This is a genomic window from Cupriavidus sp. IK-TO18 (assembly GCF_015549295.1).
GTDB lineage: Bacteria > Pseudomonadota > Gammaproteobacteria > Burkholderiales > Burkholderiaceae > Cupriavidus > Cupriavidus oxalaticus_A.
In genome coordinates, this window is sequence record NZ_JADGMP010000056.1 from 1 (window position 1) to 52,223 (window position 52,223).

General features: G+C 57.4%; 36 protein-coding genes and 4 pseudogenes. 24 read left to right on the forward strand and 16 right to left on the reverse strand.

The features are described from left to right. Positions 1-202: 202 nt before the first annotated feature. From IPF36_RS33040 to IPF36_RS33050, 3 genes are all read right to left on the reverse strand, one after another. Positions 203-1,237 (reverse strand): porin, encoded by a 1,035-nt coding sequence (locus tag IPF36_RS33040; RefSeq protein ID WP_195432170.1) that lies wholly within the window; start codon positions 1,235-1,237, stop codon positions 203-205. A 271-nt stretch (positions 1,238-1,508) separates the two neighbouring features. Further along, positions 1,509-4,931, reverse strand: coding sequence for a molybdopterin-dependent oxidoreductase (locus tag IPF36_RS33045; protein WP_195432172.1), 3,423 nt, complete (start codon positions 4,929-4,931; stop codon positions 1,509-1,511). A gap of 43 nt (positions 4,932-4,974) precedes the next feature. Beyond that, the gene (locus tag IPF36_RS33050) at positions 4,975-6,207 is read right to left on the reverse strand and encodes an MFS transporter (protein ID WP_195432173.1); all 1,233 of its coding nucleotides are present in this window, start codon (positions 6,205-6,207) and stop codon (positions 4,975-4,977) included. A 316-nt stretch (positions 6,208-6,523) separates the two neighbouring features. Between IPF36_RS33050 and IPF36_RS33055 the strand changes: the two genes are divergently transcribed. From IPF36_RS33055 to IPF36_RS33070, 4 genes and pseudogenes are all read left to right on the forward strand, one after another. After that, positions 6,524-7,450, forward strand: coding sequence for a LysR family transcriptional regulator (locus IPF36_RS33055; protein ID WP_255519985.1), 927 nt, complete (start codon positions 6,524-6,526; stop codon positions 7,448-7,450). A gap of 208 nt (positions 7,451-7,658) precedes the next feature. Then, positions 7,659-7,886, forward strand: coding sequence for a plasmid pRiA4b ORF-3 family protein (locus IPF36_RS33060; protein ID WP_195432175.1), 228 nt, complete (start codon positions 7,659-7,661; stop codon positions 7,884-7,886). Between the two features lie 62 nt (positions 7,887-7,948). After that, entirely contained in the window at positions 7,949-8,200 is a 252-nt protein-coding gene (locus tag IPF36_RS35195) for a hypothetical protein (RefSeq protein ID WP_195432176.1), read from the forward strand. A 101-nt stretch (positions 8,201-8,301) separates the two neighbouring features. Continuing rightward, a pseudogene (locus tag IPF36_RS33070) lies at positions 8,302-9,698 on the forward strand (ISKra4 family transposase). 73 nt (positions 9,699-9,771) lie between these two features. Here IPF36_RS33070 and IPF36_RS33075 read toward each other — a convergent pair. From IPF36_RS33075 to IPF36_RS33110, 8 genes and pseudogenes are all read right to left on the reverse strand, one after another. Further along, on the reverse strand, positions 9,772-10,032 hold the full coding sequence (locus tag IPF36_RS33075; RefSeq protein ID WP_195432177.1) for a transposase: 261 nt from the start codon (positions 10,030-10,032) through the stop codon (positions 9,772-9,774). 103 nt (positions 10,033-10,135) lie between these two features. Continuing rightward, a pseudogene (locus IPF36_RS33080) lies at positions 10,136-10,253 on the reverse strand (TetR/AcrR family transcriptional regulator); the annotation flags it as partial. A 7-nt stretch (positions 10,254-10,260) separates the two neighbouring features. Beyond that, positions 10,261-11,589 (reverse strand): IS4 family transposase, encoded by a 1,329-nt coding sequence (locus IPF36_RS33085; protein WP_195432178.1) that lies wholly within the window; start codon positions 11,587-11,589, stop codon positions 10,261-10,263. A 295-nt stretch (positions 11,590-11,884) separates the two neighbouring features. Next, the gene (locus tag IPF36_RS33090) at positions 11,885-12,910 is read right to left on the reverse strand and encodes an IS110 family transposase (RefSeq protein ID WP_195432180.1); all 1,026 of its coding nucleotides are present in this window, start codon (positions 12,908-12,910) and stop codon (positions 11,885-11,887) included. A gap of 94 nt (positions 12,911-13,004) precedes the next feature. Then, the gene (locus tag IPF36_RS33095) at positions 13,005-13,628 is read right to left on the reverse strand and encodes a TetR/AcrR family transcriptional regulator (protein ID WP_195432182.1); all 624 of its coding nucleotides are present in this window, start codon (positions 13,626-13,628) and stop codon (positions 13,005-13,007) included. A 92-nt stretch (positions 13,629-13,720) separates the two neighbouring features. Continuing rightward, positions 13,721-15,070 (reverse strand): restriction endonuclease subunit S, encoded by a 1,350-nt coding sequence (locus tag IPF36_RS33100; protein ID WP_195432184.1) that lies wholly within the window; start codon positions 15,068-15,070, stop codon positions 13,721-13,723. Next, positions 15,067-16,908: an N-6 DNA methylase gene (locus IPF36_RS33105; protein WP_368671214.1), complete on the reverse strand. Its 1,842-nt coding sequence runs from the start codon at positions 16,906-16,908 to the stop codon at positions 15,067-15,069. Before IPF36_RS33105 ends, IPF36_RS33100 begins: the two co-directional genes overlap by 4 nt. 480 nt (positions 16,909-17,388) lie before the next feature. Continuing rightward, on the reverse strand, positions 17,389-18,096 hold the full coding sequence (locus tag IPF36_RS33110) for a helix-turn-helix domain-containing protein (protein ID WP_195432187.1): 708 nt from the start codon (positions 18,094-18,096) through the stop codon (positions 17,389-17,391). Positions 18,097-18,539: 443 nt separating this feature from the next. On the opposite strand from IPF36_RS33110, the gene dctP reads away from it, so the two are divergent. The 5 genes from dctP to IPF36_RS33135 all read left to right on the forward strand — a co-directional run bounded on the left by dctP (position 18,540) and on the right by IPF36_RS33135 (position 24,419). Further along, a complete protein-coding gene (gene dctP, locus IPF36_RS33115; protein WP_195432189.1) occupies positions 18,540-19,745 on the forward strand; it encodes a TRAP transporter substrate-binding protein DctP in 1,206 nt (401 codons plus the stop codon). Beyond that, positions 19,742-20,287, forward strand: a complete 546-nt coding sequence (locus IPF36_RS33120) for a TRAP transporter small permease (protein WP_195432191.1) — start codon at positions 19,742-19,744, stop codon at positions 20,285-20,287. The genes dctP and IPF36_RS33120 overlap by 4 nt, the downstream gene beginning before the upstream one ends. Then, positions 20,284-21,585 (forward strand): TRAP transporter large permease, encoded by a 1,302-nt coding sequence (locus tag IPF36_RS33125; protein ID WP_195432192.1) that lies wholly within the window; start codon positions 20,284-20,286, stop codon positions 21,583-21,585. The genes IPF36_RS33120 and IPF36_RS33125 overlap by 4 nt, the downstream gene beginning before the upstream one ends. Before the next feature lie 357 nt (positions 21,586-21,942). Next, positions 21,943-23,130 carry a S9 family peptidase gene (locus IPF36_RS33130; protein WP_195432193.1) on the forward strand — a complete coding sequence of 396 codons (1,188 nt, stop codon included), beginning with the start codon at positions 21,943-21,945 and terminating at the stop codon, positions 23,128-23,130. Positions 23,131-23,390: 260 nt separating this feature from the next. Continuing rightward, the gene (locus IPF36_RS33135) at positions 23,391-24,419 is read left to right on the forward strand and encodes a porin (protein ID WP_195432194.1); all 1,029 of its coding nucleotides are present in this window, start codon (positions 23,391-23,393) and stop codon (positions 24,417-24,419) included. Between the two features lie 451 nt (positions 24,420-24,870). On the opposite strand, the gene IPF36_RS33140 is transcribed toward IPF36_RS33135, so the two are convergent. The 5 genes and pseudogenes from IPF36_RS33140 to IPF36_RS33155 form a co-directional block, all read right to left on the reverse strand. Continuing rightward, positions 24,871-28,272, reverse strand: coding sequence for an adenylate/guanylate cyclase domain-containing protein (locus IPF36_RS33140; protein ID WP_195432195.1), 3,402 nt, complete (start codon positions 28,270-28,272; stop codon positions 24,871-24,873). 582 nt (positions 28,273-28,854) lie between these two features. Then, positions 28,855-29,127, reverse strand: a pseudogene (locus IPF36_RS34945) (hypothetical protein); the annotation flags it as partial. Positions 29,128-29,222: 95 nt separating this feature from the next. Beyond that, on the reverse strand, positions 29,223-29,654 hold the full coding sequence (locus IPF36_RS33145) for a hypothetical protein (RefSeq protein WP_195432196.1): 432 nt from the start codon (positions 29,652-29,654) through the stop codon (positions 29,223-29,225). Positions 29,655-29,745: 91 nt separating this feature from the next. Then, positions 29,746-31,194, reverse strand: a complete 1,449-nt coding sequence (locus IPF36_RS33150; protein WP_195432197.1) for an NAD-dependent succinate-semialdehyde dehydrogenase — start codon at positions 31,192-31,194, stop codon at positions 29,746-29,748. A 246-nt stretch (positions 31,195-31,440) separates the two neighbouring features. Then, positions 31,441-32,226, reverse strand: coding sequence for an SDR family NAD(P)-dependent oxidoreductase (locus IPF36_RS33155; protein WP_195432198.1), 786 nt, complete (start codon positions 32,224-32,226; stop codon positions 31,441-31,443). Between the two features lie 314 nt (positions 32,227-32,540). On the opposite strand from IPF36_RS33155, the gene IPF36_RS33160 reads away from it, so the two are divergent. The 15 genes and pseudogenes from IPF36_RS33160 (at position 32,541) to IPF36_RS33230 (ending at position 52,190) form a co-directional block, all read left to right on the forward strand. Then, positions 32,541-34,607: a hydantoinase/oxoprolinase family protein gene (locus tag IPF36_RS33160; RefSeq protein ID WP_195432199.1), complete on the forward strand. Its 2,067-nt coding sequence runs from the start codon at positions 32,541-32,543 to the stop codon at positions 34,605-34,607. 1 nt (position 34,608) lies between these two features. Then, positions 34,609-36,396: a hydantoinase B/oxoprolinase family protein gene (locus tag IPF36_RS33165; RefSeq protein ID WP_195432200.1), complete on the forward strand. Its 1,788-nt coding sequence runs from the start codon at positions 34,609-34,611 to the stop codon at positions 36,394-36,396. Between the two features lie 8 nt (positions 36,397-36,404). Further along, positions 36,405-37,475 carry a phosphotransferase gene (locus IPF36_RS33170; RefSeq protein WP_195432202.1) on the forward strand — a complete coding sequence of 357 codons (1,071 nt, stop codon included), beginning with the start codon at positions 36,405-36,407 and terminating at the stop codon, positions 37,473-37,475. Between the two features lie 7 nt (positions 37,476-37,482). Further along, entirely contained in the window at positions 37,483-38,769 is a 1,287-nt protein-coding gene (locus IPF36_RS33175) for an aspartate aminotransferase family protein (RefSeq protein WP_195432203.1), read from the forward strand. A 187-nt stretch (positions 38,770-38,956) separates the two neighbouring features. Beyond that, positions 38,957-39,778 (forward strand): GntR family transcriptional regulator, encoded by an 822-nt coding sequence (locus IPF36_RS33180; protein WP_195432205.1) that lies wholly within the window; start codon positions 38,957-38,959, stop codon positions 39,776-39,778. 713 nt (positions 39,779-40,491) lie between these two features. Then, positions 40,492-40,887 (forward strand): transposase, encoded by a 396-nt coding sequence (locus IPF36_RS33185; protein ID WP_195432208.1) that lies wholly within the window; start codon positions 40,492-40,494, stop codon positions 40,885-40,887. Continuing rightward, positions 40,884-41,219, forward strand: coding sequence for an IS66 family insertion sequence element accessory protein TnpB (tnpB, locus tag IPF36_RS33190; RefSeq protein ID WP_195432210.1), 336 nt, complete (start codon positions 40,884-40,886; stop codon positions 41,217-41,219). Before IPF36_RS33185 ends, tnpB begins: the two co-directional genes overlap by 4 nt. 65 nt (positions 41,220-41,284) lie before the next feature. Further along, positions 41,285-42,823, forward strand: a complete 1,539-nt coding sequence (locus IPF36_RS33195; protein WP_195432212.1) for an IS66 family transposase — start codon at positions 41,285-41,287, stop codon at positions 42,821-42,823. A gap of 241 nt (positions 42,824-43,064) precedes the next feature. Next, a pseudogene (locus tag IPF36_RS35200) lies at positions 43,065-43,300 on the forward strand (5'-nucleotidase). Between the two features lie 113 nt (positions 43,301-43,413). Beyond that, on the forward strand, positions 43,414-45,045 hold the full coding sequence (locus tag IPF36_RS33205; RefSeq protein WP_195432214.1) for an ATP-binding domain-containing protein: 1,632 nt from the start codon (positions 43,414-43,416) through the stop codon (positions 45,043-45,045). An 84-nt stretch (positions 45,046-45,129) separates the two neighbouring features. Next, positions 45,130-47,121 carry a DUF262 domain-containing protein gene (locus tag IPF36_RS33210; RefSeq protein ID WP_195432216.1) on the forward strand — a complete coding sequence of 664 codons (1,992 nt, stop codon included), beginning with the start codon at positions 45,130-45,132 and terminating at the stop codon, positions 47,119-47,121. Between the two features lie 175 nt (positions 47,122-47,296). Continuing rightward, positions 47,297-48,646 (forward strand): PD-(D/E)XK nuclease family protein, encoded by a 1,350-nt coding sequence (locus IPF36_RS33215; protein ID WP_195432218.1) that lies wholly within the window; start codon positions 47,297-47,299, stop codon positions 48,644-48,646. Between the two features lie 208 nt (positions 48,647-48,854). Continuing rightward, positions 48,855-49,973 (forward strand): NYN domain-containing protein, encoded by a 1,119-nt coding sequence (locus IPF36_RS33220; protein WP_195432220.1) that lies wholly within the window; start codon positions 48,855-48,857, stop codon positions 49,971-49,973. A 396-nt stretch (positions 49,974-50,369) separates the two neighbouring features. Continuing rightward, positions 50,370-50,615 (forward strand): hypothetical protein, encoded by a 246-nt coding sequence (locus tag IPF36_RS33225; protein WP_195432223.1) that lies wholly within the window; start codon positions 50,370-50,372, stop codon positions 50,613-50,615. A gap of 409 nt (positions 50,616-51,024) precedes the next feature. Beyond that, positions 51,025-52,190, forward strand: a protein-coding gene (locus IPF36_RS33230) for an IS3 family transposase (RefSeq protein WP_116345890.1) whose coding sequence is annotated in 2 segments (ribosomal slippage) — positions 51,025-51,289 and positions 51,289-52,190 — 1,167 coding nt in all. Because the reading frame shifts where the segments join, the coding sequence is not laid out codon by codon here. Positions 52,191-52,223 lie beyond the last annotated feature (33 nt).

Sequence of the window (52,223 nt, forward strand, 5' to 3'; positions counted from 1 at the left end):
CCCGCACCAAACTTGGGTTCGCAAACCGTCGTAAATTGCACCAAAATCAAAGCCACCCCCTCCGTCACCGCGGCCACCGCCCGCGCCGCCCGCCGGTGGTTTGCTACCGCAACTCCGCGGGACAGCGCTGGGACGGGACCGGCGAGATGCCGGACCAACCTGGAAAAACTCCACACTCTGCCGGCATGCCCCTTGGAGGACTCTAGAACTTATGTCGGATTCCGATCCCAGCGCTTGTGCCGCTCCCCTTATCACTTAGCTTGTCGTAAAGAACGTTGACGTATCCATCAGTGCGCTTGGAGAACGAGTAGAGATACCCCAAGCCGATATCCCGCCGCCATGTGCCCGCTTGCCCGTCGGCACGAATGTTGGTCTGAACGGCGGCCGCCATTACCCGGCCTGGACCAGCCGGGATTGTGGTCCCGATGTGAAAGGTATCGGTACGGAACCTCGCACCGCCGCTGGCTCGCGTTCCAACGTATTCGAGGAATGCCTTTGCCCACTGGAAGTCGTACGCTGCGGCCCCAACACACACGCTTTGGGCCCAACTCCCCGTCGGAAAACCTGGGCCTACTCGTGTCCGTTGATAGGCCGCTGTCGCAGTGAGTGGCTTCCTGTCCAAAAACAGCATGGCTACCGCATTGTTGCTGGAGTTCGTGCCAGCAGCCTCTCCCAGACCGTAGACAAAGCGGCCGGATAATCCACCAACCTCCGGCGTGTAGTACCCGATTGCATTATTCCAACCAGTATCGCCAGCGATATAACGGCCGTACTGGGGCGCCCAGAGTGGATTAAGAATAGGGGAGAATTTAGTTGATCCGCCGAATGCGTCAAACTGCGACGTGGCGAGAAACATTGGATTGGACAGTCGTCCTAGTCGAACTTCACCGAGCCTGCCCTCTAGACCAACATAAGCGTTGCGAGAATGCAGCGTGTCGGTTGCCAACCGGCCTGCGGTCCCCGTGTCGGTGAAGAAGTATCCTTCCAGGCGAAAATTAGCTTTTAGGCCGTTTCCCAGATCCTCTGCGCCGGTCATTCCCCAGAACGCAGTAGACATGCCTCCACTTTGGATGCCGACCACGTTACCGGCTTCGCCGCTGGCCTTGGTAGAGGCGAGATATGAGTCGACGATCCCGTAGAGTTCGACGGCATTAGCTGGGCTACTGAAGGAAGCTAGGCAGGTCACAAGGGCCGCAGCCTGGATGAGCGCCTGAGGGCGTCCTGGATGGTGAAGCATTGTCTCCTCCGTGTATAGTGGGCTTTTCTATGGGCGAAAGCCACTAGCGGCCGGAAGCGGGTCCCGGACGCTGCTAGGTTATGAAATCAGGTGAAATGGCTCGGTAAGGGATTACCTTGCCAGGGGCTTAACAGTGGAAAGCGCGAGCTAGACGCCTCTATTGGCCGCCGCCCTGCTTGCGCCAAACAGCCAGCGCAAGCAGGGCGGCGGCCACTCGAACCTCGTTACCTGTCAAGCGTTTTTGGCGCGCAAATTTCGAGTTATCTTCACTTCAGGCATCTACAACCAAATCGCTAGTAGGAATTGCCTGACAGGCAAAACACATTCCTGGTTCCTCTGGTCCATCACCTGATAAATGAGCTACCGAACCGGCAATTACTCTTACTGAACAACTTTCACACTGCCCGACGCGACAGCCGCTCGCCAGGGGGATGCTGCTCTTTTCTCCAAGGGATAGAAGCGGTCCCGCGTCAGCAGACCATTCAACGATTTTGTTGGATCTCTTAAAATGCACCTGAAATCGCCGTATATCTTGGAGATTCGGGAGAGACGGCGATTTGAATGCTTCACTGAAAATGTCGAAGGGTGGTACGCCTCTATCAACTAACTGTTTCGTTAACGCGGTCATCATCGGCCCGGGGCCGCAGAAGTAAAATCGCGCCCTCGCTTGGATCAAATCGTCACTAACAGCATTGGCAGTAATTCTTCCGATCACCGAGCCGGCAGGATCCTCAGCAGATTTCTCATCGTAGTAGTTCACAACACTCAATGACGGCAGCTGTCGCTCGACTGCCGCGATTCTCTCGCGGAAAGCATGCGTTCGTCGATTTCGATTGGAATAGAAAAGATAGATCTCCGGAGCCGTAGTCTCGCGCACTACGCTCTCTAAGAATGATAAGAATGGCGTAATTCCAATGCCGCCTGCGAAGAGAACAAGAGGCCGCTTGGCACGCTTAGGGATAACGAACACGCCATTTGGCGCCTTGACAGAAACTCGGTCTCCAACTCTTAATCGTTTGTGAATATGTGACGAAACTAGGCCTTCGTGTTCAACGCCCTCAGTACTGATGCCGCGCGCGTGGCGCACGGAAATTGAATACGAATTACCACCATGCAGATCTGCAGGGCCGGTAAGCGAATAGGATCTCGTAACGTCCCCAAGACTGGGAAACTGACAAGTGATGTGCTGGCCCGGCAAAAAATGGGGAAGCGCTCCGCCGTCGGAAGCTTGCAATCGTACTGTGCGAACACCCTCCGCCTCTTCGCGAGTTTCGACAACTGCGAACTCACGGTAACCGCTCCAACGGCGCGGTCCGCATGTCTGATCTAGGATCACGTCACAGGCGACGGAACGCAGTGAAGACGATCCGCTTACAGGATCGAGCATTGCCCCGGACACCAGGTTGCTGAAGTTCGAATTTGCGTCACCTGACAAAGGCAAAGCGTCGAGCCCTAAATCCTCGCACGCTTGCCACCATCCAAATTCGGCGACCAACACGTCGAATGCTAGTTCCGGAAGAACTTTTGCTTTGAATCGCGCGTTGCCTGCTTCCGTTTCCACGCGCACCCAATCACCGTCTTCGATTCCTTTGTGACGCGACAGCGCTGCACTGATCTCCACTATAGGAAACGGCGATCTCTTCCGAAGAGAAGCCAGGTTCCTATGCTGACTGTGGCAGTAATAGCCGTTCTTCGCGGAGCTGAGCAGGTAGGGATAGGCAGAGTTGGGGGCGCAACCAGAGCCTTGCGCTGCAGATCGATACACGGGGACGGCGTCATAGCCAGCCGTCAGCAGCGCTTCAGAATAAAGCTCGACTCGTCCCGAAGGCGTTGCAAATCCTTGAAAACCGCCGGTGCCATTTGTCGCGGCATACTTCCGCTCCGTTTGCCGGATCGGCAATCGCATCCCTCCCGCTCGGGCCCTCAATTCCGCAACGTCTATTCCCAGCGGTTCCAAGATATGATTCCACCCAGCTACGACGTCGCCGTTGAAAAACGCGCTGTCAAAGCCTAGCCGGACAGCAAGATCAAAGATAATCTGGTAATCTGGCTTTGATTCACCGCGCGGCGTGATAAGCCGCGGTCGCACCTGCACGTGTTCGACTGAATCCTCGTTTATTTCGAAACCTACCCGCAAAGCCTCTCGCTCCGCGAGACTACAGGATGGCAGTAATATGTCCGCGTTGTGCGATGCAGGCGTCTCGAACAAGTCACAATGGACATGAAACTCGAGAGACTTTAGTGCCTTTTCAAGCCTAGGCGGGTCCACATTCGAGGTGTGAGGAGAAAGCCCAAACGTCAGAAGCGCCCGGATCTTATAACCCTCCTCACCCAACAGAGAATTGCATAGACTAGGTATGCTTATCACACCCTTAGATGCCGGCCCGAGCGGCCGCGTACCTAATCCTAAAGCTTTTTTTTGCTGCTCTTTTGTGACGAATGAATGATAGTCTTCGACACGATTTACAGGGTGAGTTTTCAACACCCAATTCGCACCTTTTCGATCGAACGCACCAGTTAGCGCGTACAACGTAGCAATCGCGCGCGCTGTTTGAGTCGCGTTTCCATGCTGGCCAACACCGGACCAGGCATAATGAGAAATTCGTTGTCCGCGTCGTAAAAGCTGTGCAGCTTCCAGAATATAATGTGCCGGTATGCCGGTGAGTCCTTCCACAAACTCAGGAGTGTACGGGGCCACGGCACGTCGGAAATGTTCAAACGCTGGACTGCAGTTGACTTTTAACCTTTCTTTTCCAAAAGAGATGTTGACTGCGAAAACACCCTCAATCGCAGCCGACGTAGGCGTCAACCCAGGCGCAGACCCGGAAAATTCTACCCAACGATTCTCAAGATTCCAGATAGCGAAGCGATCCTCTAAGACGTCGGGGAAAAAGTCGCTTTCCCGTAAGAATTTACCGTTATCGCTACGGACAAGCAGCGGCGCATTTGACCACTGTCGGACAAAATCGACATCCATCGCTCCGCTGTCGATCATCGCCTTTGCTATGCCCATAGCAAGAGCCGCATCCGTTCCAGGACGCACCTGTAGCCACAAATCCGCTTGCCGAGCCAGTTGAGTCGGGCGAGGGTCGACAACAATCAATTTTGCGCCGGCACTTCTACCTTGACCGATAGCATCGGCTTGGGCGAGCCAAGTGTTGGTTGGATTATTTCCCCACAGGAGAATAACATCTGCGTTTCGATGATCTCCCGGAGGAGTAGGACATCCAAACGTTAATATATTCGCATCGTCTTTGTGCCAGTTGCAGATTTCAGTGGTTCCCAAAAAATTTGGTGTGCCGTAGATTTGAGAAAATCGTTTGACCCACTCAAAGCTGTCGCACATGGAGCCGCTTGGAGTAGTAGAACCAACAACCAATGCCTCGGCTCCGCTCTCAACGCGAATCTCATTCAATTTTTCGGAGATTAGCGTTAGAGCGCTGTCCCACGAAATTCTTTCCCACTCCGGAGACGGAGCACCTTTAGGAGTGGTTCTTCGCAATGGATAAAGCAACCGATCCGGATGGTGAGCAAGTTCGGGCGCTGCTCGTCCCTTCATACACACGGCTTTGCCGTTTGGATGGTTTGGATCGGCCCGCACTTTGACTAGCATGTCGTCCACAACGGTGTTGATTGTTCCGCATCTCGAGACGCAAATAGAGCAGAATCCGTGAATTTCCTTTGTTTCGCTCACTACAGATCCTCGATTAAAGTCCTTTCGGCGTCAGAAATTTACATCATTCGGGCTTTGACATGAGCTTCGGGCGTAGAAGCCCGCAAAGTAGCGCGCATACCGTCGCGAACAACGTAAGTTGAATAGTCCCTGCAGTTGACCAGTTGGTTCTATTCACGAGATATCCCATCAGATACCCGCCAAACGCAGACGTGGTGTAGAGGCAGGTGATAAATAAGCCCGTGGCACGCGCACCAAGTTCGGCCCGTACAGTTTTGATTTGAGAACTCCACAAGTTCACATAGACAACTCCAGTGTGTGCAAATCCCCAAATGAAGGAAAGTATTGCGTGGTCTGAAATACTTTGCGCTTGATTAAAAAGTAAAAATCCCGCGACCGCCAGGCCAATATAGCCGCCAGCAAGCATGGCGCGCTGGGGCATCCTGTCCCCCAGCCACCCGCCCACAGGTGCAAACAATCCGCCAAGGCCGAACATGCTCATGATGAAAGCAACATCTCCGCCCGAAAAATGCATCTGTTCACGCAGAAATGTCGAATAGAGGCCAAGATATCCGTAAAGGATCGGGCCAGTGATCAACGTGATGATCGATAAAACGACTGTGTTTCGGTTAAGCAGTTTGCTTGCGCCGCCGACCAATCGAACAGCAGTAGCGGCTTCCGCACGAGTTTCCGTGAATGACCGGCGGACGAAAACGGCAATCACGAACATCATTGCGAATCCAGCAATGCCAAACGCGAAGAAAGCGCCTTGCCAACCGCCATACGCTGAAACCGCCGAAGCTGCCAAGAGCGGGCCTGCAAAGTTTCCTAGGCCGAACGCAACTTGCGTAGTGGCGATAGCAAGAGCTCGATGTTGGACAAAGTATGCGGTAGCAATTGTGGTAATCGCCATCTGTTGCATTGTTTCACCTACGCCGGTTGCGGTTCGGTAGACCAGCATGTCCAGATAGCCGAATGCCAAAGCAATCAGTAAAGTGCCAGTCGAAAATATTAGCGCCCCAACCTGGAGGACGGTTTTGCGCGAGTAACGTGATAGGAGGTAGCCCGTCGGCCACCCCGCTACGGCCATACCAAGAGTAAAAATAGTCGCGATGAACCCAGAGTCGGCTACGCTGAAGCCGTAGACTTTACGGATATCAGAGGCCAGCAACGGAAATACCATTCGATCCATCGCATTCACTGCATAGGAAAGAAGAATTACTCCGAACATGAACAAAATGGGTAGCGAGGTGGCAGATTTTGCTGCCGGCATATTTGTTTTAGCGAGTGTAGTCATGTATATTTTTGTATTGAGGCAATCGTCCGTTGTTGGAAGCGGTCCAAGGTAAGCTTATTGCGGGTCATCGCTGAGTGCGGAAATGTCTGCGGCGCCAGTCCTTTGGATCGATAGGGAACTCCCAAATTAGAGCCGCTTGAACGGGTGGAACCGGAGGCTCGTAGAGTGTAGAAGCTTGGCAGACTGCGGCACAGCGCAAAATTTCGCTCGAGGTGAGTCCAAAAGCGCAGCGGCGGTGGGAGCGGTCCGGCGGGCATGTGCAACTTCCTACTCAAAACACGTGGAAACTATCTTTCAAGCGAGGACAATCCGGTTGATGCACATTCACTCAAGGTCGCTGTTGAACTTCGAGGAGATCAGGAAGGCCGGCAGCATCCGCGAAGCTGCGCGGCGCCTGCACCTGTCATCTTCGGCGCTTAATAGGCAGTTGCTCGAGCTCGAGAGCGAAATTGGAAGACCCTTGTTCGAGCGCCTTCCTGGCGGACTGAAAGTCACTCCAGAGGGCAAGGTGTTGTCCCAGCATGTCATTACGCTTATTCAAGATGCGCAACGCATGGAAGGGGAGCTAGGCGCCCTGCGCGGCGTCAGTCAAGGCGCTGTAGATGTACTCACGGTTGAGTCCCTAACTTCGGATTTCATACCGCAAATATTGCAAGGTATGAAGTCAGCGCATCCTGGTATAGATTTGACCGTCCGCACTACGACATCATCTGACGCGGTAAAACAGGTGACGCAAGGGCTATCGGACATAGCGATTTGTTTTGCTCGACATACTGGGCCAGACGTGCATCCGGTGTCTGTCGCGCGCTTTGAGTTGGGCGCCGCGGTCGCGCCGTTCCATGACCTGGCAAGTTACCGCAATGTTTCACTTGAAGAGTGCTTAACCCACCCTTTGGTCCTCCCAACAGAGGAGATCTCCATATTCGAGGAAATTGGACCGTTGATCAGTGCCCGTGAATCCAGCATTGAAGTCTTTCTGCGAACCGACTCATTTGAATTGATGCGGAAGCTCGCGATACAGGGAAAATGCGTTGCACTGGTCAACAGATTCGGGATCGAAAACGAATTACTTGAAAAGAAACTTGTCTTTGTTCCCTTATCTGTACCTTTATCTTTCAAGCTCGGTATATACACTCGATCACATCGGGTTCTTCCGCATGCCGTCGATGCTTTCGCCTTAATCGCGGCGGCCGAACTCACGCGGCGCAGAGAACTGGATTTGGACGATCGTAGACGCCCGTAAGGAAGCTTTGTGGTGGTCTAATTTCCTCGATACGCCCGGCGAAACGGCGCGCGCGGAGCGTGTCGCCATCGCGCCCGCAGAAGGCATACCTGTTCTTTCCCGCAGACGAAGGGCGATCGTCACTACCGGACAGCCGAGACCGCGCCAAATCGGGGAGCAAGCGATAAGGCTTCTATTGAGAGGCCAATGAGGCACCTAGAATGCGCGCATGGCTTCCGATCCTGGACCGGCGATCTCCGTCCTTCAACTTCGAATTGCGCTGCGCGGCCTGAGCCCGCCGGTTTGGCGGCGCGTCCTCGTTCCCGAGCACTTGACGCTCGGACAATTGCACCATGTCATCCAAGTCGTCATGGGCTGGGCCGACGAACATCTGCACGAGTTCAGCATTCGTGGCAAGCGTTACGGCGAAGCTCTTGAGGGAATCTTGCAGTTCTGAACAGTCGCGAACGAACTGCCGCTCACCGCGTTTCATCTCCACGAACACGAAGGCTTTGCTATGTGTACGACTTCAACGCGTGGTGGCGACATGAGATACGGGTGGAGCGGCGTCTGCTGCGGCAATATACTGGTCGGCTGCCTTGTTGCGTGGCGGGCTTCGGGCCTTGCCCGCCAGAGGACATTGGCGGGATCGAGAGGTATGTGGAGGAAGGGAGGAACACGGTGAGTACGAGTTCCTTGACTGGCTCGAGTCGCTGCGCGAGGGTCCAATTGCACTGGAAGACTTACGCGATGAGGTCGACGGGTGGCTGACTTGGCTGGATTGTCGCTTTGACCGTCAGACCGTCAATGATCGGTTGCGAGAGTTCGAGAGGTAGACTGGTCGCCGCAGTTTCCACGGGAGGAGGGCGGCCATGCGTATCAGCTTGCAACTTGTAGTGCAGGACGATGGAGGGGCGCCAGCCACCGTCACCGAGATAGCCCAGTTCGAGAGAGATGGCCTAGATGTGGGCTCGCTGGGGCTGCATCTGGAGGAGGCGAAATCATTGCTTGGCCGGCTGCAGCGCACGATGGTCACGGCACAGGTTGCCGAGGCAATTGCCCGGACCAGCGTTTGTCCCACGTGCGGGGCGCAGCTGGCTTGCAAGGGCCACCATCACTTGGTTTTCCGTAGGCGTTTGGACGGCTGTCGATTGACAGTCCGAGGCTGTACCCCTGCCGGCAGTGCCAGGGCGACGCACCTAGCTTCAGTCCGGTCGCTAACTGCTTGCCTGAGCGGGTCAGTCCAGAACTGCAGTATCTCGAGGTGAAGTTTGCAGCGTTGATGTCGTATGGTCTGACCGTCAACGTCCTGCAGGAGGTATTGCCGCTCGATCACGTACTGGCAGCCAGCTCGATCCGGCGCCAGGTCACCAAGCTCGGTCGCCGGCTGGAATCGGAGCAGGCCACCGACGCGCGGCAGCAGGCGGAGGTGGCGGCGAGTGTCCGCTTGCCCGAGATCCCCGAGCCCAGTCCGGTCCGCGCGGTCGGCATTGACGGAGGCTACCTTCGGCGGGCCGGACACCGGCGCCGCCAGGACGGCTGGTTTGAAGTGATTGTCGGGAAGTCCCTGCGGGATCAGGATGGCGGGCATAGTTTTGCCTACGTGCACAAGCTGGAGCACCGACCGGCCGATCGCATGTGGAACTTCCTGCTACGAGAAGGTGTGCAACCCAGTCAGCCGGTCACCTTCCTGTCGGACGGCGGGGATACCGTACGGTTTGCCCAACTCGGCTTTGGTGACCGCGGTGAGTACGTCCTCGATTGGTTCCACATCGCCATGCGGATACAGAACCTCGAACAGATGATCAGGGGCCGGCCGGCACACTGCGACGGCCCCAGCAACGCGGCATTGATCAAGGCGCTGCATAGCGCCAAGTGGCACCTGTGGCACGGCTGCCCCTATCCGGCGTTGCGCCGACTGGAAAGCCTGGGCTGGGATCTGGAAGCTGAGGCCAGCCCGGAAGAGGCCAAACTTCTCGGCAAGCTCGAGGAGTTCATTGTCTACCTCGACAACAACCGGCACTTCATCGTGAACTATGGTGACCGCTATCGGCATGGGGAGCCCATTGCATCAGGTTTTGTCGAGTCGGCCGTCAACCAGGTGGTCAGCAAGCGATTCGTCAAACGGCAGCAGATGGCCTGGCGGCCTCGGCACGCCCACAACCTGCTGCAAATCCGGACAGCCGTGCTCAATAACCAGCTCCGGACTTACGTTGAACGATGGTATCCATCCATCGCCGGAGAAGAAGGCCACAGCCTGGCCGCTTAGTCAGCCCCCGGTTTGGCGCGGTCTCAACGGTCGGCGATTCGCCGAGGCGGGAGGCGACCATTCCATCTACAGTTCACGCAAACCAAGCCGCGGCTTTTGACAAGATCTCACGCTCCAATTCGAGCTGTTTGACCTTGCGGCGCAACCGCGTGAGTTCTTCGCGCTCGGCAGTGGTCAGCCCGTCGTGACGCGTCCCTGCGTCACGCTCGGCCAGGGCGACCCAGTGATAGATCGTCTGGGCGGTGGGTTCGAATTCCTTGGCCAGGTCTTCCGGCGTTCGGCCGGCATGGACCAGGTCAACCATCTGTTGGCGGAAGGCCGCGGCATACGGCATGTGAGTTTGGACATGGTGGGCACCTCCTTCGGTTCAAGATAGGCGCTGTCCAAAAAAACGGGTCATCTCCAGTGCAACAGCACTCACCACACTTTACGGCAGCTCAGCTGCGCGTCTGCCGCAGCTTGCGCATTGCGGCTGGTGCACCGTTCAGGAAGATATCGACCTGCTGGCGCACAGCTATCTCGATGTCAGCTGGCACCTTCAGGCCATTTCCTTATACAGAAGTCATGACTCTTCCCGCAGTGCTTGAATGGTGAGCGCGGCGTCCATGGTTCGCTGCATGCCGATCCAGATCGTCTTAGCGCCGGGCTCGCCATCGCTCTTGCGCCCGAGGAACCCACCCAGGGAAGCAACCAACCGAATCATCTGATTGAGTGTGACTGGTGTCTTCGGGCGGGCCTTCTTGGCGAGCACATATGCCCCCCGAATCTCGTCGGCGTCGAAGAACAGGGACGCATCCAGATCCGGGCAGGTTCTGCCCAACCGCATCAACCGGGCAATGCGCCACGCCACCACCATGTACAGCGCCAAGGCCCGCTCCACACGGTCCATATGCGAGAGCTGTAGCGCTTCGACCTTGCAGCCGGTCTTCAGGACATGGAAGAACATCTCCACTTCCCATCGGGCTCGGTACCAGTCGACGAGCTCGATGACAGCATCGGCGTCCTGCGCTTCTCGGTTCGTCAACAGCCGCCAAACCACTGGCTTGACGCCTGTGGGCGCTCCGATCTCCCTGGCCTCTACACAGGTGAGCGCAGGGCCATCCAGACCGGGCAGCCTCATGCGTTTTGCGCGTAGCTCCTGTTTGACCTCGCGCGCTTTCTGGCCTGCACGCCCTGGCAAGATGAAGGTGATTTCCCCGAGTACCGGGCTGGCGTCGACGCTATCCCACAACTTACCGCCCTCAGCAAGATTGCGGTTGTGTTGGCTGCGGATCAGCCAGTCGGCCGGTTGGCCAAGTTCCTGGGCGCGCGCCATCAACTCGGCAATATCACCCTCGCGGTCCGTCACATACACCAGCCGTGTCTGGGGCAATAGCGCGGCTTGCTCCGCAACGCGTTCATACCCTTCAGTCCAGCGTACGCTTTCCTTGATCCCGCCGCGGTTGCCGTCGGCGTCCTTTGGTTCCCGAGCCCACATCCAGGCATCGATCACCCCCAGTGGTTCACGGTCAGGCGTCACCGCGTAGGTCGGGTGCAAAAACATGCCCCGCTGGGCTTCGTAGCTCAGCGGCCCCAGCCCCTCCATTTCCTGGCCATTAAAGTTCAGCTCGGTCGTATCAGCGATGCACAGCACCACCGGAAACTGCGCGACTCTTTCCGCCGTGCGCTCCCAATGCGGCTGCATCACGTCCCGCCAATCGATCTGCTCATTGCCGAGAAACCGATACGCCGCAATGGTTTGCGACCAGTCATCGCACGCACCGGGAATGCTCGCCGTAGGCAGGGCCGCAAACCGCTTGAGCAATTCCTTGGCCCGCCGATCCCGCCGCGGATCGCCAAGATCCAGACTCTCAAATTCCTCGTCCACCCATGCCCCCGACTCGTTGCCCATTGCTGCCCAAAATCCGAGAGTAAATCTATGGTCACCCCCGTTTTTGCAACCCTGACGTTGATGGGTGGTTGGGCTTGCCTAAATCTATCCGGCGTCACGGTTGAGGATCGCTCCTCGCGCCACGATGAGAATCGCGCCTGACAGTCCTAATAACGCGAGCAGCTTCGAGAGCTCGTTTACTCTCCAGGATGTCTGCCAGGCCGGTGTGCCGTTCATGTCATCAAATATCAGCAGTCGCAAAACCAGATGAGTTGACTTCGGTAATACTCCCCAAGGGTTGGATGGAGGGGAGCGGTCAGGCCGGCAATGCCGGCGATCGCTCGTCGAATCGAGTATGACGTGTCGCGAGTGCCCAGGCGACTCGCGCCAGCTTGTTGGCGAGGGCGCACGCCACGACATTCGGGTGTCTGCGGGTCAGCATGGAGCGCACCCATTCGGCCATTGGGCTCGCGTGTTTGTGCAATTGACGCATGAAGGCTCGCGCACATTGTACGAGCAGCCATCGAATATGTTTGTCGCCGCGCTTGCTGATGCCGAGCAAGTTGGACTTGCCGCCAGTGCTGTACTGGCGTGGTACGAGTCCGATCGAAGCGGCGAAGTCGCGGCTGCATCGGTACTGTTTGCCGTCTCCCATCTCCGCCGCGAGCACGCTGGCAGTGATGGGGCCAACGCCGGGAATGGTGAGCAGACGCTGGCCGAGATCGTCTTCGTCAAGTTGACGGTTCAAGTCCTTTTCAATCTCAGCAAGCTGCTGACCCAGGTACTTGATGTGCTTGTGCAGCCGCTCCAGGATTGCGATCAGGCGCGGTGGAAGTGCATGCTCGGCCAGCAGGGCGGGCAGGCGCTTGATGACGGCTTGCCCCTTGGGCAGACTGATCCCGAACTCGAGCAGAAATCCATGAATCTGGTTGGTTGAGCGCACCCGATCGCGAACGAGAGAGTCGCGGACCCGGTGCAAGGCCGCCAACGTTTGCTGCGATTCCGTCTTCGGCGCGACAAACCGCATGGACGGGCGCGATGCCGCCTCGCAGATCGCCTCGGCGTCGACGAAGTCGTTCTTGTTACTCTTGACAAAGGGCCGCACGAATTGCGGCGAGATGAGCTTGACCTGGTGCCCGAAGATTGCGAGTTTGCGGGCCATCTGATGGGCGCCAGCGCAAGCTTCCATGACCACCGTGCAGGCGTGTAACGCGGCGAAAAACTCGACCAGTTGCTTGCGGCTCAGCTTCTTGCGAAACACTGCTTTTCCGGCCTTGTTTTGGGCATGAAGGTGAAATACGTGCTTACCCAGATCAATTCCGACCAGCGTGATCTCTTCCATGGCACACCTCCGCGAAGAAATTTCCTGCAGCGTACTCCACTGCGAGGAGGGGGTGACCATCTCATTACGCGAGTCTGGCGAAGTTAACAACCCCTTACCTCGAAATTTCCGCAGCCTCAGACTCCATGCCCCGCTGCCGGGAGGGTCCTACTTCTGTATAAGGGGATGCCTTCAGGCCGTACACCCACTTACGGACGGCGAGATGGGATATCGACGAATGTAAGCTCCATATCATTTCGAGTTCGACGTCCTCCCTTGTTGCATCGTGTGGCTGCTCGATTCCGAGTTCGGCTCGCATTTCCGCCAGCACTGGCAGAAAGATTCGATTGCGCAGTTTACTGAAGTGCTTGTTGTTGATTCCACCCCGGGTCAGGCTCGCGAACATGAAAATTCGTATCCATTCTTTGCGCAGGATGACCGACGAGTAGTCGGCATAAAAGGCATACAATCGCTCAGCAAGCGGCATGGACCGGTCGGCAATCTGCCGCTCCCACACTGGGCGCCACTGTAAGACCTCATTATAGACACGCTCTATCAGCGCTTCTTTACTCTCGAAATAACGGTACAGCAGCGGTTGCGTCACACCGATCTGCTTGGCGAGTTCGCGTGTACTGCCTGAAAAGCCGCAGCGGGTGAAGTGCTCAATCGCCATGCTGACAATCTGCTGCTCCCTGTTTTCCGGGGTTAGCCGCCTGCCATTCTTCTCGGGCGTGTCCATTTTTTCCCCTGTTTATGTCGTTCCGTGTGTCCCTCTACGCGACAATTCCTTCGAGCCCGATTCCATCCCGGGCATGGTGACAGGATGATCCTTCATGCAGCCCTAGCCTCGTAAGCATCCTGGTCGGACGTGGCCCGCAGGTCGATCTTGCCTGTAACGGCAGCGCAAATCAGGGCGGATCTATGTTCCTTCTGCAGTCCGATGGCAAGCTGAGCTTTCGCAATAATGGTATTGAAGACAGTCAATCGATTTTCAAGAAAATTAATAATTTTCTCTTGTTCAGGGAGGCTTGGGTATGCAAATGACATTCTAGAAAGACGTGATACATAGATATGTCTTATAGTTGTGCCACCCGCTTCGTAATTCATCCGATCCTGATATGCCTTGCACTCTAGGGCGATTGCTATGAACGCTGGTAGAACCAGATTTTTGTTCAGGCGCAAAATTGCAATGGACTGATTAATGCAGGCTTCGCGACCGTCGTGCATGGCAACTCGTCCAAGGGTTCCGTCTTTTGTGAGAAGGATGTCCCCTTTGATTGGCTTGCTTCTCGGCGTAAGTAACGTGCCGTATGCTCCGAGCGATGTCCGCCTCGCAGTCTCGTACCGGATTTCTCCGTATCCGACGTCATTTGCGGTCAAGAGATAAGGGCCGTCGTCGGTCGTCGGCATTGGAGTTGTGAATCCATAGGAAACAAATTCACATAAACTTCCTATCTGAGACACATTCCAATCTACAGGCACATCAGGGAGCCACTCGACACCGCTCGCCTTCCTCGCCACGGAAGAATCCAATCCCCGGATGACAGCATGAGCTATTACCGCTTGGCGCTTCTCCTGCACCAGTTCGATCAGCTTTTCATGCTTCGCTATTAGCGAGTCGATCTTGGCAGTCTCACGATCAAGGAAGGCGGTGATGATAAATTGCTCGCTTATCGGCGGAACAGGGAGGCGTAGAGAGCAGATCGTCTCCTGGTTGATGTTTGGCTGTCCGCCGCCAGTTGAGAGTTGAACCATCTGCTCACGAAAGGCCTGAAACCAGTAGCTGACGAGGGGGACGTGAAAGATATCACTATCGCCTAACGCGCAACATGCCTGGTTCACGCATGCGGGCACTCCCAGAATTGCCACTCTGCCAATCGTGGTGCCATACATAGCAACCAGTAGAGTGCCCGGCGCGTAAGTCTGCAGTTCGGAGAACTTTGCAAGGGCAGCGGGACTTACCGACAACACGGTTTCTTGAATGACCTCTTCTCGGAGTTCGCCCGTCGTGACCCAGGGCGTACCGTCTCCATACCATTCCGCATCATTGGACGGGGGCGTCGTCCCGGTGCCAATTGTGCGAAAGGCATGCGCTATCTTCCAAACGTCCCAACTAGTCGGAATGTTACCCAGCCATTGCACGCCGGACGGCCTATTATGCGGATAGGGCTTGAGATTCACTCCGTCACCTCTCCCAAGAGAGCTAAGATCTCGCTCGTGACGGCCTTCAAATCTGCGTCAATGACCTCGAGCGGACGCGGCGGGACATACTGATAGAAGAAGCGGTGGAACGGGATCTCGTAGCAGACCTTGGTCTTGTTTTCGTCTATCCAGGCGTCCGGCACATGCGGGAGGACTTCCCGCTCAAAGTAGGCGTTGATGTTGTCCTTCAATGGTACGTCTTCGCGGTCACGAAGCTTGGCATCAGGCTTGGCATTACCCTTGCGGTCCTTCTTTATCTCACCTTTTTCATTGCGAATGGGACGCTCAACGGTGAGCGTGCTGTACCCAAAGTCTGCATTGTCAACGATACGGGACACCACCCAAGATTCCAATTTGCCACCGTCGGGTTCAAGAGGCAAAGCCGACTCAGCGAGCATCAGGCCTTCGGATACTACTGAGCCGCTGCAATCGGTCACTTTGAAGTACCGGAGTTCCTCGAAGCGACTGTGGATCTCGACAATAGTGCTGATGTGATTCTCGGCAAGCTGCTTGCGCTTGCTACCCATTGACCTGCGCATCTTCCGGTAGAACTGAGCGGCGTCAATGAGATGCACCTTGCCCTTACGTTCGACAGACTTCTTGTTCGTCAATATCCAAACGTAGGTGGAGATGGCGGTGTTGTAAAACATATCGCTCGGCAACGCCACGATGGCTTCGAGCCAGTCGTTTTCGATGATCCAGCGGCGAATTTCTGACTCGCCTGAACCTGCCCCACCTGTGAATAGCGGGGAACCACTTAGCACGACACCGATGCGGGACCCGCCCTGATCCCCAGCTTTGTCATAGGGCCGCATCTTCGAAAGCAGGTGCAGCACGAACAGCAGGCTGCCGTCCGACACTCGAGGCAATCCCGGTCCGAATCGGTTATCGTCGCCACGTTGCTCGTGTTCTTTGCGGACCTCTTTCTCGACCTTCTTCCAGTCCACACCGAACGGGGGATTGGAAAGCATGTAGTCGAAAACCCTGCCGGCATGGCAATCGTCGGAAAGCGTATTGCCGAAGGCGATGTTGCTCACGTCCTGGCCCCTGATTAGCATGTCTGCCCTGCAGATTGCGTAAGACTCGGAATTGAGCTCCTGTCCGTACATGACCAGACGAGCATCTGGGTTCAAGCTGGCAAAGTACTCCCCAGCGGTAGTAAGCATGCCTCCTACTCCTGCCGTCGGGTCATAAATGGTTCTGACAATGCCGGGCGTCTTCAGGGGCGCTACTTCAACGGTGAAGAGTAGCTCGACCATCAACCGGATCACTTCTCGTGGCGTATAGTGCTCGCCGGCGGTTTCGTCTGAGAGTTCTGCAAAGCGTCGTATCAGATCTTCGAATAGCAGGCCCATATCCGCGCTGGAAATGCGCTCCGGATTCAGATCGATACTGGCAAACTTTTGCACCACCAAATGCAACAGATTGCAGTCGTCTAGTTTCTCGATCTGCTTGAGGAAATCGTACCGCTCGAAGATGTCTCGTGAGTTCTCGGAGAAGGCGTTGACGTAGGCCGTCAGGTTGGCCTTGATGTGGACCGGGTCACTTTGGAGCTGGTCGACATCGAACGCCGAGACGTTGTAGAACGACTGCCCCGCCGTGCTCGTCAGAATCGGAGATAGCTCGATACCAAGCTTCTTCTTGGCATCGAATTCCTGTAGGGCGGCAGGCTTCGTCGCCTTCAGCGCGCAATCCATGCGTCGGAGCAGTGTGAACGGCAGGATAACCTTCCCGTACTCGGATCTTTTGTAATCCCCTCGTAGGAGGTCGGCGACGGACCAGATGAAGGAAGCAAGGTCGTTAGGGTTCTTCACCACGGCGGTCCTTGGGAAATTTTTAAGAGTTCGTATCCGTTGGGCCGGGCCGTGATGCAGTGACACAGCGTCTTCGGACAGCTTGCCGCGGAACGCGGTGGCAATAGATTGCGGTTACCGTGAAGCTCGACGGGTTCATGTGTTGTACCCCGAGCCTGTTCAAAAGTAGGGCGCACTAGCCGCTTTCGCGTCTGGCGCGATGGCACAAAGGGGAAGTTTGCTCGACAGAGCATGGGCACGGGGCGCCGCCCCGAGGAGGTGAAAACGCGCGTTCAGCGACGACGACTACCGGAGCAGTACTAGGTACTGCAATCATAACCGCCGCGGCCCGGCGTGCTTTGACACACGAAGAGCGCCCCGGCGAGCATATCCCACCGGTATCCGAGCCTCCTGCGAGCCTGAACCTGGCGCCGCACTTATGCCGTGCTCGAGCGGAGTGATGCACTGGCTATTGGACGAATCCGACCCGCTCCCGGGTTGAGGCTATGCTACCTTTTTCCTTGGCGCTCTTGCAGTTCGTGGCAGGGCGGCGGACTCCTTACGTCCCGTACGCCGCGTAATCAGCGCCTGAGATTCGCTAGTGCTCGTTCGCGCTGCCTCCAAGGGGCGAGTCATGACGATTAGCACTTCACTGCCCTTGCCACTATCGTCTACGTAAGCGTGCGGGATGCGACTATTAAACAAGGCGTTGTCACCCGACTTCAATATTTCCGTGGGGTGATCCTTGATGTGCAGGGCAAGTCGCCCTTTAAGCACATAGCAGAATTCGTCGCCCTCGTGACCGATCAATCCGCCGACTGCATTCAGGTCGGTCGCCGTCACTTTCATGATGAGGGTCTGAAGGGGGGCATGCTCATTTCGATGTAAGAACATGTAATCGATGCCCGACACTTCTGCCGCAGCACCTTCCCCTTGCCGGACAACGCTAACATCCGGAGGCCCCTGATCATCCGGTGATAGATCGGAGACTACATTTGTCCAGTCGCATTGCATCCCTTCCATCACACGCGCCAACACGCTAAATGTCGGGGACATCTTATTGTTCTCTATCCGAGAGAGAGTGGGTGCGGGAACGCCGGACAGTCGGCTTAGCTCCGACAGCGAAAGCTCCTTTGCCTCACGGATTCTTCGTAGCCGCTCGCCGAGCCTTTGGACGAGCGCCTTGTCATCAGTTTCCCTGGTCCAGCTCATACGTTTGTTTGTTGAAGCCACGATTCACTATGCTCCATAGTCAGTACAATGACGGTCATAGATCACCCGACACAAGCCTCAGTCATTCCCCGTCGGCTTCCTGGTTCTTGCGGATCCGGCATGATAGTACGGATCCGCAATGATGTCCACTGGCGTAAATCCGGGTAGGAGATACGGAACCGCATATTAATATTACGGAACGGTAACGGAACGTCGCCTGTACCGGTTACACTTGGCACACGGGCCGTCCTACCGCCAAAGTGGTTGCTCTGCAGCATGTGCAACTGCTATTACTACCTTACACCGTAACCCGCCTCTTGGATGAGGCCGTCAACTTCTGCCCCAAAGCAGGATGATCACTGGTAAAAGCTCTGCGGAATGTTACGGATCCGCAAGTTTTTGGTTCGGTTCCGTACTGAAACATTAACGTGGAGGAGACCTCTATGCACTCTCTCAAATCAAAGCGCGAGCAGTCTGCCCAGCAGAGGGCGGAATTACGCGGGCGCAGTCACATCGGCTCGTCGACAATGTTGAAGCTAGTCGCGGCGTGCACTCTCATGGTCCCCGTCCTTGCGCAAGCGGATCTGGCTCATGATTGGTTGGCGGCCAAGGACGTTAGCGCCTCGCATGCCGTCCGCTTTGCCGGTCCCAAAACCGAGCTTAAGTATGGGCATCCATCGCCTCCGGTCTCGCTCTTTGTGCCTCCGACACAAGCTGCAATCGCGCGTCTTGAGAAAATCACCAACGGAAAGCTGATTGTCCACGAGTATGGATCGGGAAGCTTGTTTGATGCAAAGGGCGGATTTAAGGCCGTGCGTAGTGGTGTTGGCGATTGGGGGACTTGTTACCCAACTTACGAGGGCAGAGGGATGCCGCTGTCTCGTGTCTGGGAACTTCCGTATGTGACACCATCCAATCCGATGGTGGCCGTCCGCATCGCACAAGAGCTTGCGCCCAAATACTTCGCACCGGAATTCAAGAAGCAGGGAACTGTTTGGGGTATGCACATGGCGTTCGCCCCAAGCAACCTTCTCAGCAAAAAGCCAATTCGATCAGTCCAAGACCTCGCTGGTCTCAAGGTCGCGGCTCAGGGATTCTCCCCCGAAGTGGCTAAAGCTCTAGGAATAGCGCTTGTAAACTTGCCGTATCCCGAACTCTACAGTGCCCTTCAGCAAGGTGTGATCGACGCAGTGTTCTGGATGGATGCGGGCTTCGTACCCTATCGGCTTGCCGAAGTCGCGAAGTACTACACGGCACTGGAGTTGACGGGAGGTGGCGCTTGGACTTGCTACAACCCCGAGTCATACAAGCACATGCCACGCGAGCTGCAGGAGGTCTTCTACCGCAGCCTCGAACCGTTCGCGATGGCGGCAACCCAAGTCACTCAGGTCGACTTCGCCAAGAAGGCCCAGGAGGCATACAAAAAGTTGGGCGTCGAGATCATTAAATTCTCACCTCAAGAACAGGTGAAGCTGCACACCATGCTTAAGCCAGTGGTTGAAGAATGGACGGTGAAGCTCGAAAAGCAAGGACTTCCCGCGAAGCAACTCTTGTCGGATATCGATCGCCTTTCTCGTAAATACGAGAAGCTTTCACCGGATGAGTTGATGCGTCTGAGCATTGAACAACCCGTTGCGGGGATTCAATGATGGAGAATCTCAATATTCCACCGGACAAAAGGAATGATTGGTGGACAGTCTGGGTGGAGCGACGGCTGGTCAACGGCCTACGCTGGCTTTCCGCCTTTTTTCTGGCCACTATCGCGGGAGTTGTTGCACTAGATGTATTCACCCGCTACTTTCTGAAGGCGCCGTTAAACTGGGCACAGGACGTCGCATCGCTCGCATTGCTTTTAGTATTCACTGCAGCCGTGCCAATTGCCACAGTGGACAACCAGCACGTCATGGCTGAAACGATGTACGAGAAGTTGCCCATGTGGTTGCAGCGGTTCTTCGAGCGATTCGGCATCCTTTCTGGCGTCGCCTTCATGGGAGTGCTCTCCTATTGGCAGTTCCATGAAACGGTAGAGATGTATGTGCGAGGTGACGGCGCCGATACGATCGACATTCTGTACTGGCCAATTTCCGGTGCCTTCACGGCCTTTGCAATCGTAACGACCATGGTTCTTCTTGTTCGAGTGTTTCGTGGTCAACCTCCTGCTATCGGCGAAAGCCAAGGAGAGCAATCATGACACTGGTTGAAATCGGCTATTTCGCAATGGCCGCCATGCTCGCACTCATTCTCCTGGGCGTACCAATCGGCTGGGCGATGGGTCTGGTATCGCTGGCGGGCGAGATATATCTCACTGGCTTCACGCCGGCTGCGGCTAAGCTGAGTCTGACCTTCTGGGAGAACGGTTCCCTGTACGTATTCATCGCATTGCCTCTGTTTCTACTGATGGGACAGCTTGCGTACCGAACAGGGATCACAGAGGACTTATTCGACTGTTTTCACAAATGGCTTGGCCATATGCCAGGCGGCCTTGCTGTCGCTTCGGTTGTATCGAATGCTGCTTACGGTGCCGTCACTGGCAATAGCGTGGCATCCGTTGCGACAATGGGTCCGATGGTTATGCCCCAATTTCGCAAGTACGGATACAACCTTTCACTTGCAACTGGAACGCTTGCGTCCGCGGGAACGTTGGCTGTTTTGGTGCCACCAAGCACGCTGATGGTGATCTACGGTGTCTGGACCGAAACGTCGATTGCTGACCTCTTCATTGCAGGTATCGTACCGTGCGTGGTGCTGACCATTACTTACTGCGTAGCGCTCGCAATTGCATGTCAAATCAAACCGGGACTTGGCCCCAAGGGACCAAAATATTCCTGGGGTGCACGGATCCGATCGCTTTCCCGCCTTGCGCCTACGGTTGCAATCATCGGAATCGTGCTGGGGGGCATCTACGGCGGTCTGATGACTCCTTCGGAGTCGGCTGCAGTCGGTGTGTTTGGTGTGCTGGCCATCGCGGCTGCCATGCGCCGCTTGACCTGGGGCGCAATTTCGAAGTCGCTGAAGGATGCTGTTCGAACGAGCGGGATGGTGTTTGTTATCGTGGTCACCGGTGTGACGTTCAGCCGGTTCTTGATGCACACCCATGTCACCGAGAATGCAATCGCCGTCATTAATGGATGGGGATTGGGTTCTACGACGTTGATGCTGGCGCTATTCGTTCTCTATTTCCTGCTCGGTGCTGCTCTGGACGCGCTGGGAATGATGATTTTGACGCTGCCCTTCGTTATGCCGCTGATAATTCATCTCGGCGTGGACAAGGTCTGGTTTGGCATCTTCCTCGGTGTAATGATGGAGTTGGCAGCCGTTAGTCCGCCGGTCGGTATTACCGTTGCTGTCATGCGCAGTGTGGCTCCAGACGTTTCAACAAGTGCCATCTTCCGCGGCTGCTATCCGTTTCTTGCTCTTACGATCTTGCTTGCTGCTCTCTTGATCGCTTGGCCTCAACTGGCTCTCTGGATGCCCGCCCAGATGCGTTAGTAGGAGCTTCGACTATCCGGTGCCGATCAAAGTCCGCTTCAGGGCTAGTGTCGGCTCGTTCGGTCTCCTGACCGTGCGAGCCGCGGCATAGGTAGAGAGTACTGTCATGCTAGACGAGACGTTGTGCCTTCCTTCACTGAAATCAAAACTTCCATCTACGGTACCGTGATTCGAAGCTCAACGCCATAAGCCTGCAATAGCCCGCAGTTCAATTCACTGGAACAAGATAGTTAGGTTCTGCATTATGCCTGGGCAGTATGAAGCTCCGGCAGCAACGAAAAAGAGGCGCAGAAGTTTGCGCCAGCCGTTACGGATCGGTATTTCATCCGGTATTTCACAGATGTAAAAGGAATTGCCATGACCGCAAATGCTTCTTCGCCGCTAGCTCCTGCGCAGTATCTGCCAGAAGGGTGGGTGCAATGGCCCGACCACCCGGAACTGAGCTTTCAGTTTGCACGCGTTCTGTGTGCTGCTCAAGAAGGGGCGAGCACCATCAGCGAGTGCTTCCTCGCCGCCAGCCGCATGACGCCGGGTAACCTGGAAGATTGGTATGCAGAGTGGCAAAAAATGGGCGCCGCAAGCTTCGAGCGAGCCGAGAAAGCACTGAAGTCAGGCTACATCGAAACGGCAAAGGCTAATCTGCTTCGCGGAGCCAACTATTACCGCTCATCGGAGTTCTATCTGGGTCACGACGATCCGCGCAGGCTGGAGACGTTCGGCAGAACGGGCGCTCTGTCGCGGCAATACCTCGAACTGATGTCGCCGGCCGGTGAAGTTCTCAGCATTGATGTGGGCGATGGGACGTCTCTTGATGCGTACTTCATCAAGCCCGCGGAGCAGGGCGTATGGCCGACTGTCATCTGCTTCGGCGGTCTGGACGAATACAAGGATGAACTGCTGCACGAGATTCCGAAATACGCGTTTCCTCGTGGCATGGCGTTGCTGCTGGTCGATCTTCCTGGGCAAGGTGGCACCCTGCGCCTGCGCAAGACCGCCTCGCGGCCGGACACCGAAGTTCCTGTTGGCAAGTGCGTCGACTACCTGCTCTCCCGCAAAGATGTCGACGGTGACCGCATTGCCCTCTACGGCGCAAGTGTTGGCGGCATCTACGCTGCACGAGCAGCGTCGGTTGAGTGCCGTCTGAAGGCTGTAGTTTCCGATAGCCTGATCTACGACATCCACGAGTACACAAAGGGCATGCTGGCCAAGCCGGATGCATTGATCTGGGGCCATCTGAAGTGGGTCTTTGGTCAGCCGGACATGGAGAGCGTTGTCGAGCGTACGAAGGCCTTCCGCATGGCGGACTTCATCGGCAACATCAAGGCGCCTTATCTCATCGTTCAAGGCGAACAGGACTGGCTGGGTCTTCAGACGGCAGTCGACGCCTATGAGGACGCCAAGGCCAATGGCGTGGACGTTCAGTTCAAGGTGTTCACTGCAGAAGAAACCGGTGCTTCGCATTGCCAGATCGACAATGCGACGCTCGGGCAAGAGTACATCTGCGACTGGATTGCAGACAAGCTGGGCCTGACGAAAGCGGCCTAACGCTATGCGCGGAGCCCGGGCCAGGGAGGGTCGCGGGTTCCGGGTCTGTGCATATTGCACTGAAACCGCCGAGAGCACCGCTGCTAAGGCCGCCTAAAGCCGGCCTTAGCAGCTGCGTGCGATAGGGGAGTGCAAGAAGACTTTACGACAGACGTTCCCTCTGAATAGTTGGTGCCGCTTTCAACCCTCCGGCCACGTTAAGTGGCTAAGGAAGGGGAGACGTGCGCCTTGTCGAAATAACGCAAAGGACTGGAGGAAAGATGAATCAACCTGCCGTGCTGGCGCGCGTTGCGTCCGGCTGTGTCGGTGTATCGCTGTTTTTAGCAACGTCTGCGGCGAATTGTGTTGAACTCTACGGAATCGTAGATGCATATGTCGGTTCAACGAAGCCGAGCGGTGCCGCCAAGAGCACGATCGGAGTCGAGAGCGGAGGCATGACAACTTCGTTCTGGGGATTGACCGGCACGGAGGACCTGGGCGACGGCCTGAAGGCAAACTTCCGGTTGGAAGGCTTCTTCCTAACAGATACCGGAGCGAGTGGCCGCAGTCCGACGGACACCATGTTCTCACGCAATGCCTATGTTGGCCTGGAGAAATCCAACATGGGTGAGGTCAGGCTCGGCCGTCTCGCGAACCCTTTCTTCCTCGCCACAACGCAGTTCGACCCGTACGGATCATCGACGAAGTTCTCCCCACTACAGAATCCAATCTGGGTGCCGACCTTCGGACGCTACGTTGCGGGGGATACGGGTTGGAACAATGCCATTGGATACTACACGCCGGATTTTGGCGGATTGTCGGGCCGCTTTCTATATTCGCTTGGTGAAGCAGCTGGCACAAATTCGACCAATAACTTTGGCGCCATGCTCTACTTCGATAAAGGAAAGTTTACGGCAACTGCAGCATTTCAACGCGTAAGAACCGGTCCGGGATTGCCTAATGGGAGCTGGGCACAAGATGCTTTTACGCTCGGTACAGCATACGATTTCGGGGTGGTCAAGGGATTCCTCGAGTATGTGGGTACGCGGACAACCGGTACCAAACGAAGCACGGATTCGTTTCAGATTGGTGCGACCTACCCAATCTTTAGCGGAAAAATCATGGCATCGGTCGTGCAGACCAATATTCGCCCTGAAGGCCAGGCGGATTTCAAGCGCCGTGACTACGGAATCGGCTACTTGTATCCGCTATCGAAGCGGAGCGATCTCTATGCAAACGTCCTGTACGACAAGCTTAGCAATAGCGGTGGTGGGATAAGCACGGGTTTTGGTATGAGGCATAAGTTCTAACCTCAGAAATATGCGGGGCAGTCATAAAATAGTCGATGCAGTGTACGATTGCTCCGCTTTTTACATTCATATAACTATGTCGTCGTGTTTTGCATTTGTGAATTCTAAAAAATAATTTTATGGTAATAACTAGATAATCATGGGTATGACATACAATCAGCAGCGTCTGATTTATCTCCTTGCGAGGGGGTATCGGTTAGAGATCGTTCGATCAGCGATTGATCGGGCTCCTATATCTGCTAACGTCATTCGCGCCGGCTCTTGTGATGCTTCAGGAAGTCTGCCATGGTCTGGGGTTGAGGCGTTGCTACGTACGAATCTAGTGCGATTTGACACGGGAAACTCCGAAACGGCAGCAGAGATAATTTCGGCAGAATAATAGGGGCTATCTTCATGGTATCAGCGCTTGAGTGAGGTGAATCTGCGGCGCTCGAAGCTCGAACCTTGCACTTCAATAGTCGAGATCCTTCAGAAGTGCTTTTGCCTCTTTTAAGTCTGCAGTATCGAAGCCTTCGTTGAACGAGTCATAAATTTCCGCCAGCAACTGGCGGGCGTCAGCCCGTTTTCCTTGCGCATTCCATAGGCGGCTTAATGCCATTGCCGCGCGCAATTCTAGCGATCGGGCGCCCTGATCGCGTGCGATAGAAAGAGCCCGCTGGAAGTCTTCTTCGGCGGCCACCGCATTGAGGCCTCTCTCGGCGGCATACTTCGCGCTCATCAGAATTAGTTTTCCTTTGATCCTATACAACTCTGCCTCATACAAACGCTCGTGGGTGCGGTCCACTGCGGCGTGCGCCTCTGCCAGAGAATGCAGTCCTGCTTCTGGATCATCCACTTCTCCGTAAGCTTCGGCCAGGAGGGCCAGGAAATGGGTCTGCCAAAGACCAGCGCCGATCGCGCGATAGGCACTCAAGCCCTGCTGTATTTTGTCTATGCCTTCTGCTGCGCATCCTTGCTGTGTTATAGACCAACCCTGTAGGATCATTCCGAAAGCCCTCCAGTATGGGAAGCCCTGCTCAGTTGCAAGGACAACAAGTGCATCAGTGAGGTTGCGGAGTTCCTCAATTTCGCCGCGGAAAAGATGAAGCTCCGAGGCGAACGTTAGGGCGTGGGCTAAATTGGGAGGCTGAGATAGGCTATGAGCTAAAGCAAGCATCTTCTGGCTGCGCGATATGGCTTCAGCTGGATTGCCTAGCAGCCACTGATCCAAGGCTACAAAGGCGAGACCTACGACGCCAGGTTCCAAGAACCACGCAGATGATTCGCATTGCCCATGCGAATAGAGCTTCAAGGCTTGCTCTAACTGCGTGCTTGCGCAACGTAGCTCACCCAGAGCGAGCAGACTGACGCCGAATGCCCGATGTGCCTGCACTAGCAGCGCCGGATTCTCGGTCTTCTGCGCGAGCTTAAGAAGTTGTGCCCCTAGTTCCCGAGCGGTGAGCAGCTCGCCGCGAATCATGAAAAATGTACGCAATCCCACAAGTGCGGGAAAGACTTGAGTTGTATCCCCAACTTGCCGACATAGCGTCAAGGCACGCGAATAGGTGGCCTTCACTTCCGGGGCGGCAGGCCCTTTGGCTGCCATCAACGCTGGACCCAGCAAGATTTGCACCGAAAGTTCTTGTCGTATCCGGTAAGAGCTATCAGGGAAAGTGGATAGCAAATCCAGAGCCGTGGTTAGATGCCGGGCTGCTTCAGCATTGGCGGAGCGTTGTACCGCCTGACGACCAGCACTTTGGAGATATTCCACCGCTTTTTTGGAATTGCCACTACAGCAGAAGTGATGCGCCAGTTCACTGCAGTGCTCTTCAAGCTGGTCGCCGTATAGGTCTTCAATCGCGCGGGCAGTGCGCTCGTGAAGCGAGCGCCGCCGTTCACTGGGCAAGGAGCCATAGGCTACTTCCTGAGTCAAGGCGTGCTTGAATCTGTAAACCATCTCTGGAAATGTCTTCTGTGCATAAATGAACTCCCCGGCTTGGAGCGCCGCTAAAAAGCTTTTTAGCGCATCTTCCGGCCGCTTGATCACGCGCGTTAGAAGGCTCCAGGGAAGTTCCTTTCCTATTACGGACAAAGTTTGCAACAACGACTTCTCGGCGAGCTGGAGGCGATCGATGCGGGCCGCAAGTACACCTTGCACTGTGGCAGGGATGTGCAGCGTGCGTGGAAATTCCGCAAGATGGAAATGGCCTGGGTCGCCGTAAAGTACCCGCTCCTCGACAAGCGTCATCACCACTTCCTCGATGAAGAAAGGATTTCCTTCCGTTTGCGTCAGGATGAAGTGCTCTAGTTGGGCGAGGCCGGTGGTGTCGCCGAGCAGGACTCGTAGCAACTCACGGGCTTCAGTATGGTGAAGGGGGGCGAGTTGAAGCTCCGTGTAATCGCAGGTTCGGCCCCATTCTTGCCGGTGCTCAGTACGATGGTTGACGAGCAACATGATCCGGGTGCCCGCTATATTCTCCGCAAGGAAGTGGAGGAACGACTCCGTCTCGCTATCGAGCCACTGGAGATCTTCGACGATCAACGCCACTGGCCGGACTTGACTCTCGCGGACAAGGAGCCGCTTTATTGCATCGAATGTCCGCTGTCGGCGAATTGAGGCATCCATATGCACCAGGGCTGAGCTCGGTTGATTGGATCCAAGCAGTGAGAAAATATACGGTAGGCAGTCCTCCAGACTGGGGTCCAGCGCCGAAATCTGGCGGGTGAGATTTTCGCGTCGTTGGGCTTCGGTGTCCAGCGGAGTGATCTGAAAATAATTCCGCAGGAGCTCAATCAGCGGCAAATAGGAAAAGGCTTTGCCGTACGAAACTGAGAAGGCTTCTAGGATAAGGAAATTAGACGGTACCCGCATCTTGAATTCATGGCAAAGACGCGACTTGCCAACTCCTGGTTCGCCGATTACAGAAATGATCTCGCCATTTCCCGCTTCCGTCCGTGCAACTGCGTCGCGAAAAGTTTCAAGTTCGCGGTTCCTTCCGACAAAGCGCGTGAACCCACGGCTGGCTGACACCTGCAATCGAGTGCGCATCGTGCCGAGACCAAGGACTTCGTACACAGGAAGCGGGTCCGGTAGCCCCTTGATTGGCATAGCGCCAAGTGCCTTGAACTCAAAGTAGCCATCAGTCAAACTATAAGTACTTTCGCTTGCGACAATTGATCCTGGCTCCGCGATGTTCTCCATGCGCGAGGCGATGTGAATTGAATTTCCCACCGGGTCGTAGTCGGTGTGAAGGTCATCGGTATCAATTGCGCGCACCAAAACCTCGCCGGAATGGATACCTACACGGATTTGCAGGGTGCTTACTTGGCGCAATGCATCCTCCTGACGCATGGCTTCCTGCATACGAAGAGCTGCCAACAATGCCTGCTTCGGATGGTCTTCGTTAGCAATTGGCGCACCAAATAGTGCCAGGATGCCATCACCCATGGACTTCGCCACATAGCCCTCATAGTGATGCACAGCCTCTATCATTAATGCCAGGACGGGTGCGATGAGTCGGTGCGCATCCTCCGGGTCAAGGTTGTGGATCAACGCGGTGGACCCAGCTATGTCGGCGAACAGAGCAGTGATCGTCTTCCGTTCGGGGGCGCCTGGTCCGCGGGCATTTATTTCCGCTTGCGCTTCACGGATGCGCTGAGCCAAATGCGACGGTGTATAGCCAGCAGGGGCGCTAGATTCGCGCGCCGTGACAATCGACACTGCGCACAAAGAGGCGCCACATTGGCTGCAGAATAGGGCCTTGGTACTTGCTAATTGTCCGCAGCGGTGGCAGACGCGTACCAGCTTGGCGCCACACTCGTCGCAGCGTTCAGCGCTTACCGGATTTTCGAACCCGCAGCTTGCGCAGCGCATAGCCCTTGCACCTCCCCGGGGCCAGCGAGATACAACAGTTGTTCGTGCGATTGCAGGCGCCTAGGAAAAACGCAAAGTGGTTGCAAGTTGCCAAGCGTCGCGGGCCGATAGAGGCGCAGTCGCGCTTCCGATCGGTCTATCGTGTTATGACACTGCTCCGTGCTGATTAGCGATGCAGGGTCGCTGGGGCCGGAAGGAATTGCCTAGTTCAGAATAGCAGGCAAACCGGGTGAGTCCACCGCGATACGGCGCCGTCGAAGACGTATGGAATGTATTCAAGCGAATAGTGGTGTTTACGACACATCGCTGATATGACCAACTTTGTGTAGAGATCATCGCTTTTAATGTGCACAGGCATGAAAAAAAGCCCGATCACCGTGAGGCGACCGGGCAACAAGGAGACCGCCCTCAGCAGCAGTCTATGGAGACACGAGCACTATATTTGCGGAGGCATATCGGGCCCCGCATGAGTGTCAGTTTCCAGCGAATTTCCTGGTTGTTGGCAGGGCAACGACGGCGCGCCATAGTTTGGGAGCGCGGCGTCGATTTGCTCGACCAAAACAATGCGGGACTGTTCCCGACAGTACGCATGCTTGTGGCGGAAAACGCTTGCTGTGCGTCGCGCATGGTGGTGTCGGCCAGCAGTAGCTGCTGCTGGCTGATTATCCAACGGGAGAATCGCTCGGCGCCCAGTTCTTTCAGATAGTCGCGAGTGCCCCGTGGCAGGGAGTCCCCGGTGTCAACGGCCGGGAGAGCCGGCTTGGCCAGCTGCAACGACGGCAGCGGGCGGCCGCTCATTTCCAGGTGGCCGTTAACGCTGACTTTGCCCAAATAGAGCAGCAGCTTCGCGGCTCGGCCAAGATTTTGACCGGCAGATCGAGACGGTGGGCGATGGCACATGGCCGGAGAAGTCACGACAGTGGCTTGAGGTGGGCTCTAGAACTGGCGCGCTAGGAACCGGTGACGCCTAGGTCCGTGCGCCGGATGACTGCAACGTAGACGTTCTCAACACCGGCCACCAGTGCTGATACGCGAACCTCGCCGATCGGCCAGCTCAGCCGTGCATTAACTACGCCGCCCTCTGTCAGTTTGGTGATTTCCCGCACGAAGAATTTTCCGTCCAAATCCGCAAACTCCGTGCAATCGAGGCCCACCAGCGATACGTCACGAGCGTAGGCTAGGATTCGGCACTCCTTGCTATAGACGGCGACGTACATTTCGCCGCTGTTGTACATCGGTATTGTGCAGAACTGCGTACTTGCTGCGTCCACGCCGATACGACTCACCAGGCTGACTGCTTCCGCGAGAAGTGCCTCGGCGCGAGCTTCTCCATCAGCCGTCCCGGTGCCACTGAGTCCGGCCGTCGTAATGCCCATTTTCATGTTGCGTCCTTAGCCTTCGGCTTTATCCGTCGGCGGTTACGTCCTAATCCCACCGATTGGTCGGCATTCCGTTGTGAGCCGGTCTATGGATTCAAACGGCAATGCAGGCGTACTTCAACTCCAGATACTCCTCGATGCCGTAGCGCGAACCTTCCCGCCCCAGTCCGGATTGTTTGATGCCACCGAAGGGCCCAACCTCATTCGAAATCAGCCCAGTGTTGACGCCAACCATCCCGGCTTCCAGGCGTTCCATAACACGCCAGATGCGAGCGTGATCGCGGGTGAAGAAATAGGACGCTAGGCCAAAGATGCTGTTGTTGGCCATGCGCAGGGCATCCTCTTCGCTCTCGAATTTGATCAGTGGCGCGACGGGGCCGAAGGTTTCTTCATTTGCGATCAGCGCGTCGTCGGTTACACCGCCCACTAAAGTGGGTTCGAAGAAGGTGCCGCCGAGGGCATGCAACTTTCCGCCGGCAAGGATGGATCCTCCGCGAGCGACCGCGTCGGCGATATGCTCACGCACTCTGGCGACCGCCGCGTGGTTAATCAGCGGCCCGATATTGGTCCCATGTGCCATACCGTCGCCGACACGCAGCGCGCGGATCTCGGCTGCCAAGCGCGTTGCGACTTGGTCATAAATGGCACTCTGCACGTAGATTCGATTGGCGCACACGCAGGTCTGCCCAGCGTTGCGAAATTTCGCGGCCATGATTCCCTGAACGGCAGTGTCAACGTCGGCATCGTCGAATACCAGCACAGGAGCGTTGCCCCCCAGTTCGAGCGAAAGTTTCTTGATGGTCGCTGCGCTTTGCGCCGCGAGGACGCGACCGATCTCGGTCGATCCGGTAAAGCTGATCTTGCCCACCGTCTCGCTCTCACAGAACGCCCTGCCGATTTCGCTGGCCTTTCCGGTGATGACCTGCAGCACGCCGGCCGGCATGCCGGCGTACTCAGCCAGCGCCGCCAGCGCTAGTGCGGTCAGTGGCGTTTCTCCCGCAGGCTTCACGATCATGGTGCAGCCTGCAGCCAAGGCCGGCGCCACCTTCCGCGTTACCATCGCGGCTGGGAAGTTCCACGGCGTAATGGCTGCGGTGACACCGACCGGTTGCTTGAGCACAAGCAGTTTCTGCCCTTCGGTTGGGCTTTGCAGCAGGTCGCCGTCAATTCGCTTCGCTTCTTCGGCAAACCATTCGACGAAACTGTTGGCGTAGGCGATCTCAGAACGCGCCTCGTGGATCGGCTTGCCTTGCTCGGCGGTAAGAATGCGGGCCAGATCTTCTGTCCGCTCACGAATCAGCCTGGCCCATGCCATCAAGACCTCGGCACGTTTCTTGGCTGGGGTACTAGCCCACGCGGGCAACGCTTTGCTAGCCGCGTCGATGGCGGCTTCAGCTTCCGCGTGGCTAAGCATTGGCACGTTGGCCAAGGTTTCGCCGGTGGCAGGATTGAGTACCGGTAGCCAAGCATGGGGTTCCGCCTTCAGCCACTTGCCGTTGATGAGGCAGGCGTTGCGGACCAGTGGGTTGTCTTCGATATGCATGTTTCAGGAAAAAGAAAGGAGCAGCCCGATGGGGCCAGAGGGCCCCATCGGGGAATCCTGCTTTGTGTGCGGGAATACGATCTTCCCGATCTGGGTGCCCTGCCTTATTGATCGTGCGTCGCTGACAGAACCTGGAGGGATCAATTGCCACATGGAGGTCAGCTGTCCTTACGATAGCCTCGATGCGGCCGCACGTCCTGCGCAAGCGTCACCCGCTGATCCGCTAGGCGAGTCGAGAACTACGGATTAGTCCTTGGTGGAAAAGTCGGCGCCGGCCGAATAGCCTTCATCTGCAAGCACAAAGCTGCCGTGCATCGCGCGTGCTGCGTCCGACGCCAGGAAAACGGCGATCTGAGCGATGTCTTCTGCGTCGGAGTACGCCTTTCCGCTCGGCGTGCTAGCCACGATTTCAGCGAGCACGTCCTTGTAGGCGGGGTCGGTGCGGATGTACTCGTTGATCGGTGTCGCGGTATTGCCGGGGCCGATGGCGTTGACGTTGATGCCGTGCGAGGCCAGTTCGAACACCAGGGTCTTGGTCAACATAATGATGGCAGCCTTGGTGGCGCAATAGGCAGCGAACGAGCCGAAGCCCATCACACCGCAGACCGATGCGATGTTCACGATCTTGCCGTAGCGCTGTTCCTTCATGATCGGCGCGACGGCGCCAATCGAGTTCCACGTGCCTTTCAGGTTGATGTCGACCATACGGCTGAAATCATCTGGGGCCGTGTTGCCGATCGGGGTCGGGAAGAAAACACCTGCGCAGTTCACCAAGATGTCAATACGGCCAAAGTCAGCGGCCACGGACTTCACCATAGCCTCAACTTCCTGCGCATTGCGGACATCGGCCACATAGCCGCGTGCCTTCGCGCCCGTGCTCTCCAGCTGGGCGGCTACCGCGTCTGCCTTTGCTTGGCTTCCCGAGGCCACCACCGCGACTTCCGCACCTTCGGCGGACATCTGGCGGGCCACCGCCTCACCGATGCCTTGAGAACCGCCGATCACCAGAGCAACCTTTCCGCTTAGTTTCATGAACAACTCCTTGTGAAAAAAAGGTAATTCGGAATCCAGAGAACCATCCGCAGCAGTCGCGGGTTCTATGGTTCATGGCCATCGCGCCGTCCGTCCGGCACTCCAGTCACGGAAGTGTCAGATAGATGGGTTCGCGGCACCGGCAGTTCGCGCTTCAAGAGCAGCGGCAGTTCAATTTTTGCAGCACTCTTTCTTGTTGCGTGACCGTTATTTGTTAGCTATCATATGCTATATGTTATCACAGCGCAACGAGTATTTGACTGTGTGAGGGTGCCGGAAGCGGCTTTGTTGGAGGAACTAGAGGTGGATACATCATGCGAATCGCGGTAGATACCGGAGGCACGTTTACAGATCTGATCGTCGAAGATGACGATGGCCTGTTGAGGATGGCTAAGGCGTCGACGACGGTCGGCCGCCCCCTGGAAGGAGTGCGCGCTGCACTGGAGTTGGCCGGTCAAGACATGGGCCTGACAGTCGCGGAATTGCTGGGGAAGACCAGCATGTTCATCTACGGCACCACGCACGCGCTGAACGCTGTAGTCACCGGTCGTACCGCACGGACGGCCTTTCTGACCACCGAAGGCCACCCGGACATCCTAGTGCTGCGGGAGGGCGGCCGTTCGGATGTGTTTGACTATTCCATCCCGACACCGCCTCCCTATATTCCCCGCTCCTTAACGTGGGAAGTTCCAGAGCGCGTCTTGGCCGACGGCTCGGTGATGCACGCCCTCGATGAATCGCGCGTGCGTGAGATCGCTGAAGAGCTGAAACAGGCGGATGTCCAGGCGGTCGCGGTCTGCCTACTCTGGTCCAATGTCAACCCGGTGCATGAGCGACGCCTCAGAGACTTGCTGGCCGAATGCCTGCCCGGCGTTCCCGTCTCGCTGTCGAGCGAGGTTTCGCCCACCATTCGTGAATACCGCCGCGCTTCGGCTGCCGCCATCGACGCCTCTCTGCGACCGGCGATGACGCAGCACCTCGAAGGGCTGCGGGGCTACCTGCGCGATGCCGGCTTGAAAGGTCGTTTGCTGGTGGTGACTTCGCGCGGAGGCCTTCTCGATATCGGCGACGCCGCGCAGATGCCCATCCAGATGCTGAATTCCGGACCGGCAATGGCACCCGTTTCCGGCCGTCACTTCGCCCTCGTGGACGAATCAAGCGATTTTGCCATCGTGGCCGATACCGGCGGCACCACTTATGACGTGAGCCTGGTGCGCCGCGGGCGCATTCCTGTCTCGCGCGAGACGAGTATCGATTCGCCCAGCGGCTCGCATATTACTGGCTTCCCATCCATCGACATCAAGAGCGTCGGTGCCGGCGGAGGCTCTATCGCCTGGGTCGACGGTGGCGGCATGCTGCACGTAGGTCCCTTGAGCGCAGGTGCGGAACCCGGCCCTGCAGCCTATGGAAACGGCGGAAAGGGCGCTACGGTGACCGATGCCTGCGTCGCGCTCGGCTATCTGGATCCTGACTTCTTCCTTGGCGGGCGCCGCAAACTTGACATCGCGGCGTCAATCGCCGCTATCGAGGAAACCGTGGCGAAGCCGCTCGGCCGATCGGTGGAGGAAGCCGCTACGGCCATCCTGCAAATCGCGACCGAAAACATGGTTCAGGCTATCGAGGACATCACCGTCAACCAAGGTGTGGATCCTACCGAGGCTGTGCTGATTGGCGGTGGCGGCGCTGCGGGCCTTAACTCAGCGTGGATTGCCCGGCGTCTTGGCGTCAAGCGCCTGCTGATTCCCGAACTCGGTGCTGCACTGTCCGCGTGCGGTGCGCTGATGTCGGACCTGACTGCACAGTACCGTCGTACGCATTTTGCACGCACGGACCGCTTCGACAGGGACGCGGCTAACGCGGTGCTGAAAGGCCTAATCGCTGAGTGCCATCAGTTTCTGCAACACGCCGGCATTGACGGCACTATCGAACTATTGATCGAAGCACGCTATCCCGATCAAGTGTGGGAAATCGAGGTCCCGCTGGAGGTGCAGCACTTCGCAGGTGCGGATGACATCGCCGCGATCGAACGCGCGTTCCACCAGGCCCACGAGGAACTGTTCAGCATTCGCGACGAACAGGCGCCGGTGGAAATCGTAAGCTGGTGCGCGACGGTATCGGGGCGTATCCGCGGCGAGAGCGATCCGCAATTGGGCGGCGGTATGTCGCAAACCTCCGGGTCGGCTCCGAGCCGCCGCCGTGCGTACTTTGCGGAGACCGGCTATGTCGACGCCGCTGTCTATCGCTTTGATGCCATTGCGCCGGGCAGCCAGGTCAGCGGCCCCGCCATCGTCGAGTCGGCCTTCACGACCGTCGTCCTGCCACCGCAGAGCGAAGCCACCCGTACGGCGGCGGGCAGCCTGTCCATCACCGTGGGAAATTGAGATGAGCAACGATTACAACGCAACCAATCCGCGCACAGCTGCGAGCCGGTCTAAGCGCGATGGCGTCAAGCTGGCGCTGATCAACAACCGCATGCAGGGTATTTCCCGCAAGATGGCAAACACCCTTGCGCGCACCGGGCGCTCGGGTGTGCTTAACATCGCGCGCGACTTTTCTTGTTGCATCGTTTCGGCCAACGATGAACTAGTCGCCGCCGCAGAAAGCCTGCCGATCCACGTGCTTTCCGGCCCGGACCTGATGGCGGCCTCGATGAAGCAGTTCCATCCGGACATGCGTCCCGGGGATGCATTCCTGCATAACTCCCCCTACCACGGCTGCTCGCACCCCGCGGACCACACGCTCCTGGTACCTGTCTTTGATACCCAAGGCAAGCATCGCTTCACGGTCGTTACCAAGGCTCACCAGGCCGACTGTGGCAATTCGCAGCCGACCACCTACATGGGCACCGCGCGCGACGTGTATGAAGAAGGCGCACTGATCTTCCCTTGTGTACGGGTGCAGAGCGACTACCAACTCAACACCGATCTGGTGCGCATGTGTGAAATGCGAATTCGCGTTCCGGAGCAGTGGCGCGGCGACTTTCTCGCCATGCTCGGCGCGGCGCGAATCGGCGAAAAGGAACTGCTCGCACTGGCCGCTGAGATTGGCTGGGACGAGTTGGAAGAAAACACGCAGCAGTTTCTAGACTACAGCGAAGAGCGCATGATTGCCGCGCTGCGGGCACTGCCGGCCGGCCGATCGGTACGCACTTCGACCCATGACCCGATTCCGGGCACACCGGTCGACGGAATCACTGTCAAGGTCACAGTCGACATCGACCCGGCAGCCGCGCTCATTAGCGTCGACCTAACCGACAACGACGATTGCTATCCCTGTGGGCTGAACCTCTCGGAATCATGCGCGCGCACTGCGGCAATGATCGGCGTATTTAATAGCATCGACGCTACAGTACCCAAGAATGCCGGTGCCTTCCGACGCATCTCGGTTAAGCTGCGCGAAGGCTGCGTGGTTGGTATTCCGCGCCATCCCACTTCATGCTCGGTTGCCACTACAAATTTGGCAGACCGTGTCACCAGCCCGGTGCAGCGGGCAATGGCCGACATCTCGGAGCATATTGGCGCTGCCGAGTGCGGCCCATTCCAGCCGCCGTCGGTGGGCGTGATCTCGGGTGTGCGCGGCGAGACAGGCGAACACTACGTGAACCAAGTCTTCCTTGGCTTCACTGGCGGTGGCGCGGGCCCGCGCGCGGACGCGTGGCAGCTTATGCTGCACGCTGGCAATGGCGGTCAATGCCTGTTGGATAGCATTGAGCTGGACGAGTTGCGCATGCCCATCTTTGTCCGCGAACGCCGTTTCCTCGCCGATACCGAGGGCGCCGGGCAGTTCCGCGGCGCCTCGAGCTTGCGCCTGGAATTCGGCCCGCTCTCGGGCAGCATGACAGTGGCTTATGTGTGCGACGGCGCCATCAACCTGCCGGAGGGTGCCCGCGGCGGTATGCCCGGTGGTGGCAGCCACCAGGTTAAGTTGCTGGCCGACGGCAGCGAGGTGGCGATCCCCACCGCCGGGAACGTTGAACTGCGCCCGCATGAATTCGTACGGTCGATTTGCGCCGGTGGCGGAGGCTACGGCGCCCCCACGGCGCGAGCGCTCGATGCAGTGGTGAGCGATGTGCGCGAAGGATGGATTACACCGGAGCGTGCGCTTGCCGTCTATGGCGTCGAAGTCGATGAAACGGCCAGCTCTGGCACACGCAAGGACCAGCGGTCATGACTGTATCCATGACGAACGACAACGCCGTCGGCGACATCTTCACCCAGGCGATATCGCCTGTGCCACTGGAGTCCGTGGATTCGCTCGTTCGCGAACTCTATGGCATCCAGCCCGATGGGCTCGCGCGACTGACCGGGGAACGCGACCAGAATTTTCGCATTACCGCCCGTGATGGCCGTCGCTATGTGCTGAAGGTGACGCATCCGTCTGAGCCGCGCGCGGTGACGGAAATGCAGACCATGGTGTTCAGGCATATCGCGCAGGTCGATCCGAACTTGCCCGTGCAAGCGTTGGTGCCAAGCCAGACGGCCGGTGACTCCAGCTTGCAGAAGATCGACAGCCACAACACCGCGGTGGTTCGCCTGTTCACCTATCTGGAAGGCACGCCGCTGCATACGCAGGCTCCAGATGCCCGCCATCGCGAATCGATTGGCACTATACACGCGAGGCTCGACCGCGCCTTGCGTGGGCTCGATCATCCCGCGGCAGACCACGAGCTGTTGTGGGACCTTAAGCAGATGGGCAAGATGCGTCCACTGCTTGGGCATATCGCGAGCGCACAGGACCGTCGTCTGGCCGAGATGTTTCTCGACGACTATGACCGGCACGCCGCGCGCGGAGTGCAGTCGCTGCGCCAGCAGCTCATTCACAACGACCTCAATCCGTACAACATCCTTGTGGACCCACACAGTGGGTCTGTGACCGGCATTCTGGATTTTGGCGACGTGGTCAAGGCGCCTCTGCTTAACGACGTGGCGATTGCCGCTTCCTACTTCGTGCCCGCCGGTGGCGCTCATCCATTGGCGTGGGCCGCAGAGTATGTCGCCGCGTATCACGCTGTTACGCCGCTCGAACCAAACGAGGTGGACTTGCTGTTCCCTCTGATCACTGCTCGGCTTGTCATGACAGTCGCCATCACTGGATGGCGCGCGGCGCTTCACCCGGAGAACAGCACCTACATCCTGCGCAACAACGGCCGCGCATGGGATGGCCTGCGCCAGCTTTCTGGCATCACGTTCCAGGAGGGGCAGGAATTCTTCCGCAGCGCCTGCCTGCTCCCGACCCCTCAAGCCAACTAGACTTCCCATGGAACCTGCAGCTTCGACTCTCATTCAGCGCCGTGCGCAAACGCTGGGGCCGGCCTACCGGCTCTTCTATGACCGTCCCGTCCACGTAGCTCGGGCGGAAGGTGTGTGGATCCAGGACACCGAGGGCAACAACTACCTCGATGTCTACAACAACGTCGCATCGCTCGGCCATTGCCATCCCCGTGTTGTCGCCGCGCTTGCGCGGCAGGCCGGGACCCTCAATACGCACACGCGCTACATTGAGGACACCGTGCTCGAGTACGTGGAGCGGCTGCTCGCTCACTTCCCCGCCGCGCTGTCCAATGCCATGCTAACGTGCACGGGCAGTGAAGCCAACGACTTGGCCATGCGCATCGCACGTGCGGCAACCGGCGGGACCGGCATCATCGTCACGCGTCTTGCCTACCACGGCGTCACCTCGGCCGTTGCCGAAATCTCGCCCTCATTCGGCGATGGTGTACCCCTTGGCCAGCATGTCCGGGCCGTGCCGGCGCCGGATGGGTACCGAGGTGGTCCCGACGTCGGCCGCCGCTTCGCGGAAGGCGTGCGAGAGGCGATCGCCGACATGAAGCGTCACGGTGTCAAACCGGCCGCGTTGATCGTCGACACTATCTTCAGCAGCGATGGTGTTTTCTCGGATCCGCCGGGCTTCCTGCAGGAAGCGGTACAAGCGATCCGCGACGCCGGTGGTGTGTTCATCGCCGACGAAGTGCAGGCAGGCTTCGGCCGCACCGGCACCCACATGTGGGGATTCGAGAGGCACCAGCTAGTGCCTGATATCGTTTCCCTTGGCAAGCCTATGGGCAATGGCTACCCTGTCGCCGGCGTCGTGGCCAAGCCAGCGCTGATTAATGCCTTTGCCGACAGCAGCCGCTATTTCAACACTTTCGGGGGTAACCCGGTGGCCAGCGCCGTCGGCCTGGCTGTACTCGACGTGATCCGTGACGAGGGCCTGCTTGAAAACGTGACGGAGGTCGGCCGCTACCTGCGCACCGGACTTGATGACATGGCGCAGCGCTCAGCGCTAATTGGAGATATCCGCGGCGCTGGTTTTTTTATCGGCGTCGATCTGGTCCGCGACCGGGAGAGCAAGACGCCACTTACGGCGGGTGCAGAGCAGCTGGTCAATTTGATGAGGAAAAAGCGGATCCTCATCAGTGCGACTGGGCCGGGCGGCAATGTACTAAAGCTACGTCCGCAGCTGGTGTTCCGGCGGGAGCACGCCGACGTGTTCCTTTCTGTGCTGGAGTCTTCCCTCCAGGAAATCGAAAATTCCGAAACGTGATTTAGGAGGCCTCGCAACTGCTCTGATGTAATGGGTGTTAGCCTCCTGCGCCGGTTGGCGATAGTCCGGCCTGGAGGTTTTTTTCCGAGCTGGAACGGCGGGAGCTAGCTGGCGAATCGGCCAAGCGCCGCGGTGTGATAACATATCTCATATAATATTACCGAAGATTCAGCCATAACAGCGCAATATGAAAGCCATTAAACACCAGCCAGAAGAAGCGGAACTTCAACCCGCTCGTCTGAGTACCGTATCCGCGACACCACCTGGAGGGGGGCTGGCTCCGATCGAGAGAGAGACCCTTTATGACAAGGTTTATGCGCAACTGAGCCAAGCCCTGAGGCAAGGACAGTTCGAGATGGGGCAGCCATTGAGCCTGCGTGGGCTCGCCGCCATGCTGGGCGTAAGCATGATGCCCGTGCGTGATGTCGTGGGAAGGCTGGTAAACGAGGGCGTACTGGAGACCTTGCCGAACCGGCAGGTTCGAGTACCGTTTATGACGATTAGGCAGTACGAGGCGTTAATCGAAGCTCGGGTCGCTGCAGAGGGGTATGCGGCATATCTGGCGGCTATTCGGCTCGACGACGCTGCTCTAAGCGAAGTCCAGGCGGCAAACGAGCGCTTGGAGAAAGCCGCCCAGCAGCATGATCATGTGGCGATCATGCAGGCCAACCAGGAATTCCATTTCAGTATCTATCGGGCTGCACACTCTGAGACTCTGTTGCAGATCATCGAAAACCTCTGGCAACAGAGTGGCCCCTATTTGGCGACCATCGAGAATGCAATGGCTGCCAACCCAACCATGCGAGACCACGATTTCGGTGCTGGACAGCACGATCGGATTTGTGCAGCGCTGGCCCGGCGTGATGGTGAGGCAGCGCGGCAAGCACTCGTCGAAGACATCGAGGGTTTTGCCAAGATCTATAAGCAACTGCTTGTGCCGCCGAGCACCGAAAAAACTACACCGGGACCCCGTCCTCGGGTATCGAAGGTAACCACGCACAGCGAATGAGGCTTTGCGGGAAACGCTGGCAACTCCTTGAAACGGTACCCTTGGACCAGACGGTATGCTGCCTCAGACCGTCTCCCATTGAACCAGCGTTAGAGCGGGCATAGTATCAACGGACATGATCGCACTTGCACGCCGCGAAGGCTTGCGCAGTGGCTCCAGGTGGAGCGGGGCTTCTGTGCGATCGGTCCGAGTAGACATTCACCAACCTGTCTAGTTCGTCGGATGTAAATTGCCTTTTGCGGTATTTAGCATGGCACGTGCCCAGACGCGCGATTGAAGATAGCGATCTTTGCCAATTCGACTTCGCTGACTCGTTCTCCTTTTCACTTCGTCAGAGCGATTTGCAGAAAACCAGTGCAGGAGTCAGGCCAGTCCCCTTGGGCCCGGCGGTGGCGCGCCTGTTCAGCCATCAGTTCATCGGTTGCCCGTGAAGTGTGGTAAGAGTAGGGGTCTCCCGCACTTTGTGTGACGGCCGAGTCGTGGGCTTGATTTCCGGTCGGTTTGGCCGTACGTTGATCGTTACCATGAGGCAAGGAGTAGGCTTCATATTGCACCTTGTTCGGTAGGTTGAGCGACGATGAAAGTCGGCGAGGTCGGTTTGCGACCGTAAGCAGTCCTTCATTGACGCCCTACCGTAAGCGCCCAGCGAACACGCCTTGATCGGGGGAATATTGAGGGCGAGGATCGTGTCCATCTAATTTTGGCATGGACACATGTACACGATGGAAGAGGCCGAGGTAGTACAGGATGTAGTGCAGCCGGCGCGACGTCGACGACATAGCAAGGAATTCAAGGCGCAAGTGGTGCGTGCGGCGATGCAGCCAAACGTGTCGATTGCGGCGGTGGCGCTGCACTACCGCCTGAATGCGAACATGGTGCGGAGCTGGGTCGCTACGCAGGAGGAGTTGGATGCGGCAGAGGAAGCCCGGAAGCAGATGGGGACGCCGCCAGTGGAGTTTGTGCCGTTGCAATTGGAGACAGCGGGCGTCGCGCCCGGTCCTGCGGAGATCCAGATCGAAGTGCGCCGAGGTGCGGCGACGGTTACCGTCCGCTGGCCGCTATCGGCCGCGAGCGATTGTGCACTGTGGCTGCAAGGGTGGCTTCGGTGATCCGGATCGACGCAATTTGGCTGGCGACGGAACCACTGGATATGCGCGCAGGCACCGATACGATCCTGGCCCGCGTAGTGAAAGTGTTCGGAGCAGCGCGTCCTCACCATGCCTACCTGTTTGCAAACAAGAACTCAACGCGGATGAAGGTGCTGGTGTACGACGGTTTCGGAATCTGGTTGGCCGCGCGTCGCCTGAACAAGGGTCGATTCGTATGGACGAATGGTCAGACGGCGATCGCAGTAGCGCTGAATCCTGAACAACTTCGGGCGCTTGTCACGGGCCTGCCGTGGCAGACATTGACCCGCGATCACGCGATCTGCGTGGTGTAATGGAGCGCGCGAGGACGTAAACAGTTTCGATTCCGTGGCGGCTTTGGTTCTGGCAAACTGGCCGTATGGACTCGCCAACAGACCTCAACGACCTCAGCCCGGAGCAGCTTCGGACACTGGCTGCCGAGTTGATCGCTCAGGTTGGTGAGAAAGATCGTGAGTTGCGTTACCGCCAGACGCGTATCGACCAGCTCACGCATGAGATCTCGATACTCAAGCGCTTGAAATTCGGTAAGCGCAGTGAGCAACTCAATGCCGAGCAGGCGAGCCTGCTTGATGAGACCATTGACGCGGATCTGGCCGCGATCGAAACGGAGCTCGAACAGCTCCAATCAAATACACCTGAGCAAAAGCAACGCCAGCAGCCGAAACGGGCGCCGTTGCCGCCGCAGTTGCCGCGCACCGACATTCATCATGAGCCAGATGATGTGACGTGCCAATGCGGCTGTCAGCGAGTTCGTGTCGGCGAGGACGTCAGCGAGAAGCTGGACTATACGCCAGGTGTGTTCACGGTCGAACGGCATATCCGCGGAAAGTGGGCCTGCAAGACGTGCGAGACGCTTATCCAGGCACCGGTGCCGCCGCACGTCATCGACAAGGGCATTCCTACCGCCGGCCTGCTGGCCCATACGCTGGTCTCCAAATATGGAGACCACCTGCCACTGTACCGGCAGGAGCGTATCTTTGCGCGCGCCGGTCTGGCTATCCCGCGGTCGACGCTCGGAGCCTGGGTAGGCGTATGCGGCGTGCAGTTGCAGCCGCTGGTCGACGCTCTGCATCAGGAAATCTTGCAGCAGGGCGTGCTGCATGCCGATGAGACGCCGGTGCAGATGCTTAGTCCCGGGAAGGGGAAGACACATCGCGCCTACCTGTGGGCGTATACCGCGACGCAATTCGCAGACTTGCGGGCCGTCGTCTATGACTTCGCCGATAGCCGCGCCGGCGAGCATGCTCGCACCTTCCTGGGTGACTGGCAGGGCAAGCTTGTGTGCGATGACTACGGCGGGTACAAGGCCGGATTCCAGCAAGGCATCACCGAAATCGGATGTGCAGCGCACGCGCGTCGAAAGTTCTTCGACCTCCATGCCAGCAACAAAAGCCAGATCGCCGAGCAGGCCTTGAAGTTCTTCGCCGCGCTTTACGACGTCGAGCGAGAGGCAGTTGATCTGACGCCCGACAAACGACGCGCGCTTCGTCAGTTGCGCGCCAAACCGGTGGCCGAGGCGCTGCACACATGGATGACCGGCCAGCGCAAGCTCGTTCCGGAAGGCTCCGCGATTGCGAAGGCGCTCGACTACAGCCTTAAACGATGGGAAGCACTAACGCGCTATCTTGAAGACGGGGACGTGCCCGTGGACAACAACTGGGTCGAGAATCAGATCCGCCCCTGGGCCGTTGGCAGGGCCAACTGGTTGTTCGCCGGCTCCTTGCGTGCCGGACAGCGTGCGGCGGCAATCATGAGTTTGATTCGGTCAGCGCAGCTCAATGGTCACGATCCATACGCCTACCTGAAAGACGTGATCACACGACTGCCAACCCACCGCGCCAGCAACATCGCCGAATTGCTACCACATCGCTGGAAGCCGGCAACAAGCGCCACCTAGCCGCTGCAATCATCAACGTCAAGACGGGTTCGCTGGCCGCTTACTGTCCACCAATTGGAGGTGGACACCTATGCCAGAGCGTGACTCAGAGTTGCAGGTCGTTTCGCGTAGCCGCGAAGGCCGGCGACCGTACGACGAGAAGGGTAAAACGTGCGCTGATCGAGTCGACACTGCGTCCCGGCATGTCAGTGGCGCGCCTGACGCAGAGCACGGAAACCCGAGCTACCGAAAGATCTCGCGCATGGCGACCGTCACGGCGCGAAATGCGCTAGCACACGAACGGATGGTGACCACGCTGAAGAACTGGGGTGTCACGCCCGACCAGGCGTTCCTGCTCGGAGGGAGAAGGCCCGGATCCTTGATGTGCTGCAGCCCTACATCTACTTCGACGAGCAGATTGGTCACCTGCGCTCGGAGACCGACAATATCCCAATGGGGCATATCCCGTTCGGCATTGCAAATCGGTGTCCCGCCTAGCGGCACTGAACCCCGCGAAAGTAGGGTGACGGCGCGTTACGGAACGGCGAGCATGGCCGCGGGTTCGGCTCTCAGGTATGCTCCCGACTCCACGTGGACGAGAGATATCCGATATGGCGCGCGTTGTGCCCGACGGTTGGGAAACCATGGAAGCCGATGGCGCGCTGCAGCGCGAATTCGAAACACTGGCGGCGCTGGCGGCGGGCCTGCCCGATGACTACACCGTCTACCACGCGGTCCACTGGACGAACGTGGAGCGTTCCCACGCAATCTACGGCGAAATCGACTTCGTCATCGTGAATCGTGCCGGACACTTGATGCTGATTGAGCAGAAGTGTGGCTTCCTGCTGGAGACCGAGGATGGCCTGGCCAAGAACTACGTTGGGAAGATAAAGTCGGTACCCGCCCAGATGGGCAGGACGGCCGATGGCTTGCGCACCAAGCTGGCCAAGGCGCTCGGCGGGCAGCCGCTGGTGATCGAGCATCTGCTGTTCTGTCCCGACCACCACGTGCGCTCGCCGGTGACGGCAGGACTGTCTCCGCACCGGATTGTCGACGCCGGCCGTCGCGACGCGCTGTGCGAAGTCATTGGACAGATCTTGCCGCCTGGCGACGAGAACCCGCTCGCCACCCGTGTCGACCGCTTCCTTCGCGACATCATTCAGCTGGAAATCGATGTCAGCGCGCTGATCGGGCAGGGGCGCGCCGCAGTGACACGGGTATCAGGCGGCCTGGCCCACTGGGCCCGCCAGATCGGTGTCGAACCTTTCCGCCTGCGCGTAACAGGCACTGCTGGGTCGGGCAAAACCCAACTGGCGCTGGCCGAATTCCGGTCGACTATCGAGCAAGGCCGGCGGCCGCTCTATGTTTGCTTCAACCGCCCTCTTGCCGACCATTTCGCGGCCATCGCTCCCGAGGGGGGCAACATCTGCACGTTCCACATGCTATGCGACCAGATGCTCCGGCACGCTGGCGCGGTGCCGAATTTCACAAAGCCAGACCCCTTCGGAAAATTGGTGGCCGACGCCGCGGCGCTGGCCGTGCCGCCTGCATTTGTCTTCGACACAATCATTGTCGACGAAGGGCAGGATTTCGCGTCGGACTGGCGCGACCTCGTCCTACGGCACGCCGCCGCCGATGCACGCGTACTCTGGCTCGAGGATCCATTGCAGAATCTCTATGGCCACCCGCCCATCGCGCTCCCCGGCTGGGTACGCCTGCGAGCCACCAACAACTTTCGGAGCCCCCGACCCGTGGTGCGGCTGCTGCAGGCGATCGTGCCCGATGGCGTGCAGATCGAAGCGAGCGCCCCGGTGGCCGGCGCCGCGGTCGAGTTCTTCGTCTACCAGGATGCGGCGCAGTTGCGCGAGCACGCCAAAGCCGCGATCAAGCAGTGCTACGCAGCAGGATTCCGCAAAAGCGACGTGGTGCTGTTGAGCTTCCGTGGCCGGGAGAGCTCGCACCTGCTCGGTTTCAACCAACTCGGCCCTCACCTACTGCGGACGTTCAGCGGAAACTACGACGCCCAAGGCCGTCCGGTCTACTTAGATGGCGACGTGCTGGCCGAAACAGTCCACCGTTTCAAGGGTCAGTCCGCCCCGGCCGTAGTGCTCGCCGAGGTAGATTTCGAGGAGTTGGGCGAGCGCGAAATCCGCAGGCTATTTGTCGGTGCCACACGGGCCACGATGAAGCTCGTGATCGTGGTATCCGAGCGAGCAGCTGGGGTGCTGCTGCAGAGGCTGTAGCGGTGGCACGGCAACCCCGACATTGACATACATCCGTGGAAACCGGTCCGCCGGCATGACTTATCACACCAAACAGGAAGACTTGTGCGTCCCGAGAAGACTTCTGTAACACGCTTGTTCATCGCGCCGGCCCAGTATCTGATCCCGGTATTTCAGCGGGGATACGTATGGACTCTGGAAAAGCAGGTTGCCCCGCTCTGGGCAGACATTGAAGATCGCGCCCTCAAGTACATTGAATACGAGTTGGAGAGCAAGAAGGCATCGGCGCATGCCCTGAAGCCGCTTCAGAAGCACTTTCTCGGCTCTGTCGTACTAACCCCCGTTCCAGGAACATTCGGCCGCGCACCGACGTTCGAAGTCATCGACGGGCAACAGCGCACCACGACGCTGCACCTGCTGCTTCTGGCTTTCCGGCTAGCCGCGATGCAGTTGAAGGGCTCCCCCGTGCCGGGCATGCTCGATACCCTGCTTCGGAATCCGGGTCCATACACCGAGGCAACGGACCATCACAAGGTGTGGCCGACTCAAGCTGGCCGCGCCGAGATGCGTGAATTGAATGGCGCACCGGATGTCGAGGCGATCTGCCGGAAGTATCCAGCCAAGGAGGGCCGGCAACGTTTCGAGCGGCCGCTGATGGTCCAAAGCTTCATTTATCTCTATCACGCTTGCTTGGCCTTTTTCCGTGGCATCGAGCTCGGCGATCCGGTCACGGAAGAGACAGACCAAACCTACTCGCATTTGCTGATCCACGAGATCCGGAACAAGAACTCGGTGCCGTCGCTGGCGGGCACAGCGGAACTCGATGCACAACGCGCACAGTCGTTGTACATGGCGCTGTCCGAGTACGTGCAGATCATGACGCTGACGCTGGAGTCCGAGGACGACCCACAAGTTATCTTCGAGACCCTCAACGCACGTGGGGAGCCGCTGCTCGCCTCCGATCTGATTCGGAACTTCGTGTTCCTGGACGCCGCGCGACGTGGCCAGGACGTGACGACCCTTTATGAGACGCGATGGCGCGACTTCGACGAACAGTACGATCGGGACCAGACTGTCTCCGCCAACCGCTACTGGCGCGAGAAAGAGCGACAAGGCCGCCTGACGCACCCACGCATCGACCTGTTCTTTTTCCACTACACGGTGTTGCGGCGTCGCGAGGAGACCAAGGTCAGCCATGTCTTTCAGTCCTTCAAGGAATGGTGGGATGGCGCCCCGCGAGATATTGACCTAGAACTCGACCGCCTCGGAAAGAGCAGCCAGCACTTCCGCGAGTTCATTTCGCCAGTCGGGGATGACCACGTGGCGGAATTTGCAAAATTGGTCAGGATTCTCGATGTCAGCACGTTGACGCCCGTATATCTTGCGCTGCGCGATCGCTATGCGCCGGACAGCGCCGAACTCCGCCTGGCGCTGGGCGATCTGGCTTCGTACATTACCCGTCGAACGGTGTGCGGCTATACCACCAAGGCTTATAACCGGATCTTTCTCCGGTTGTTGGGCGAGGTTGCCGATTCTTCGTCCCCGGCGACAGCACTGCGTAAGTACCTCCTTGGCCTCGACGGCCATAGCCAATGTTGGCCGACAGATGACGAGTTCCGGCAGGCCTGGAAGACCCGACCGGTGTATGAACTGCTCCGCCCCCGGAAGGTCTGCGCTATCCTGCGCGCGCTGGAACTCGCATCCCGGTCCTCGCGGCAGGAGTACAAGGGGGTTCAGGAAGTTGAGACGCTCACCGTGGAACATGTCATGCCGCAGTCCTGGCAAAAGAGCTTGCACTTCATGCTGCCGGAAGATGATCTCAATGCGATCTCGGCCAGAACCACGGCTGTGCAGACTTTCGGCAACCTCACGCTGCTGACGCAATCCTTGAACAGTTCGGTCAGCAATGGGCCGTTCGAGGATTTCGAAGACTCAAACACACTGGTTGAAGGCAAGCGTACGAAGTTCCTGCAAAGCCTGTTACTTCTCAATGCATACTTCCAGCACAGCAGTGTCACCAAATGGGACGATGATGAGATCCGCGCGCGTGGCGATCATATGTTCCTGAAGGCATTGAAGGTCTGGCCACGTCCCTGAAAGTAGCGCGGCGGGCGTCTTTCCGGTCGCGCGCCAAAGCCCTGCCTTGGTGCCGTCATTCGATATTCCCGCACCAGCCGGAGTCCGAGAAATCCTGAAACAGATGCCCGGCGAGGTCCAGGGCAAGCCGACGGCAAGATCCTGCCGAAACGCGAAGAGCCACGCGACACAATCCATGATGCAAGAACTGAATAAATTTTGTTCCGATCCTACGCTTGTTGAACTGCTCGAACTCGCGAAGAGCACCGACGATCTACTCGATCTCCTGACTCCGCGAGAAAATCAGCACTCGGATTTGATGGAATGGTGCTTCAATGCTCGAGAGGGACACGGACAGGGTGATGCGATCCTGAAAGATTTCCTTCTGGCCTTGTACCGGAGTTCCTCGGAGCACGAAGCCGGGGACAGGCTTAGCGGGCGAGGCTTGAGCCGCGACTTCGTCCGTGCATGGCCACCAACCCGCGTTATGGCTAGCAGCTTTGCAACCGCCTTCTGCTATCGCGAATACGCGCTTCCCAAGGCACCTGACGAGAAGAATGCAAGACGTCTGGACATGTTGGTTATCGATCCGGATAACGAGTTCATTCTCGTCATTGAGAACAAAGCGGGAGCTCGATTTGGAGCTGGCCAACTCGAGGGCTATCTGGAGGGTATGCAGAAAACCCTACTGGGAAAACGTGCTTTCAGCAATTTTCATGTCGCTTTCGTCGCGATGGACCGAGATGCTGCGGTTGGTGATGATGCCGCTGGGAATGGTACTGGTATCGATGGGCGCTGGATACGCCTGAACTACGAATGGCTTCGACCCGCCGCACAACGCGCAGAAGTAGCGGTACAGCGAGGTAATCAAAGTGCTGCACTACTACTTTCGTATTGCCGTCGACAGACGGGGTGGGAATCGGAGTCGATGCAAGCGATGACGCGGCTCGCCCAGGATCTTGCTATCCGGTTCCCTCAAGTTGCCAAAGTGTTCGACCGCATCAGTAAAGAATTCAGTCACCCGGACTCTTGGGTGCCGTCTATGATGAAACCTGACGATATCGATGGCCAACTCGTCAAGTTCTACCGCCAGTATGAGTCAGCGATCGACCTCATGCTCCAATTGACTCCGTTGCAACTGCTGCGCGCAAGTCTCACCGAAAGTGTTCCGGATTTGGAAAACGATGAGGATGCTTACGAGTATGGCAGAGTTTGGGCGAGCTACCGCCTACCCCTTGATCATCCTCCGGCGCAAGTGGACTATCGATGGCCATTATACTTGCAATACAGGTATCTCAATCCGGGCAGCGATAGCGCCGCGAAATTCAGAGTCCGGCTTCTCTGGCGTCCTTGTTATGTCTCAGAGGACGAAAGGGACCGTACATGTAGCGCGCTTGGCAAATTCTATCCGCCCGCAGCAACGTCTGCCGACCGTCAAACACGGCTGATTCTCGTTGAGGAGGAATGCGTTTTTGGGCGCGCTCTCGATTTGGGCTTGGAGATTATTCATAAGACCAGCCGGGCGCTGACGCTGCAAAGTGCCTAAACTGGGGTCATCATACTTTCCTTCATTTTCTGGCGGTATGTACAGGAAAGGGCTTATCTATCAAGACCTTACAAACACTCCGGCGGCACGTGATGCATTGCGCCGGAAAGCCCTGCTACAGGCGGCTCTGCGGTATGCTACCGCCATTTTTTTCACGGAAAGTACGATGACCCTAATCTCGTAAAAACTATCCGGAGGTGCAGTAGGAATGGATTCAGAGCGCAAACCACACCGACAAAAATTCTTCGCAGAACAAGCGGCTTCGGAAAAAAAACTAAGGGAGCAAATTGAAGCTCAGATCGACTTTGCGCAGCGCGCGATAAGTCAAACCGGGTCGCGAGTCGTTGCCCATCGATTGCTAGTCCTTGTTGACCTACAGGGAATGTACCTCGCGCTTCACGAGTGGCTATCAGCGCGCAACTTCCCCATCGACGACGGACTAATTCTTAGCAGGTTTGCATATCTTCAGATAAAGCGTACATTTGATGTCGTCACGAATCACGTTCTTGCTTCTCAGCCCGTTCCGTCGAGAGAGTATCGAGAATTCGTGAAAAATGTAAAAATAGCCTACCAAGACGGTCGACCAGTTTCAGGAAACGCTAATCTTCTAAAGAATGGCATCTACCTGAATGTGTCTCCAACCTTCGAACTTTTCTATGCCCCCATCGACTTAATACGCATTGAAAAGGATCTTTCTTACTATTCGAAATTAGGCAGTAAGTTCGCGAAAGATTTACTCGAAAAGGTACGGTCCGGGATTGTTGTCAGAGGCCCAATGACGCGCGACTATGCCGCGTATAACGATTTTATTTCCTGCCTGAAACTCAATCTTGAGTTTTCAAAATTTGATGAGGGCTTTTTCGGTCTTAACGTAGGCTGGAAAGGTTTGAATTATTTCGATGAGAAAGAAGTGGATACACGAATTGTTATGAGAGCAATGGATGCTTTCTACAATCGAGAGGCGGACTCTTTGACCATAGTCTCATCGGATCAAGACTTTATGCCTCTCCACGAGCGCGCTTCAGATTTTGGAGTTGTCTCTTATCATGCTGATCTCGCCAAGATGTTAGAAGACGATCGCATTGGCAGTCGCTTCAAAACCTTGGGTAATAGATTTTTCCGAGGTGGCATTGACCCTGGGTGGCCGCTAGAGATTTTGACAGAAGCGATTTCTGCACCGGGGATGAATCACTTTCAGAAATATGTCTTTAGTGAACAGGAACTTCGTGCGCTTTGCGACCTTCACAATGAGATGAACGAGGTTCAAGTTAAATTGAACATCGACGATACCGGATCCACAACGCTTGGAATGTTTCGACCAAAATAAATCGACGGCGTGGTAATCTGCTCGCTATTGCGTGCGTTGCGGTCGCGCGAATGGGCGTGCTCTAACGACAGCGACTGGCCGGGAAGCGCCTTGCGTCAGCCGCAAGGCGGTCGACCCTTGCCGACTGGGCCAAGTCGCGGCGGTAAGGTTCGATAACGGCCTTATCGCGTCAATACCAAGCGAAGGGCATACAGGCGGGGTTGGTGGCCGCGCGGAAGGAGGGCGATTGTCTTTGCCATGATCGTCAAGCCCATGCCGTGTCGCAGAATGGCGGGCTCCAGACCCCATTATGGTGAAACAGAGGCGGTGTCAATCCTGCAACGGCGTAGCACCGCTTTGTGACATTTTCGTGTAGTCTCGCCACCAAATCACCTCTTGTTTTCCGGTGCGACTTCCATGGCACGATATCTTGAGCTTGTCGCCCGGGCCTTCGGCGTCGGCGCCGTCATCGTGATCGCCGCCATCGTGGCCCGGCAAGTATATTTGCGCAGCGCCGCGGAGGCCGCCGATATCATGGCAGATGAGGAGCCTACGACAATGATGTTGATCCGCTGCGAGATGGCGCACGAACGTCTGCAAAGCCGGCACAGGCAAGCTACGGAGACTGACGAGCGGCCACGCGCTCGTTGTCGGGAGTCGTGATTTCGGAGAATTTCTGATCAGCCGATCAGGAGCAATAGGCAAAAGGAAGCCCGCTGCTCGGGCGGGGAAGACTCTTGCACGCTCGCAAAGGGCAGGAAATCCCGGCCCCGGGCACCAGGCGATAGCTCGAAGTAGTGCGAATTAATAATTTCACGATCTCGAAATTATTAGAATGTGACGACGGACGCCGCCCACGGTCATGGCCGAGAACCATGACCTGGCCTTGGGCTACGCATGAGGCTATCTGGCAGGACGGGTGGATGCCAACAGGCAGGCGTCGTCTCTGGAAGCGCTTCAAGACGGCTCGCCTGCCGGTCTAGCACGACGAGTAGCGGGCGGATGAGGTAGCCTGATCGAGGCGGACACGCTTGGTCCTTAGATTAAGATCGTGGATCAGGAGTGTGCACAGATGAGCAAGGCAAGACAGACGTACGGGGAAGAGTTTCAGGCAGAGGCCGTGAGACTGGTGCTGGAGCAGGGACTGACGCTGCAGTCGGCCGCGCAGCGCCTGGGGATTCCGAAGGGCACGTTGACGAATTGGGTGTCGAAAGCCAAGGCGCCTGGAACAGCAGCGGCACCAGGAGGCGTGACAGTGGCAGAGTTGGCGGCGGAGAATGCGAGGCTGCGCAAGGAGTTGGCCGAGGCGAGGCTGGAGCGCGATATTGTAAAAAAAGCCGCAGCGTACTTCGCCAGGGAATCACTGCCCGGTACGCGTTCGTGAGTCAATGGCGAGAAGTGTATCCGGTGAAGTTGATGTGCCGGGTATTGGGGGTCTCGCGCAGTGGCTACTACGACTGGACACACAGACCTTATGGGCTCAGTCCGGAACAGGAGCGGCTGCGTCTGGCGATCCGGGCAGCCCACAAGCGCACGCGTCAGACGTACGGTACGCGGCGCCTGCAGCGCGAGCTGGCTGGCGATGGATTCGTGGTCGGCCGTGATCGGCTAGCCAGACTGCGCAACGAGATGGGGATTCGGTGTCGGCAAAAGCGTCGATTCGTAGCGACAACGCGCTCGGCACATAATCTGCCAGTGGCGCCCAACCTACTGGAGCAGAAATTTGAAGCCGACAGGCCAAACGCCGCGTGGGTGACTGACATCACGTATATCGCGACCGATGAGGGTTGGTTGTACCTGGCAGGAATCAAGGACCTGTACACGTGCGAGATCGTGGGCTACGCGATGGGGCCCAGAATGACACAAGAATTGGTGGGCGAAGCGCTGTTCCGGGCGGTGCGCAGCAAGCGGCCACGGCCCGGCCTGATTCATCATTCGGACCGGGGCAGCCAATACTGTGCTCACGGCTATCGCAGGTTGCTAGCGCAGTTCGGCATGCTGGCTTCGATGTCACGCAAGGGAAACTGCTACGACAATGCGCCCATGGAGAGCTTCTGGGGCAGCCTGAAAGCAGAGTTGGTGTACCACCATCGGTATGCCACCCGGATGGAAGCCATGGCCTCTGTCCGTGAGTACATTGAGATTTTTTACAATCGCCAACGGCGCCATTCGAAGTTGGGGTACCGAACGCCAGGCGAAGTCGCTGCAAGCTACCTCAGTCGACTAGCTGCAGCATGAACCAGACGTGTCCGCGCTGGACAGAACACCTCA

Excerpts from the sequence above, each read along its gene's own strand:
- IPF36_RS33040 (WP_195432170.1), bottom strand. The coding sequence starts at position 1,237 with ATGCTTCACCATCCAGGACGCCCTCAGGCGCTCATCCAGGCTGCGGCC.
- IPF36_RS33050 (WP_195432173.1), bottom strand. The coding sequence starts at position 6,207 with ATGACTACACTCGCTAAAACAAATATGCCGGCAGCAAAATCTGCCACC.
- IPF36_RS33055 (WP_255519985.1), top strand. The coding sequence starts at position 6,524 with ATGCACATTCACTCAAGGTCGCTGTTGAACTTCGAGGAGATCAGGAAG.
- IPF36_RS33060 (WP_195432175.1), top strand. The coding sequence starts at position 7,659 with ATGGCTTCCGATCCTGGACCGGCGATCTCCGTCCTTCAACTTCGAATT.
- IPF36_RS33075 (WP_195432177.1), bottom strand. The coding sequence starts at position 10,032 with ATGCCGTATGCCGCGGCCTTCCGCCAACAGATGGTTGACCTGGTCCAT.
- IPF36_RS33085 (WP_195432178.1), bottom strand. The coding sequence starts at position 11,589 with ATGGGCAACGAGTCGGGGGCATGGGTGGACGAGGAATTTGAGAGTCTG.
- IPF36_RS33090 (WP_195432180.1), bottom strand. The coding sequence starts at position 12,910 with ATGGAAGAGATCACGCTGGTCGGAATTGATCTGGGTAAGCACGTATTT.
- IPF36_RS33095 (WP_195432182.1), bottom strand. The coding sequence starts at position 13,628 with ATGGACACGCCCGAGAAGAATGGCAGGCGGCTAACCCCGGAAAACAGG.
- IPF36_RS33110 (WP_195432187.1), bottom strand. The coding sequence starts at position 18,096 with ATGAGCTGGACCAGGGAAACTGATGACAAGGCGCTCGTCCAAAGGCTC.
- dctP (WP_195432189.1), top strand. The coding sequence starts at position 18,540 with ATGCACTCTCTCAAATCAAAGCGCGAGCAGTCTGCCCAGCAGAGGGCG.
- IPF36_RS33120 (WP_195432191.1), top strand. The coding sequence starts at position 19,742 with ATGATGGAGAATCTCAATATTCCACCGGACAAAAGGAATGATTGGTGG.
- IPF36_RS33125 (WP_195432192.1), top strand. The coding sequence starts at position 20,284 with ATGACACTGGTTGAAATCGGCTATTTCGCAATGGCCGCCATGCTCGCA.
- IPF36_RS33130 (WP_195432193.1), top strand. The coding sequence starts at position 21,943 with ATGACCGCAAATGCTTCTTCGCCGCTAGCTCCTGCGCAGTATCTGCCA.
- IPF36_RS33135 (WP_195432194.1), top strand. The coding sequence starts at position 23,391 with ATGAATCAACCTGCCGTGCTGGCGCGCGTTGCGTCCGGCTGTGTCGGT.
- IPF36_RS33140 (WP_195432195.1), bottom strand. The coding sequence starts at position 28,272 with ATGCGCTGCGCAAGCTGCGGGTTCGAAAATCCGGTAAGCGCTGAACGC.
- IPF36_RS33145 (WP_195432196.1), bottom strand. The coding sequence starts at position 29,654 with ATGAAAATGGGCATTACGACGGCCGGACTCAGTGGCACCGGGACGGCT.
- IPF36_RS33150 (WP_195432197.1), bottom strand. The coding sequence starts at position 31,194 with ATGCATATCGAAGACAACCCACTGGTCCGCAACGCCTGCCTCATCAAC.
- IPF36_RS33155 (WP_195432198.1), bottom strand. The coding sequence starts at position 32,226 with ATGAAACTAAGCGGAAAGGTTGCTCTGGTGATCGGCGGTTCTCAAGGC.
- IPF36_RS33160 (WP_195432199.1), top strand. The coding sequence starts at position 32,541 with ATGCGAATCGCGGTAGATACCGGAGGCACGTTTACAGATCTGATCGTC.
- IPF36_RS33165 (WP_195432200.1), top strand. The coding sequence starts at position 34,609 with ATGAGCAACGATTACAACGCAACCAATCCGCGCACAGCTGCGAGCCGG.
- IPF36_RS33170 (WP_195432202.1), top strand. The coding sequence starts at position 36,405 with ATGACGAACGACAACGCCGTCGGCGACATCTTCACCCAGGCGATATCG.
- IPF36_RS33175 (WP_195432203.1), top strand. The coding sequence starts at position 37,483 with ATGGAACCTGCAGCTTCGACTCTCATTCAGCGCCGTGCGCAAACGCTG.
- IPF36_RS33180 (WP_195432205.1), top strand. The coding sequence starts at position 38,957 with ATGAAAGCCATTAAACACCAGCCAGAAGAAGCGGAACTTCAACCCGCT.
- IPF36_RS33185 (WP_195432208.1), top strand. The coding sequence starts at position 40,492 with ATGTACACGATGGAAGAGGCCGAGGTAGTACAGGATGTAGTGCAGCCG.
- IPF36_RS33195 (WP_195432212.1), top strand. The coding sequence starts at position 41,285 with ATGGACTCGCCAACAGACCTCAACGACCTCAGCCCGGAGCAGCTTCGG.
- IPF36_RS33205 (WP_195432214.1), top strand. The coding sequence starts at position 43,414 with ATGGCGCGCGTTGTGCCCGACGGTTGGGAAACCATGGAAGCCGATGGC.
- IPF36_RS33215 (WP_195432218.1), top strand. The coding sequence starts at position 47,297 with ATGATGCAAGAACTGAATAAATTTTGTTCCGATCCTACGCTTGTTGAA.
- IPF36_RS33220 (WP_195432220.1), top strand. The coding sequence starts at position 48,855 with ATGGATTCAGAGCGCAAACCACACCGACAAAAATTCTTCGCAGAACAA.
- IPF36_RS33225 (WP_195432223.1), top strand. The coding sequence starts at position 50,370 with ATGGCACGATATCTTGAGCTTGTCGCCCGGGCCTTCGGCGTCGGCGCC.